The organism is uncultured Roseovarius sp. (assembly GCF_947259555.1).
GTDB lineage: Bacteria > Pseudomonadota > Alphaproteobacteria > Rhodobacterales > Rhodobacteraceae > Roseovarius.
Map to the genome: position 1 here is coordinate 1 of NZ_CAMYMD010000057.1, position 52,624 is coordinate 52,624.

Consider the following 52,624-nt stretch of genomic DNA (forward strand, 5'->3'; position numbering starts at 1 on the left):
CAACGTTTCAAGCCATTGAAAACGCGGGAGTGTTTGGCTGGCATAAAGTGCGATCCACAGAGGTTGCTGCGCCCACCCGGCGGTCAGGCACCGCGCGGCTTGTTTCTGACCCCCCAATGTCCGCTCAAGGCCACAAATTCTCTCTATAAGCTAGCCTACCCCCGCTTCAGAAACCGGATCATGGTGTCGCCATAGCGCCGCTCTTCGATCAGGCGCAGGCCATCGGGCGGGGTGATCGGGGCGCTCTCTTCCCAGACGATCAGCGCCGCCTCAGACATCCAGCCCCCGGCCAATGCCGCCGCCAATGCCGCCTCGCCCAGCCCCTTGCCATAGGGCGGATCAAGAAACACCAGGTCATGCGGCACGCCGGGATTGGCCCCCGGCTTGCGTGCGTCGACCGCAAACACCCGGCACGCCGCCTCGGCCCGGCAAAGGCCGATATTTTGGCGCAGGAGCGACAGCGCCTTGCGCCCGCTCTCGACAAAGCTCACCCCCTCGGCCCCGCGTGACAGCGCCTCGAGCCCGAGCGCGCCAGTGCCCGCGAAGATATCGAGCACATGCGCGCCCGTGACCGGATCGCCATAGCCGCCCGCCAGCACGTTGAAGAGGCTCTCGCGCACCCGGTCGGAGGTGGGCCGCAAATGCGCCGCCGCATCGCCCTTGCCGACACTGGCGAGCGCCCGCCCGCGATGCGCGCCGCCAATGATCCTCACGGTTTCAAGAGCGGTTTGAGATCGGCCCCGGCATCGGCCACCAAGACCGGATCGGCGGATTTACCGGCGTCGATCAGCCGCTTGCCCACCATATAGGCGCGCGGGTCGTTCATCGCGTCCACGGCCAGCAACTGATCGCCCTTGTAATACCAGAACGACACCGCAGCCCCGCTGTCGCGGGTGACGATCCGGTCATACCCGGTGCTCAGCCCGGCGATCTGCAATTTCACATCGTATTGATCCGACCAGAACCACGGCTGCGGCACGTAGTCTTTTGCCTGGCCCATGATATTGCCCGCCACGCAGTCGCCCATGTCTATGGCATTGGGCACGCTTTCCAGCCGCAGCCGCCCGCCCTGATGCGGGAAGGACGCGCAATCGCCCACCGCCCAGATCGCCGGGTCCGAGGTGCGGCCCTGCGCATCGACGGCGATGCCGTTGTCGGTCTCCAGCCCGGCGGCCTCGGCAAGCGTTGTGTCGGGCACGATGCCGACGCCGACGATCACCATGTCCACGTCCAACTCCGTGCCATCGCTGAGCCGCGCGCCGCTGACATGGCCGTCGCCCAGGAGACGCTCCAGCCCGACGCCCTCACGAATATCCACGCCGTGGCGGGTATGCAGCGCGCGGAAATAATCCGAGGTTTCCTTGGCGGCGACCCGTTGCAGGATACGCTCTGCCATCTCGACCAGAACCACCTGCATGCCGCGCGAGGCCGCCACCGCCGCCGCCTCGAGCCCGATATAGCCGCCGCCGACGATCAGGACGCGCGCGCCAGGCCGAAACCCCGGGGCCATCGCGTCAACATCCGCGAGCGTACGTACCACATGCACGCCCCCCAGATCGCCACCGATTGCAGCAGGCAGACGGCGCGGCAGCGAGCCGGTGGCCAGCACGAGGTGCGCGTAGCCAAGCCGTTCCTCGCCCATCACAACCTCTTGCGCCGCCCGGTCTATGCCGGTCACGCGCAGGCTGGTGCGCAAGTCGATCCCGGCCTCGGCATAATAGCTTTCGGGCCGCAGATAGAGCCGCTCCAGCGCCATCTCGCCCAGCAGGTATTTCTTGGACAGGGGCGGGCGCTGATAGGGCGGCACCGGCTCTTCACCGATCAGGGTCACCGGGCCGTCATAGCCCTCGCTGCGCAGCTTCGCCACCAATGAGGCCCCCGCCTGCCCTGCCCCGATCACCACAACGCCTGCCATCTTGATCTCCCGAGTTTCCCGTGGTCACCTGCCTACCATCCGCCTATATCTACATCCACACGCAATCCACCGGAACGACAAGGAGCGACCATGACCCTTTCCACTGGCGACAAACTGCCCGAGGCCACTCTGCTGACATTGGGCGAGAACGGCCCCGAAGAGGTGGCGCTGAGCGCCAAGACCGCAGGCCGCAAGGTGGTGATCTTCGCCGTGCCCGGCGCTTATACGCCGACCTGTACCTCGGCGCATGTCCCCAGCTTCGTGCGCACCAAGGGCGATTTCGACGCCAAAGGCGTGGACGAGATCATCTGCGTCTCGGTCAACGACCCCTTCGTGATGAACGCCTGGGGCGAGGCCACCGGCGCGACCGAGGCGGGTATCACCCTGCTGGGCGACCCGCAAAGCGCCTTCACCAAGGCGATCGGGATGGAGTTCGACGCGCCGCCCGCAGGCCTTCTGGCGCGCTCCAAGCGCTATGCGATGTATGTCGAGGACGGCACCGTCAAGGTGCTGCATGTCGAGGACAGCCCCGGCACCTGCGAAGTGACAGCCGGCGAATCACTGCTGGCCGAAATCTGAGCGCACGACGAGGGGCCTGTCCGCAAAACCGATGGCACATCATCACCGTTCGGATGGTGCGCCGAGGTCGCGGTCAGGCCCCTTGCGGTGTCAGGATGTGGCGCAAGAGCGCCAGAGGATGCGCCCGCAGCGAAAGGCGCAGGGCGACATAATCCTCGACCACCTCCTCGCCAAGGCTCATCTTGGGGAGATGGGCGGCGGGCTCTTCAATGACCTCGCCGTCGATATCCCGCGCAAAGAGCGGCAAAGGCGTGTCAGACCGGAGTGCTTTGGCCTGCCATAACGCTGCGCGGCGGGTCAGCCCAAGCGCAGCAAACACATCCGCCTCGGCCAGACGCGACAGAAGTGCCGGGGCGGTCCCCGCACGCCGCCACACATCTTCGGGCCCGGTATAGCCATTGCCCCGCGCCGCCGCAATCCAGTCTGCCTCGTCCCGGGCGACACCCTTGATCTGACGAAACCCAAGACGCACTGCAAGACCGCCGGCCCCGTCCGGTTCTACCGCGTTGTCCCAGTAGGACGCGTTGATACAAACGGGCCGCACAGTCACCCCATGCTCACGCGCGTCCCGCACGATCTGCGCAGGGGCATAGAACCCCATGGGCTGTGAATTTAACAGCGCACAGGCAAAGATCGCCGGATGATGGTGCTTTATCCATGCGCTGGCATAGACCAGATGCGCAAAGCTGGCGGCGTGGCTTTCGGGAAAGCCGTAGCTGCCAAACCCCTCGATCTGGCTGAAACACCGCTCGGCGAAATCGCTGTCATAGCCATTGGCCCGCATGCCGCGCAGAAAGCGGTTGCGGAATTCGCTGACATTGCCGTGCTTCTTGAAAGTGGCGAGCGAGCGGCGCAGGCGATCAGCTTCCTCGGGGGTAAAGCCCGCGCCGATGATGGCAATCTGCATTGCCTGTTCCTGAAAGAGCGGCACGCCCAATGTCTTGCCCAGAACGCGCCCCAACTCGTCTGATGGAAAGCTGACCGGCTCTTCGCCGTTGCGGCGGCGGATGAAGGGATGCACCATGTCGCCCTGTATCGGCCCCGGGCGGATGATCGCCACCTGAATCACCAGATCGTAAAAGGTACGCGGCCGCATGCGTGGCAGGAAATTCATCTGCGCGCGGCTTTCCACCTGAAAGACCCCGAGACTATCGGCGCGGCACAGCATGGCATAGACCTTTGAGTCCTCGGGCGGCAGCGTGGCCAGCGTGTAGCGGGCACCGCGATACTGCGCGAGCAGGTCAAACGCCTTGCGGATGCAGGTCAGCATGCCAAGGGCCAGAACATCGACCTTGAGGATGCCAAGCGCGTCGATATCGTCCTTGTCCCAGCAAATGACCGTGCGGTCCTCCATGCTGGCATTTTCGATGGGCACCAGTTCGTCCAGCCGCCCCTCGGTGATGACAAACCCGCCGACATGCTGGCTGAGATGGCGGGGAAAGCCGGTGATTTCCGCGATCAGCTCCAGCGTCAGCGCAAGGCGGCGGTCGCGCGGATCGAGCCCGATCTCGTGCAGGCGCCCCGGATCAAGCGCGCCCTCGCCCCCGTGGCCCCAGATCTGCGAGGTCATGGCCCCCAGAACATCCTCCGACAGCCCCATGGCACGACCCACCTCGCGGATCGCGCGCTTGGTCCGGTAATGGATCACTGTGGCGCAGAGCCCGGCGCGATGCCGCCCGTAGCGTTCATAGATCCACTGGATCACCTCCTCGCGGCGCTCGTGTTCGAAATCCACGTCGATATCGGGCGGCTCGTCGCGCGCCTCGGATACGAACCGCTCGAACACCATGGTGCCGATCTCGGGGCTGACCGAGGTGACACCGAGACAATAACACACCACCGAATTGGCCGCTGATCCGCGCCCCTGACACAAAATCCCCCGTGACCGGGCAAAAGCGACCACGTCTCGCACCGTCAGGAAATAAGGCTCGTAACGCAGCTTGGCGATCAGGGTCAGCTCATGCTCCATCAGGTTGCGCACCCGCTCGGGCGCACCGCCGGGATAGCGCCACTCCATCCCCTCTTGCGCCAGACGGCGCAGTCTTTGGGTCGGGGTTTCATCCTCGGTCCCTTCGCTTGGATACTCATAGCGCAACTCATCAAGCGAAAAGGCAAGCCGTGCCGCCAATGCGGCGGCTCGGTCCACCGCGGCCTCATGACCCCGATACAGGCGGCGCATCTCGGCCTCCGAGCGCAGGCGCCGTTCGGCATTGGGCAATGCGTGGCGGCCGAGATGGTCCACCGTCACGCCCAGACGGATCGCGCTGAGCACATCGGCCAGGCGGCGGCGGTGCGCCCGATGCAGGATCGGACAAGCGGCGGCAATGGTGGGCAGGCCAAGCCGCGCCGCGCGCTCCGCCAAGTGATGGAAACGCGCAGCATCACGCCCGTCATAGCGCGGCCGCAGCAAAAGATGCACATGCTCCCCAAACCGCGCCAGCAAGTGTCTGGCCGGCACCTGCCAATCCGGCACACCTTCGGGATGCAACAGGAGGTGCAGCCCCTCCGCACCCGCCATCACATCCTCAAGCCCCAGATCACACTCGCCCTTGGGCGCGCGCTGCCGCCCGAGGCTGATCAACCGGCAAAGGCTGGCCCACCCCCGGCGATCATAGGGCAAAACGGTGATCTCGATCGCTTCGCGCAGCACCAGCTTTGACGCGGGGATGAGACGGGGCGTGGTGGTCCATTGCGGCTCGGTGGCCCATGGCGCGGGCGGCCCCACGGGCCCTTGCCGCGCCTCCAGCGATTGACGCTCGCCCACCTGTCGTGCGACCTCGCGCGCCGCAGTATGAGCCCGCACAATGCCCGCCACGGAATTGACGTCGGCAATCGCCACCGCCGAAAGGCCAAGTGCAGCCGCGCGCTCGATATACTCCTCGGGATGCGCCGCCCCGGTGAGAAAGGTGAAATTCGAGGTGGCGGAAAGCTCGGCAAAGGACATGGCAACCCTGATTCCCGGTCCCGCCCAGTATGTTCTATTTTTGTTCCATCTTCCAGCCCTGGCATGCACGGCAGATCAGGGGCGCTTCGCAGCGCAGGCCCCGCCCTGATAACAGCGCAACACACGCTGCAACATCTCGGGCGTCGGCTCTGGATGACTCATCCCGCCGCAGGGCTCGAGCGTCAGTACATAGCCGTCCTCGCGCCGCTCCAGAAAACCGAGATGATCGATACCCGGCACCGCCCCGGCACACCAAGGGCCGAAGCACTGCACATCAAGCGTGATCTCACGGTCAAAATCGAGATCAAAGCCGCTGCGGGTCAACGCCTGACCGGTTATCCGGGCAGGAATCAGAGTATGAGGCGGCTTCCTTTGATCCTGCATGTCCGTCTCTGGCAATCGCTCCGCATCAAAGAGCAGCCTGCCATGCACCACGATATAGGGTTCCTCCGCCTCGGACGCGCGAAGATAGGTCCGCGCCACATCATGTGGCAGACAACTCAGCGCCAGTGTCGGCCCGCATGTGGCACAAAAAACCGCGGCCAGAATCCATCGTTTCATAGGCGGCTCCCGAATTCATCCAGAACGCGCGCATAGACGTCGCGTTTGAACGGCACGATATTGGCTACGAGATCGGCAGGCGGAAGCCATCTCCACTCTGAGAACTCCGGATGATCGGTGGCGATGTTCACATCCGAGTCGTTGCCGATGAACCGCATGAGAACCCATTTCTGCTCCTGCCCCTTGTAGCGTCCCTTCCAGATACGCGGCACGATGTCATGCGGCAGATCGTAGGGAATCCAGCCTGTCGTCTCGGCTTCGATATGGACCTTGTCCGCTGTGACGCCGGTCTCCTCCCACAGCTCCCTCAGTGCCGCCTCTTGCGGCGTTTCGCCCGGATCAATGCCACCCTGCGGCATTTGCCAGGCTGGCGTGTCATTATCGATTCGCTGTCCGACAAAGACGTGACCCGCCACATTCACGAGCATCACGCCAACACACTGGCGATAGGGCAGTCCGGCAATCTCTTCAGGGGTCATCGTGCGCCTTTCCTTAGCGCGGAGAGACTGCGCTGTGTCGCCCGGCGCGTCAAGCTGTCCGATCCGCCAGTTTTACATTCAACGCCTACGCTACACCCTGCCCTGAGAGCCAACCGAAAAGGATCATATCTACTGTCAGAAAACCTACACTATACAGCTTCGACGGATCCGCCTACCTGCGCACCGTTCGCATGATACTGGCGGACTAGGGGCTGGACTACGATCAAGTCCCTGTAACCGTGTTGGAGGGCGAACCCGATCCTCCCGAATGCCTTGTCAACAAGCGGAACGGGATGCGCGTTGCGCCTGTTCGGGCCGTTTTCGTCTGTGGTCAAAGCTCGCGCGGTCCGACCATACCCATAATATCATAGGTCTGGCGCAAGATCGGGGCGGCAATGGCGCGGGCACGGTCTGCGCCATTCGCGAGAATGCGGTCGATCTCGGTCACGTCCTGCATCAGCCGTGACATCTCGGTCGAAATCGGCGCAATCTTGTCGACCGCCAGATCGGCGAGCATTGGCTTGAACTCGGAAAACGGCTTGCCGCCCGCCTCGGCCATGACCTGATCCACGCTCTTATCCGCAAGGGCCGCGTAGATATTGACCAGGTTGCGCGCCTCGGGCCGTTCCTCCAGCCCCTTGGCCTCGGAGGGCAGCGGCTCGGGGTCGGTCTTGGCCTTTCGGATCTTCTTGGCAATCGCGTCGGCATCGTCTGTCAGGTTGATCCGGCTCATGTCCGAGGGATCGGATTTCGACATCTTCTTGGCACCGTCGCGCAGGCTCATCACCCGCGTCGCCGCCCCCTCGATCACCGGCTCGGTTATGGGAAAGAAATCAACGCCGAAATCGTTGTTGAACTTGATCGCGATATCGCGGGTCAGCTCCAGATGCTGTTTCTGATCCTCGCCCACCGGCACATGCGTGGCATGATAGGCCAGAATATCCGCCGCCATCAACGCGGGATAGGCAAAGAGGCCAAGCGAGGCATTCTGCGCGTTCTTGCCCGCCTTGTCCTTGAATTGCGTCATGCGCTGCATCCAGCCCATGCGCGCCACGCAGTTGAACACCCATGCCAGTTGGGTGTGCTCGGCCACCTGAGACTGATTAAACAGGATCGACCGCGCCGGATCGAGGCCCGATGCGATGAACCCGGCGGCCAGTTCCCGCGTGGCATGGCGCAGGTCGGCCGGCTCTTGCCAGACGGTGATGGCGTGCAGGTCAACCATGCAATAGAGCGTCTGCACCCCTTGGTTCTGCGCCTCGGCAAAACGTTTCAGCGCGCCGAGGTAATTGCCGAGATGCAGGTTGCCCGAGGGCTGGATCCCCGAAAATACGCGGGGGGTAAAGGCCGCCTCGGTCATGGCTCAACTCCGTGGTGGATTTCTGTGCTCGCCTCGCTTACCCATGCGCCAATGCCCCGTCAAGGAGAGGTGCCATGTCAGACCACCAGCGGCCCGCCCCGGTCAATCCGCTGCCACCCTTCGTGATCGCGCTCTTTCTGGTGATCATCGGTGTCGAAGCGATGTTCACCCTCGGAGCACGCGGCCTCGTGGGCGGCCCCGAAGCAGTCGGCTGGCGATCCCTGGCGATCCAGGATTACGCGTTCAACGGCGATATCATGACGTGGATGCTGGAGAACCGCAGCTGGCCAATAGAACACCTGCGCCGCTTCGTCACCTATGCCTTCGTGCATGGCAGTTTTACCCATGCGCTCTTTGCAGGAGTTCTCTTGCTGGCCATGGGCAAATTCGTATCCGAGGTGTTCCGGCATTGGGCGGTTCTGGTCTTGTTTCTGATCAGCACAATCGTCGGCGCAGCGGTCTACGGTGTGATCGTCACGCAGCAACCTTGGCTGATCGGGGCGTTCCCCGGGGTCTACGGTCTGATTGGCGGCTTCACATACATCATGTGGCTCCGGCTTGGGCAGTTGGGCACCAATCAGGCCAGGGCATTCACCCTCATCGGTGTTTTGATGGGGCTGCAACTGGTCTTTGGCCTGCTGTTTGGCAGCAATGCCACATGGGTTGCGGATGTGAGCGGATTTGTCACCGGGTTCCTCGCCTCCTTCGTTCTGAGCCCCGGGGGCTGGTCGCGGTTGCGCGCCCGCCTGCGCCACGACTAGAAAAGCGGTTCCCGAACCTGGGATTTTAGCCTGTTGCCGCCGTTGAACCGCACCGCGTTTCGCGCGGGTACTGCAATCGGAAGTCCGCCAAAACCCACCCATGACGCCAAGACGCGCTTCGCCGCAAAAAAATCCTATCGGCGCAACCGGCCCCTGATCTCTTGCAGGTGAAACGCGCCGAGGATCTGCCCGCAGACGCCGTAAGTCAGTGCTCCTGCCGCAATCAAAACGAGCAGAGCAAGCCAACGCCAGCCACCGATTGCGAACAGCGGTCCCATCAGTGCCCCAACACCCCAAAGCGCGGCGCCCATCAAAGCTGAAGCGAGACAAATCCGCCAGACACGACGGTGGAATTGCACATCGAACCGGGCGACATCACCAAAGCCAAGCGCCCCGCGCGCGAGTTGAACCACCATGACCCAAGCTGCAACCGTCGTCGCAACCGCAGCCGCGATCCATCCGACAAGATAGGCCAGCCCCACCGCAAGGACGGCGTTGACCACCATTGCCAACAGCGCGTACCGAAACGGGCTGCGCGTGTCTTCCCGTGCAAAGAACAGCGGCTGCAAGATTTTCTGCATCACGAATGCAGGTAATCCAAGCCCGTAGATCGCGACGGCAAGCGCGGTTGCGGCACTGTCATCCGCGCCAAAGGCGCCCCGCTCGAACAGGACCGAGACCAGCTGGATCGGAACGACAATCAGCGCCACGGCGCAAGGGATCGTGAGCGCAAGCGCGACCTCGCCTGCACGCGATAGCGCCTGACGCGCGCCGGTGTCATCACCCGCCTTGAGACGTCGCGAAAGATCAGGAAGCAGCACGATACCCACGGCGATCCCAACGACACCAAGCGGTAACTGATAGAGACGGTCAGCCGAATAAAGCCAGCTCACGGCCTTGTCGTAATTGGACGCCACGAGTTGCCCCACGACCAGATTGACCTGCACAACCCCACCCGCGAGCGCCGCGGGGACCGCAATTCGGACCAATTGCGCCATCTCGGGCGTCCAGCGCGGCCGGACTGGCCTGAGACGCAGCCCCGCACGGCTCGCCGCGTGCCAAACCAGCGCCAATTGCGCGAGGCCGGCAACCGGGATAGTCCAGACCAGCGCCTGCGCGACCGCACCTCCGGTCAGCGCCGCGGTCGTCATGGTTGCGATCAGCATCACGTTCAAAAGCACTGGCGCAGCGGCAGCTGCGGCAAAACGGCCGGCCGCATTCAACATACCGGACAAAAGCGCCGCGAGGGAAATGAAGAGGACGTAAGGGAACACGATACGCCCAAAATCCACGGTTATGTCAAAGCGTTCGTCCCCGACAAAGCCCTCTGCCGTGGCCCAGACCAAAGCGGGCATGAACACCATGGCGAGCCCCGTCAGGGCCAACAGGACAAGGCTCAACCCCGAGAAGGCAAGGCCCGCGAATCCCAGTGGATCATCCCCCGCCTCAAGCCGCTTGGAGAACATGGGAACAAAGGCCGCGTTGAACGCACCCTCGGCAAAGAACCTGCGAAACATGTTTGGCAGACGAAAGGCCGCGACAAAGGCATCCATGAGCACACCGGGGCCGAGGTAGCTCGCGATCAGAACATCACGGACAAAGCCCAGAATACGGCTCAGGAGGGTCCAGCCGCCGACGGTCAGGATGCCGGACAACAGGCGGATGGGTTTCATGCGTTGGCCTTTCGCCGGGAATACCGAACCCGAGGATTAGCCCATCAGAAAAGCCGGGGGAAGGGGACAGACCCCGAAGCCGGGCCGCACGACAGGCGTTTGCTCTCTTGAGGTCGCGCCAAGAGGCCCCGAACGGGCCGAGAAGCCACCGTAGAACGTAAAAAAGGCCCGCGCTTTGGACACGGGCCCCTGTACTCAAGACGTTTGAGCGGTACTCACCCCGCGCTCGCGCCTTCTTTCTTCTTGCCCTTGGCGTCGGCGTAGATCACCAGCGGCGCGGCATCCGACGTCACCGCTTCCTCGTTGACCACGACTTCTTCGACATTCTCAAGGCTCGGCAGATCAAACATCGTGTCGAGCAGAATATCCTCAAGAATTGACCGCAGGCCACGCGCACCGGTCTTGCGCGCAATCGCCCGCTTGGCGATCGCAGTCAGCGCGTCGTCGGTAAAGCTAAGCTGCGCGTCTTCAAGCTCGAACAGCCGCTGATACTGTTTCACTAGCGCGTTCTTGGGCTGCGTCAGGATGGTGACCAATGCATCCTCGTCCAGATCCTCCAGCGTGGCCAGCACCGGCAGGCGCCCGACGAATTCCGGAATCAGCCCGAACTTGAGCAGGTCCTCCGGCTCCAGATCGGTGAAAATCTCGCCAACCCCACGCTCATCATCAGCGCGCACATCGGCACCAAAGCCCATGGCGCTGCCCTTGCCGCGCTGCGCAATGATCTTGTCGAGTCCGGCGAAGGCCCCGCCGCAAATGAACAGGATGTTCGTGGTGTCCACCTGCAAGAATTCCTGCTGAGGATGCTTGCGGCCGCCCTGCGGCGGCACGGCGGCAACCGTGCCCTCCATCAGCTTCAGAAGCGCCTGCTGCACGCCCTCGCCCGAGACGTCGCGGGTGATCGAGGGATTTTCGCTCTTGCGGGTGATCTTGTCGACCTCGTCGATATAAACGATGCCACGCTGCGCGCGCTCGACATTGTATTCGGAGGACTGCAACAGCTTGAGGATGATGTTCTCCACATCTTCGCCGACATAGCCCGCCTCGGTCAGCGTCGTCGCGTCAGCCATGGTGAAGGGCACATCGAGGATGCGGGCCAGAGTCTGCGCCAGCAACGTCTTGCCGCAACCGGTGGGGCCAATCAGCAGGATATTCGACTTCGAGAGCTCAATATCGCTCTTGCCGGAATTGTTCAGTCGCTTGTAGTGGTTGTGCACCGCCACCGACAAAACCCGCTTGGCCATCGCCTGCCCGATCACGTAATCGTCGAGCACCTGACAGATGTCGTGCGGCGTCGGCACGCCCTCGCTCGACTTGAGCCCCGCGCTCTTGGTTTCCTCGCGGATGATGTCCATGCAAAGCTCTACGCATTCATCGCAGATGAACACGGTCGGCCCGGCGATGAGCTTGCGCACCTCATGCTGGCTCTTGCCGCAAAAGCTGCAGTAAAGCGTATTCTTGCTGTCGCCGCCGGAATTCGTTGCCATCACGTACCTTTCAGACCCTGTGCCGCCATCGTTCATGCGGCCTGGTCAGGCCTTTGCTCTGTCTTTCATGTCTCCCGCCAGCTTAAGTCAGGCGGAAATACACCACAATCCGAAAATCGCGGCACCCCGGTTCAGCGTGCCGCGATCGCCTTATTTTTCTTCGTCATCGCCTTTGGCGCGGTTCTCGACGATCTCGTCAATCAGCCCCCAGTCCTTGGACTCTTGCGGCGACATGAAATTGTCGCGCTCCAGCGCGTCGACCACCTTCTTCATGGTCTGGCCGGTATGCTTGACGTAAATCTCGTTCAGCCGGTCCTTGAGCTTCTGAGTCTCCTTGGCGTGGATCATGATATCCGTCGCCTGTCCCTGATAGCCGCCCGAGGGCTGGTGCACCATGACGCGGCTGTTGGGCAGCGAGAAGCGCATGCCGGGTTCGCCGGCCGTCAGCAAGAGCGAGCCCATGCTCGCGGCTTGGCCCACGACCAGCGTGCTGACCTTGGGCTTGATGTACTGCATGGTGTCGTAGATCGACAGGCCGCTCGTCACCACCCCACCGGGGCTGTTGATATACATGCTGATTTCCTTGGACGGATTTTCCGCCTCAAGGTGCAAGAGCTGTGCCACGATCAGGCTCGACATGCCGTCATGCACCGGCCCGCTCAGAAAGATGATCCGCTCCTTGAGCAGGCGTGAGAAAATGTCGTAGGCCCGTTCGCCCCGGCTGGTCTGCTCGACGACCATCGGCACAAGGGTGTTCATGTAGATGTCCATAGGGTCTTTCATCGTGGCCCGCCTGCTTTTGTGCCCGACCGTTGCTGTCAGGCTTACTAAATAATGCCGTTTTTAACCGGCCAGTTCCTAAAGGAGTCTTAGTATTGCGCCCAAGGGGCTGCAAGGGCATCGCTCGAATTTGTGGCAGCATCCGTGGCACATGAGGATTTGCGCGACACAGCCGGTCACTTTTTTGCGCGAATCGTCCGGCAACTTTTGCACAGGGCTCGAAAACGCCTTACATAGCGTGAAACCGAACCAGGATTTTCATGATGCCGCTGCCCGTTTTAGATGACTCGCTTGATGCTGAGGAAATGGATCGCATGGTCGAGAACGCGACCACGGCCGCCAATTTCCTCAAGGCCATCAGCCACGAAGGGCGATTGATGATTCTCTGTCACTTGGTTTCCGGCGAAAAATCCGTGACCGAACTGGAAGAATTGCTATCAGCCCGACAGGCGGCGGTCTCGCAACAACTCTCTCGCTTGCGTCTCGAAGGGCTGGTGACAACCCGGCGCGAGGGCAAGGTTATCTATTACAGCCTTGCGGATGAGCGCCCCCGCAAAGTGCTCGAAGTGGTCTATGAGCTGTTTTGCGCCCCCGACGACACGGCCGGGGAACGCAAGAGCTGACCGACGCTCAGGCTGCCTTTACGGTCTTGTCCACCGCGAACGGGGCAAACGCCTCATCCACATCCGTGTGGTTCACATGATTGGCGTAGTTGCTGATCGTCTTGACGGCCATCGCCAGGATGATCTCCAATACGTGAATATCCGAATAGCCCGCAGCCTTGAACGCCTCGGCCTCGGCCCTTGTCGGCAGGCCGCGCGTCTCCCACATGTGGTGAGTAAAGCGGCGCAGCGCCTCCAGCTTTTCGTCGTCCAGCGACTTGCCATCGCGCAACGCCTGGGTGTGCGCCTCCGACAGCTTGGAGACATTGATCGCCAGCATCGAATGAGCAGCAGTGCAATAGTCGCAGCCATTGGCGAGCGAGATGGTCAGGAACACGACCTCCTGCTCCGGCGGGGTGAAATTGGCCTGCTCGCGGAAATGCGAATACCCGTGCAGATAAGTGCTCAGCAGGCCGGGATTGACGGCCATGCCGCGATACATGTTCGGCACGAAACCCAGCTTGGCGCGGGCACCGTCCAACAAGTCCTTGGCCAGACCTTCGGCCTCATCGTCACTCACAGGGGTTGCTTCAACTTTGTATTCAGCAGTCATTCCAGCCTCCTTTGATTGCGCTTGCCGCGCATGTAATCAGATGCTTCGAGGCATGTAACCGCTCCGGCGTTCACCTCGACGTGAGGTCGGTGCATTGGCGCATAGGCTCCTGTGCGGAGTTGAAAGAGCACCTGCCGTCTTCGGGGCTTCTGATCCCGCAGCAGGTCTATCGGGTCATTGCTCAAACGCGTTCCTGCGTATGCTTGCGCAGTTCCGCACGCGCCACTTGCCGCCGGTGCACGGCATCCGGCCCATCCGCAAGACGCAGCGTGCGCACATGGGTCCACATCGCGGCCAGCGGCACATCCTGCGAAATGCCCTGCGCGCCGAACATCTGCACCGCCTCGTCGATCACCCTGAGGGCCACGCGCGGCGCCACAACCTTGATCTGGCTGATCCACGGTGCGGCGGCGCGGGCATCGCCCTGATCCATCATCCACGCCGCCTTGAGGCACAACAGCCGCGCCTGCTCGATCTCCATGCGGCATTCGGCGATGATGTCGTAATTCGCCCCCAACTGCGCCAGCGGCTTGCCAAACGCCTCGCGCGTAAGGCTGCGCTTGCACATCATTTCGAGCGCGGCCTCGGCCTGCCCGATGGCACGCATGCAATGGTGGATGCGCCCCGGCCCGAGCCGTCCTTGCGCGATCTCGAAGCCGCGCCCCTCGCCCAAAAGCATGTTGTCGGCGGGCACGCGCACATTCTCGAACTTGAAATGCATGTGCCCGTGCGGCGCGTCGTCATGGCCATAAACCTCCATCGGGCGCAGCTTTTCAATTCCGGGCGTGTCGGCGGAGACCACGATCATCGAATGGCGCTGATGCTTGGGCAGGTCATCGCCGCCCGTACGAACCATCACGATATAGACCGCGCAGCGCGGATCGCCCGCGCCGGTGGCCCACCATTTCTGGCCGTTCAGCACGTAGTCATCGCCGTCGCGCACGCAAGACATTGCGATGTTGGTGGCATCCGAACTGGCAACCTCCGGCTCGGTCATCAGGTAGGCGCTGCGGATCTCCCCCTCCAGCAGCGGGGCGAGCCACTGCTCTTTCATCGCCTCGGTGCCGTAACGCTCGAATACCTCCATGTTGCCGGTATCGGGCGCGTTGCAGTTGAACACCTCCGCCCCCATCGGCGTACGCCCCATCTCCTCGGCGAAATAGGCATATTCCACCGTGGTCAGGCCAAAGCCCCGGGCGCTGTCGGTCAGCCAGAAATTCCACAGCCCCTCGGTCTTGGCGCGCGCCTTCAGCCCTTCGAGGATCTCAGCCTGCCGGGACGTGTAGGCCCAGCGGTCGCCCTTACCCACCTCGGCGTGATACTCGGCCTCCAGCGGCACGATCTCGTCGCGCACCATTGCCGCGACACGACCCAGCAGTGCGCGCGTCTCGGTCCGCATTCCCAAGTTCATGTCCATGCCACGGGCTCCTTTTACGTTTCCGCCCCAATTGACAGCATCGGGCAGTCCGCCACAAGCACAGTCAGGACGAACGGCTAGCGGCTTTTGCGATACTGCCCCGGCGCATGTCCAAAGCGCGCCCGAAATCCCTTGGTGAATACCAACGGCGAGGCAAAGCCGGATGCCATCGCGATTTCGGTCACGCTCAGGTCAGTCTCGCGCAGCAGGCTGTGCCCATGATCGAGGCGCAGATCCCGAAAGAAGCGATACGGGGTCTTGTCGAGATACTTCATGAACAGCCGTTCCATCTGTCGACGGGAACATCCTGCGGTCTCGGCCAATTCATCCATGGTCGGCGGCGTCTCGATGTTGGCCTGCATCGCCTTGATCGCACGCACCAGAAGTGGATTTCGGGTGTCGAGCGCACTGCTGACCGACGCGCGCTGCGGTCCGCGCTCGGCGCGGCGCTGGCTGTAAAGGCACATATCAGCCACCACATCGGCAAAGGCGCGGCCATAGTCGGTTTCAATCATCTCAAGCATCATGTCAGCGGCCCCGACACCACCACCGCAGGTGAATATTCCGGCATCGGCCTCGTAGGTATTGCCGGTCACTTCGATCTGGGGAAACTGTTCGCGAAACGCGGGTTGATTTTCCCAATGCAGGGTGGCGCGGCGCCCATCCAGCAATCCGGCCTGCGCGAGAGAGATCGCCCCGGTGCAGATCCCCCCGACGCGCCCGCCAAAGCGCGCATGCTGCCGCAAAAGGCCCAACAAGGCCGGGCACCCTGCCCCCTTGCGGACGGTTCCGCCACACACCACGAGGTCGGTCGCGCGCGCCACGGGCACGAGGGGCTGGTCGACATTGACCGACATGCCGCAAGAGCTCGTGACGGGCGCGCCATCCTGCGACGTCACCGTCCAGTGATACAGTGGGCGCTGCGCCAGCTGATTGGCGATTCGGAACGGATCGAGCGCAGCGCTGAACGCAAGAAGCGTGAAATCGGGCAACAGGTGAAACGCGAAGCGGCGCGCGGGTTTCTCCACCTCGATGGCAAAAAACGCCGCCCCCTTCGGTACGATATCCCGCGTGCTGGCTGGCGCATCATTCTGTTCGCTCGACATCGCTTTGTTTGATCCTCCGCTTGACCATCGAGGTGCACACCGGACACCAAGGCGCTCCGCCACACGCTCAGCCAAGCGGGTCAGGCGCGATGTTGCCGCCACAGATCAGCACCGCCACCCGCTCACCCGGCGCAGGGCGGTACGCCCCCGACAGAAGCGCAGCAAGCGCCGCAGCACCGGCCGGCTCGACCAACTGCCGGAATTCACGCCAAAGCACGGCTTGCGCCTCAGTAATGGCCGTGTCCGGCACGAGAACGCTGTCAAGAGCGTTGGACCGTGCCAACTCAAAGCAGATCTCACCGATGCGCCGCGCACCGAGGGCATTGGCGGCCACACCCGACACATCGACATCTACGGGCGCACCGGCCGTCAAGGCCGCATGCAGCGCGCAGGAGGTTTGCGGTTCCACCGCCACCACCTTGCGCTGCCCCTGAAACCATCCGAGCGCACCGGCGACCAGCCCGCCGCCGCCCACCGCAATCAGGACAGTGTCGGCCTCAAGCCCCTGTGCCTCCCATTCCGAAAAGACAGTGCCCTGCCCTGCCACGGTCGCCTCGGCATCATAGGGATGCACCTGAACGGCACCTGTCGCGGCCTGCCACTCGGCGGCGCGAGCCGCGGCCTCGGCATAGGCCCCCGGTACGACATGCAAATCAGCCCCCTGCGCGCGGATCAGCGCGATCTTGGCCGGCCCTGCGATCTCGGGCACATAGATCCGGGCACGATAGCCAAGGGCCGCCGCCGCGCAGGCCACCGCCGCGCCGTGATTGCCGCCCGACGCCGCCACGATCCCCGCCTCGGGCACATCGGTCTGCAAAAGGGTATTGAACGCGCCGCGCGCCTTGAAACTTCCGGTCAACTGCATCTGCTCGAACTTCAGCGAGACAACATGCCCCTCAATCCTCGCTGACATCACCGGCGTTTGCCGCACATGGCCCGTCATCCGGTCCTGCGCCTGTGAAATCCGATTTTTCCAGCCCATCGCCCACACCTCTATGACTTTTCTTGACAGGTCAAACCCTATACGCGTGAAATAAAAGACCCAAGCAAGGAACGACCGCGATGAAAGACGACCGCCTCAGCCAGTTCCGTGATGCAGACTCGGACCGCTCCACCGCAGAACAGGTACCCGAAACCGCGCAAACGCGCGCACCCGCATATCGTCTCGCCTTTGCCGATTCCGATTTCATGTGCCGGGACGAGCTGCGACCCGTACGCCTGCAACTGGAACTGCTGAAACCCGAGATGATCCTGAACGAGCGCGGCATCCAGAGCACCGTGGTGCTGTTCGGCGGTGCGCGCATTCCCGAGCCATCGCAGAAAGACACCGCGCGCACCAAGACACTTGCCGATCTCTCGCACTACTATGACGAAGCCCGCAAATTCGCGCGGCTGATGACCGAAAAGTCAATGGCCAGCTATGGCCGCGAGTTCGTCGTTGCCACGGGTGGCGGGCCCGGCGTGATGGAGGCAGGCAACCGGGGAGCCGCCGATGCCGGCGGCGCGTCCATCGGGCTGAATATCGTGCTGCCGCACGAGCAGGCACCGAACGAGTATGTGACACCGGGGCTCTGCTTCAATTTTCACTACTTCGCCATTCGCAAGATGCATTTCCTGATGCGCGCGCGCGCGATCTGCGTCTTTCCCGGCGGCTTTGGCACGCTGGACGAAACATTCGAGGCGCTCACCCTCATTCAGACGGACCGTATGAAGAAAGTTCCGTTCCTGCTCTTTGGTGAGACATTCTGGCGCTCGATCATAAATTGGGAGGCGCTTTCCGAGGCAGGTACCATCAGCGCTGAGGATCTTGACCTCTTTCGTTTTGTCGAAACGGCGGACGAGGCGATGGAGATCATAAGCGAGTGGCCAGAAACCTGACCACGCGGCTTTTGCCCTTGATGCAATGCGGCCATGCGATTATCCCACGCCGGCACTCGCGCAGCCAACCGGAATGCCGATGACCGCCCAGATTTTCGACCGCCTTTTGATGAGCCTGATCGCTGCCACCCTGCTGGCCAGCGTGGTGATCACTCTTTTCGCGCCGGAGTATTTTCACCTGACCTTCGCCGCAGAGGATCGGCTGGTCGAAAATGGCACCGCGCTCTTTCTACTGCTGGCCTGCCTTGTCCTGCTGCGCAACACCAGCGGCCTTGCCGGTCGCGGCCTTTATGTCGGGTCGGCGCTCACGGCATTCTATGCGCTCCTGTTCTTCTTTGCCTCAGGCGAGGAAATATCCTGGGGGCAGCGCATTTTCGGCTGGGAAACAACAGAGTTTTTCGCCGAGAACAACTACCAAGGCGAAACCAATCTGCACAACCTGATGGTCGGCGAGCACCGTCTCGCCCGCACGCTCTTTGGCAACGTCCTGACCACGGTGCTTCTGCTCTACCTCGTGGCATTGCCTCTGCTTTGGTCACGCGTGGCGCTTGTCCGCCGCCTGTCCGATGCGCTCTTCATACCGGTTCCCGGTCCGCGTCATGCGGCCGCCGCGCTGATCGGCAGTCTTGTCATCGCCGTCCTCGACGTGCCGCGCAAATGGGAAGTGTACGAGCTGGTCTTCGCAATCCTTGCCACCTCCATCTTCCTGCTGCCGCAAAACCGCGAGCGCATCCGCTAAGTCCAGACGCAAAGGCCTGCCCATGCTCCGCCTCAACGCCCCATCCAGCCTCAGCCGCGCCGACAGCCTGATCTTTGGCGCGGCATGGGCCACACTGATGTTCACCTTGATCTACTACGTCACCGGTCTGCACGAACCGTTTCGCATGGGCTTTGCCACCGAGGACGGACCGGTGGAGTGGGCGACGGCAATCTGCCTGCTTTTGTCGTCGCTGGTACTGATCCGCAATGCCCGCGCGTTGGCATCGCGCCGTGGGCGCATAGCGGTTCTGGCAACATGGGTCTACGCCCTCATGTTCTTCTTCGCGGCGGGCGAGGAAATCTCATGGGGCCAGCGCCTTGTCGGCTGGGAGCCGGCGGCGTTCTTCGCCGAAAACAATGCTCAGCAAGAGACCAATCTGCACAACCTCGTCATCGGCGATGTCAAGCTGGTCAAGACCGTGTTCGGCAGCGGACTGTCGATTGTGATCCTGCTCTACCTTCTGGTGCTCCCGCTGATCTACACGCGCATTGCTGTCCTGCACCGCATGGTCGACCGTTTGGCGATCCCTGTGGCTGACACCCGCCACATGATCGTCACTCTCGCGGCGACCGTTGTCATCCTGAGCGTGCAGATGATGACCAAATGGGAACCTTACGAGTTCATCTTTTCCCTGATGACCCTTTCGATATTCCTGCGCCCGCGCAATGCCGAGGACGTAACCTGAGCGCGCCCGCGCCGTGCCCTCAAGTCATTCCGAGATGAACCGGCTCTGCATCTCGACTTCTTGCCGCTGCATCAGGCTCCACGCGGTTTGCATGTGGTCCAACATGATCGAACGAGCCAGATCGGCGTTACCGGCGCGCAGCGCCGCAACGAGCTGCTGCTGATGGGTGCGCCCCTGCTGCCAGAGTTCGCGGTTGGGCGGGGAATAGAGGCGGCGATAAACCGTCAGGTCGGATAGAAGATTGACCATGAAGTCGATCGCGAACCCAAGGAGCGGGTTTTGCGCCTGCTCCGCCAGGATCGCATGAAATCTGAGCGAGGCCACATGTTGCGCGCGCTCTTCTTCCAGATCGGCGGCCGGTTCGGCATATTCGGCGATGTTGGCCTCCAACTTTTGCAGAACGACTTCGGGCAGCTGACCCGCCAGTGACGCGGCCAATTCGGGCTCCAGCAACAGTCGCAACTGATATATGTCGCCGATTGTGAGATTCTTGAAATAGAAATAATTTCCCAGAAGAGCCTTGGCCCGTTGGCGGCTGACCTCATGCACAAAGCTACCGCCCCCCGGACCGGTGCGTGTCTTGATCAGCCCCTGCGCCTCAAGGATGCGCATGGCTTCGCGGATTGTACCCTTGGCCATGCCGAACCGGCTGATCAACTCGGCCTCGCCGGGCAACCGATCCCCGGCGCACAAACCCTGCTTCACCACCCAATCCTTGATCGCCTCGGCGACCTGAACCGGCCTGCTGGGTCTTGGATCAGTCTTTGAGCGGGTGGTGGCAGGCTGCAAGTTGATCGTCTCCCGTTTCCTTCAGTATCGGCTCGTCTGTCCGGCAGAGCTCGGTCGCACGTGGGCACCGCCCGGCAAACGCGCATCCCGGCGGAGGGTTCAGCGGATCGGGCAGCTCGGTCCCCTTTTGCTCGGGCGCGGTGAGCGGACGCCCGACGACCGGGGCGCTTCCGGCCAGAAGCTGTGTATAGGGATGGCTCGGGTTTGCAAAGATATGCCGCGCCCTGCCGATCTCGACCACAGAGCCGAAGTAGAGGACCATCACCCGGTCGCTGACCGCCTCCACCACGGCCAGATCGTGCGTGATGAAGAGATAGGTCAAACCGAATTCGCGCCTGAGGTCGGATAGAAGATTGAGCACTTGCGCCTGTACCGAAACATCGAGCGCAGACACCGGCTCATCTAGAATGATAATCTCCGGAGCAGCGGCCAGAGCGCGGGCAATGCCGATGCGCTGCGCCTGACCGCCCGAAAATTCATGCGGATAGCGGTCAAGGAACTCTTCACGCAAATTGACCGAGGCAAAAATTTCACTGATCCGTGCCTCTCGTTCGCGTCTTGGCATGTAATACAGGCGTTTAAGCGGTGCCTCCATCACTTGTCGGATGGTTTTACGCGGGTTCAGGCTGCTTTGCGGGTCCTGAAAGACGTATTGGATCAATCTCCCGAACTTGGCCGGGTCGGCGGTGTCGAGAGCACGGCCATCAATCTCGATCGCACCTTCGGAGGGCTCCAATAGACCAACGAGCATGCGCGCAAGTGTCGATTTCCCGCAACCTGATTCACCCACCACGCCGAGCGTTTCCCCCGGTTCCACGGCAAAGCTCAGCGGTTTGACAGCGTGCACACCGGGCATGGCGGCGCCGAACAGCGGCTTCTTTACCGAAAAGGTCTTGGCCAGACCCGTGACCTTGAGCGCAGGCATCAGATCACCTCTTCGGGATAGAGGCAGCGCACCGCACGTGGCCCGCTGCCTGCGAGGGTGATTTCTCCGTCCCGACAGCCTTGGCGAGCTTTGTCGCATCTCGGGGCAAAGACGCAGCCGGGTGGCAGATCATCCACGACAGGCGGCAAACCGGGGATCGCAGCGAGGGCACGCTGGCCTCCGCCCAGTTCGGGAACGCAGGCAATGAGGCGCTTGGTATAGGGGTGCGCCGGCGCGTCGAGCACGGCCCTCGTCGGACCTTGTTCAACAATCCGTCCGGCATACATCACGGCAATCCGGTCGCATAGCTGCGCCACTACGCCAAAATCATGGGTGATGAAGATGATCGCCAATCCCCTGTCGCGCCGCAGGTCATCCAGCAGCGCGAGGATTTGTGCCTGCACAGTTACATCGAGCGCCGTGGTCGGCTCATCCGCTATGATGACATCGGGCTCATTGGCGAGCGCCATGGCGATGCCGATCCGCTGGCGCATACCGCCAGACATTTCATGCGGATAATTGTCGATGCGCGCCTCGGGGTTGGGGATGCGCACATCCTTGAGCAAGGCAAGGGCGCGCGTCCGGGCCTCAGTGCGGGACAGCCGGTGATGCGCCTGAATCGCCTCGGCAAGCTGGGTGCCGACCCGGTAGAGAGGGTGGAGTGTCGAAAGCGGGTCCTGAAAGATATAGGCGACGCGGTCCCCCCGCATCCGGCGCAACCTTTCATAGCGCGCACCGATCAGGTCCTCGCCCTGAAAACGCACCGCACCGCCCGCGATGACGCCCGGAGGCGACGCGACCAGCCCCATCACGCTAAGCGCGGTCACTGATTTGCCAGAGCCACTCTCGCCCACGAGACCAAGACATTCTCCGGGTTGCACCGAGAGGCTGACACCGCCCACGGCGCGATAGATACGGCGACCGACATGGAATTGCGTATGCAGATCCTGAATGGCCAGCAGGTCGGTCGTGGCGGTCGGCACCGCCCCCTTGCGATCGACCAGCGTCATGGCGCGCGGACGCGAGAGCGCCCCGGAGCGCAGGCGCGGATCGAGCGCGTCGCGCACCCCGTCACCCAACAGGTTGATCGACATGACGATGAGAAAGATCATGATGCCCGGCACAATGGAGGTATGCGGATGCGAGATCAGCGCCGACCGCGCCTCGCCCAGCATCGAGCCGAGATCCGCCTGTGGCGGCTGCGAGCCCAAACCGAGAAAGCTGAGCCCGGCGGTCTCGAGGATCATCCAGCCCACGGTCGTGGACATGGCGATGATGATCACGGGCAGGACATTGGGTAAAAGCTCGGTCAGGATGATGCGCGCGTGCCCCATTCCGGCCAGTCGGGCCGCGTCGATGAATTCGCGCCCTGCCAGCCCGACGGTGACACCACGGATGTTGCGGGCAAAGAACGGCACGTTGACCGCGGCCACGGCAATGAGCGCGTTCATCAGACCGGGGCCGAGCGCCGCGACGATGGCCAGTGCAAGCAGGATATAAGGAAAGGCCATCAGCATATCGACGCCGCGCATGATGAGATTGTCGATACGTCCGCCAAAATACCCCGCAACGATCCCGACCGCAGACCCGATGGTCGCCGCGGCGACAGCCGCCAAAACGCCGACCCCGAGGGACAGGCGCGTGCCATGCAACAGGCGCGACAGCAGATCGCGCCCAAGATGATCCGTACCAAGCAGATGGCCTTCGGTGAATGGGCGCTGAAACCGGTCGGCAGTGGCGGTCGCATCCGGATCTTGGAGCGGCAGCAGCGGCGCGATCAGAACCGAAACAAGAATAATCGAGAACACCACGGCCCCGATCGCCGCGAGCCGGTTGCGAAACAGCAATCCCAGAAAAACGGTCACGTCCGTATCCTCGGGTCGAGCAAGCTCTGCGCCACATCAACCGCGATGTTGAACAACACATAACAGGCCGCGACGAATACCACCCCACCCTGCACCAAGAGCAGATCTCGCGTCAGGATCGCGTCCACCAGCATCCGCCCGACGCCGGGCCATTGAAAGACAATCTCGATATAGACCGCGCCCGAGAGAACAAACCCGGCCTGAATGCCAAGCACCGGAATGATCGACACCATCGCCGCCCGCAAAGCGTGCCCCATGATCACGCGCGTCTCTGATACACCCTTGGCGCGCGCCGTGCGAATGAAGTCCTGACGCAGCACCTCAAGCATGGCAGAGCGCGAGAGGCGTGCGATCACCCCGGTCGCCACTGCGGCCAGCGCAAGCGCGGGCATGATGAGGTGATTCAATAGATCGGGCAGATCACCACCGCCATAGATCGCGTACATGCCCGAGACCGGAAGCCATCGCAGATTCACCGCGAAGGTCAGAATCATCATCATCCCGAGAAAGAAGGAAGGCACGGAAATGCCGATCAGCACCACGAAAGTGATCACCTTGTCGGTTAATCCGTACTGGCGGGCGGCGGATGCAACACCGGCCAAAATGCCCAGAATGGAACACAAAACAAACGCCGTGCCTGCCAGGACGAGCGTCGCGTTGAACCGCTCCAGCACTTCGTCGATGACCGGGCGGTTCAGCGAATAGGATCGACCGAAATCACCGGTCAGTATATTGCCCAGCCAAATGAAGTACCGCATCACAAGAGGCTGATCGAGCCCGAGATCGCGGTTGAGTTTCTCGACGTTCTCAGGCGTGGCATAGGAGCCGAGGATCGCCGTTGCCGGATCGCCGGGGATAAGCGACATGATCAGAAAAACGATAATGCTGATCCCCAAAAGCACAGGAATGGCCGACACCAGACGTTTCAGAATATAGCCGCTCATCTTGACCCCTTCGGCGTGTTCGGGCCGGTGTCAAACGGCCCGAAACATGGATATCAGTTTTTCACGACATCCTTCAGATACAGCAGGAACGACGGCTCAAGGCCAAAGTTATCAACACGGTCGCTGGTCACCGCATTCTGCTTCCAGTTCGCCACAAAGACCCACGGCGCATCCTCTTGTACGATGGCCTGCATCTCCCGGTAGAGACGTGCACGCTCGTCCTGATCGGTCGCACGCCGCGCCGCTTCAAGCAGGGTATCGACCTGTTCATTGGCATAGTATCCTGAGTTGAATCCGCCGTTCTCCGGCCAGGCCTCACTGCGCAGAGCGAGATACGGCAGGGTGTCCGGGTCATTCGTCATCCACGCCATTTCTGCCATGTCGGCCTTGCCCTCCAACCCCGGGTTAACCTCACCGAGAAAGGTATTCCACTCGTAGGTTTCGATGGTGACATCAAAACCCACCGCTTCGAGATCGGCCTGAATGGCCGTTCCCATCGGCACGGGATCGAGCATGCCGGACCCGCCTTCGGTCACGTAAAAGGTGAGTGCAGCCCCCTCCGCGCCAGCGTCTGCGATCAGGGCACGCGCCTTGGCCGGGTCATACGGATACGGGTCGAGCGCCTCATTATAGGCCCAGGCAAAGGCGGGCGGCGTTGGTCCGGTGGCAACAGTGGCGGTGCCTTCGAGCACGTCATTGACGATTGCCTCCTTGTTGATCGCGTAATTCGCGGCCTGCCGCACGCGCTTGTCGGCAAATGGGCCCTCCTTCGCGTTCAGGATCAAGAACCAGACATGCGGACCGGCCTGTTCGGCGACATCGAATGCGTCCCCATCGAACTGCCCCAGGGACGTTGGCGGAACCTCGACCATCAGGTCGATCCCACCCGCCAGCATCTCGGCCACGCGGGTGTTGGCATCGGTGATCGGACGAAAGACGACAGCCTGCGTGCCTGCCGCCTCTCCCCAATAGCCCTCGTGACGCTCAACGACCACGGCCTCGTTCGACCGCCACTCGGCGAATACGAAAGGCCCTGTACCCACCGGATTTCGTCCGAACTCGGCACCATGGGTGCGTACTGCCTCGGGCGAAACGATAAGTCCTGTGGGATAGGCAAGGTTTGACAGGAATGGGGCATAAGGCGCGTCAAGCGTGAACTTCACGGTCAAATCATCGACCACCTCGGTCGATTCGACCGCGCCAAAAAAGAAGGACAGAGGAAATGGGCCGGTGTCGTGGTAGGGATGCGACTCGTCCAGCATCCGGTCGAAATTGAATTTCACGGCCTCTGCGTTGAAGGCCGTGCCGTCATGAAACCGCACGCCTTCGCGCAGGGTGAACGTGTACTCCGTGCCATCCTCACTGATTGTCCAATCTGTCGCGAGCGACGGCTCGACCTCGAGTGTGCCGGGCGCGTAGCGGGTCAACCCCTCGTAGAGATTCACCAGAATTCGGAAATCGTTCACGGCGGTGACAGCGGCCGGATCCAGCGACTTTGGCTCGGCAATCTGCCCAACGATCAACACCCCCGGCGGGGTCTGCGCGGCAGCGGGGCCCGGCAAACCGACCGAGGCGGCAATCACCCCGGCAGCAGCAAGCGCGAGGCCCTTGCGGACCCAGGACAATGGTTTCATTTCGCTTCTCCCTGTTGATTTATTCCCTAAAATTATCATGATAAATTGCCATCGTCAAATTATCATGATAATTTAAGGAAAAACTCAGGAAACCCATGACCTTCTCCATCCTTGCACGAGACCCCCAAACCGGCGCCATCGGCGGCGCGGCTGCGACCGGCAGTCTTTGCGTTGGAGGCTGGGTCCTGCGCGGCCATGTTCTGGCGGGCGTGTCCGCTAGTCAGGGGGCGGCACCTTCGACCTTCTGGGGCGAAGACGTCCTGTCACTCATGCAGGACGGCGAAGAGCCGCAGACCGCCGTGGATCGTGTCACCTCCTCCGACAAGGGCCACGCTCACAGGCAGGTGTCGGCCCTCGATCTGCACGGTGCGACGGGGGCCTATACCGGGGCCGCGAACGACGATTCAAAGGGGCATCTGTCATTCGCTCAGGGAATCGTCGCGGGCAACATGCTGAGCAACCAGACTGTCTTGCGCGCCATGGTCGACGGTTACGAGGCCGCTCAGGGCGATTTCAGCCGTCGGCTGCTCACAGCCCTCGACACCGCCCGGTCAGCCGGTGGAGACTATCGCGGCCTGCTTTCGGCCGCTCTGTTGGTGTTGCACCCCGACCACCCGCCATTGACGCTGCGCATAGACTATCACCCGGACGACCCGGTCAAAGCACTCGAAGACTTGCTGCGACGGGCCACAACCGGGCCATATTCGGACTGGGCACGCCAGGTGCCGGTTTCGTCCGACAGGGATCGCACCCTGGATTGATCCGCCACGACCCGGCGCACACCTATTCGAGATGGCGCAGCGTATCACGCGCCGCCGCAAGGTCCGCCTGCCGGTTGCCATGTAGCCGCGAAACCAAAACCCCACGCCCCGCCTCGTCGACCAGACCAAGAACGTCGAGCGCCTGTTCTATATTCTCGGCGTTCTGCGCCAGCTTTGGCCGGTTCGACACGTTATGCACCGAACCGCCCGGCAAATCCGCCACCGCGAAACCGCAGAACTCCGCCACCGCCGCAAGGGCGCCCGTGGCTTCGATATTCACCGCCATGAAGTCATCCCTACCGCGAAAATACTCAAGCACCCACGCGAAATAATCCGCTCTCCGATACGCCTCGTTGATGAAGTTCTGCACGCTGAACACCTTTTGATGATGCGTTGCGATGCTGTTTAGATAATGTCGCAGCGGGCGAAAATTCAGGATGAAGCGCGCATTGGGATAAGTCCGGTCATAGGCCGCCACAGGGCGGACCTGCCCGAAATCCGAGAACGCATCGTGTTTACCGGTCGGCCAGTCACGGGAATCATGAAAGCTGCTGATCCCATTGGCCTCGAACAGTTTATGCAGACTTGTCGTGCCATTCCGCGGATGGCCTATCACGAAATACTTGATAGCCCTTCTGTCGCCCTTGGGCGTCAAAGCGAAATGCAGCCGCATGCGCGCACGGATCACACCAAAAGCCAGATCGTTGATATCTATGGTCCGGCGCGCCGCCGCGCTCATATGATCTCGTCCTCGTCGTAGAGCGGAGCCGCGTCCAGATGCGCGCTGATACCCTCTGCCGCCGCCTCGGCGCGCGGTGTCTCGGCCACGTGAAACAGTGCGTCGCCCTCATAGACGACAGGCATGTTGGTCCGCCCGATGATGATGCCGCTCTCCTCGGCCTGAACCTCGCTTTCGATATCGCCAAAGGCATTGGCCACTGCCCCCATGACCGTTCCCGGTTGCACGGCATCGCCCACAGCCAGATAGCCGCGAAACAGCCCGCCGCGCGGCGCGCGATACCATGTTGAACGGGCGGCGCGCATCGGCACGGCGCGCGCCTTGGGCACGCCCTTGGCCCCGATCATGCCAAGATGGCGCATGACCCGCAGAATGCCGCTTGCCCCCGCGCGCGCTGCGAATTCGTCAAACCGGAGCCCCTCTCCGCCTTCATAGAGCAACACGTCGACACCCACCTCTTCCGCCGCCATGCGCAGAGAGCCCTCGCGCAGCTTCGATTCCATCATCACCGGCGCGCCAAAGGCCCGGCCCAGCTCTTCGAGCCGTGCATTGCCAGGCGTCAGCCGGATCTGCGGCAGATTGCTCCGATGAATGGCGGCCGAATGCAGGTCGATCCCGACATCCGACCGCGCGACAACCTGCTCCATGAAGATATGCGCAAGTTGCGAGGCCATCGAGCCTTCGGACAGGCCCGGAAACACCCGGTTGAGATCGCGCCGGTCAGGCAAATAGCGAGAATGGTTAAGAAACCCGAACGTATTCACGATCGGCACGGCCAGCAACGTTCCCGCAATCTTGTTCAACGAGGCCGCCCGCAGCAATCGGCGTACAATCTCGACGCCGATCACCTCGTCCCCGTGGATCGCCGCCGACACGAACATGACCGGCCCGGCGCGCCGCCCGTGCACCACTTCGACAGAGAGATTGACCGGCGTGTGATTGGACAACGTGCTGACAGGGATATCGACCCGCTCGCGCGTTCCAGGCTTCACCGATGTGTTGCCGATCTCGAAGGGTTTACGCCGCGCCATGCCATCCTCTCGCTTGGTTCCGCCATGAGGCTTAGGCAATTCAAGCAGGGCTGTCCATGCCAACGGCCCCACGGGGGCGCGACCTGCGCGGCATCTGGCCTTTTGCGAACGGTCATGCCACTGCTGCGCCATGTCTTTCACGACACCTGACACATGCCCGGTTTGCCGGGGACCGGATTGTTTGCCGTTCATGCATCTGGGCGGCAAAGACTATTGGCGTTGCGAGCAATGCGAGGCGCGTGGCCTCGTAGCCGCGCATTTGCCCGATGCCGCGACAGAGCGCGCCACATACCGGCTCCATCAGAACAGCATCCAAGACATCGGCTATCGGCGATTCCTGGCCAAGCTGTCGGACCCGCTGCTGGCAAGAGTGCCTGTGCCGGCCCGGGGTCTCGACTACGGCTGCGGACCCGGGCCGGCCCTCGCCGCGATGCTGCGCGAGGCCGGGCACGAGATGTCGCTCTACGATCCCATTTTCCAACCCGATCCCGCCGCTCTCTCCGAGCGGTACGATTTTGTCACCTGCACCGAGGTTGCCGAACACTTTCACCATCCCGCTGCCGAATTCGACCGCCTCGCGGGGCTGCTCCATCCCGGCGGGTGGCTTGCAGTGATGACCTGCTTTCAGACCGACGATGCGCGCTTTGAACATTGGCACTATCGTCAGGATCCGACGCATGTGGTGTTCTACCGGGCTCAGACCTTCGAGCATATCGCGCAATTGCGCGGCTGGTCCTGCACCATCCCGCACAAGGACGTAGCGCTGTTGCGGATGCCACTTGCATGACCACCGCACTGCACAAGGCCCGGTTAGAGACAGTCGTTCAAGCCGTGATCGACACCGGTGCGCGCACCGTGCTGGACCTCGGCTGTGGCGCAGGCGATCTGATCCTGAGCCTCGCCAACGTGCCGCAAATCTCCCGATTGACCGGGCTGGATATTGATCTTGAGGCGCTGCGCGACCTCAGAGCACGACTCCAAAGCTTGCCGCCCGAGGCGCAGGCCAAGATCCAGATCGCCCATGCATCGATGACCGTGGGGCACCCCAATCTGCGCCATTACGACTGCGCCTGTCTCGTCGAGACCATCGAACATCTGCCGCTGGCCGACATCAATCGGCTGGAACGCGCGATATTTCATGACATGCGGCCCCGACACGTTATCGTCACCACACCCAACGCCGATTACAATCCAGTCCTCGGCGTGCCTGCACACCGGTTTCGCCACCCCGGCCACCATTTCGAATGGGGGCGGGCGCGATTTTCTGCTTGGGCGGATGGCGTGGCGTCGCGCAGTGGCTACAACGTGAGCCGCCACGATATCGCGGGCGTGCATCCCGTGCTTGGCGGGGCCAGCCAGATGGCCGCATTCCAGCGTGCCTGATTTAATCAAACAGGAATCCGCGCGCATGTCCGGACAAGCCTGACCATCTGCACGCCCTAGACGTGCTGCGCGCCGTTGATCTCGATCTCGGTGCCGGAGATGTAGGTTGAGCCTTCGGTGCAGAGGAAATAGACCGTATCGGCCACCTCCTGCGGCTCGCCAAGGCGGCGCATCGGCAGGCGGTCGGCCAGATCCTCGGTGCCGGGCGACAGGATCGCGGTGCGGATCTCGCCCGGCGCAATAGCGTTGACGCGCACCCCCAGAGGCCCGAAATCATGCGCCATCTCGCGGGTCAGAGCGGCCAGCGCCGCCTTGGAGGTGGCATAGGCGGCACCCGCGAAGGGATGCACCCGGGCCCCCGCGATAGAGGTCACGTTCACGACTGCCCCTTTGGCCGCCGCCAACTCGTTCTTCAGGCTGCGCGCCAGCACGACGGGGGCAAAGAAATTGACGTGAAACACATGGCCCCATGTGCGCAGGTCGGTGCTGATCGTATCAAGCCGCTCGCCCTCGGGCCCTTTGGGTGAGATGCCCGCATTGTTGACCAGCGCATCAAGCCGTCCGTTCAGGCGCGCACGGATCTCCTCGACCTTCTCGATCACGTCCTTGGGATCGGCAAGGTCGATCTGGATATGGTTGTCTTCGCCACCACCCCAGGGGCATTCGGCGGGAAAGGGATGCCGCGAGCAGGTGATGACCCGCCAGCCCGCCGCGTTGAACCGCTGCACCGTGGCGTGACCGATCCCCCGGCTCGCCCCGGTCAGAAGTAATGTCCGCTGTTCCGTCATCCCGTGCCCTTTCCTGTGGCCTCGTACTGACCGTAGCGCAGCAGCGCGCGCATGCAACGGCCCTTGGCAGGACACGGGACAACGGCTAACAAGGCGATCATGCGCACGTCGGAGACAAGGATGAAGGCCAGAGACATGAATCGCGACTGGATCGCCACCGCCCGCACCCTCTCCGAGGCGCTGCCCTATCTGCAACGCTATACCGGCGCGATCGTCGTGATCAAGCTGGGCGGCCACGCCATGGGCAGCGACGAGGCGATGGAGACCTTTGCCCGCGACGTGGTGCTGATGCAGCAGGTGGGCGTCAACCCGGTGATCGTCCACGGCGGTGGTCCGATGATCAACGAGATGCTGGAAAAGCTGGCGATCAAGTCCAATTTCGTCAATGGCAAACGGGTCACGGATGCAGCGACGATGGATGTTGTCGAGATGGTCCTCTCGGGCCGCGTCAACAAACGTATCGTTCAGGCAATCAACGGTCAGGGCGGGCGCGCCGTGGGCCTGTCGGGCAAGGATGCGGGGCTCATCACATGCACGCCGTCCAGCCCCGATCTGGGCCTTGTGGGCGAGCCGTCCGAGATCAACCCGGCGATCCTGCACACGCTCTTTGACGCCGACACAATCCCGGTAATCGCGCCGCTCGGTGCCGGGCGCAATGGCGAGACCTTCAACATCAACGGTGACACTGCCGCAGGCGCCGTGGCCGCCGCGCTCAAGGCCGACCGGCTTCTCTTGCTGACGGATATCGACGGGGTCCGCGATGCCTCGGGTCAGGTGGTCACCGAACTCAGCGCCGATCAGATCCGCCAGATGACCCGCGACGGCATCATCGCGGGCGGCATGATCCCCAAGACAGAGACCGCGCTGGCCGCGATCGAGGGTGGCGTGCGGGCGGTGGTCATCCTCGACGGTCGCGCGCCCAACGCGACGCTGCTGGAGCTTTATACAGAGCACGGGGCGGGCTCGCTTATCCGAGCCACGTGACCTTGTGAGAGTGGCGGCACGCGTTAGGTTCAGAAGCACCGCTAGGATACCGACATGATCCCGACCCAAATCACCCGCCACGCCGCCCCGCATCACCTCGCGGTGATGGGCGCGCTGCATCTGGGGGCGGGCGAGGTGCCGGGGCATGCGACATTGGTGCTTTTGGGGCCGTCGGAGCCGGGCTTCTGGACGGCCTTCACGCAGACGCCCGAGTATCGCGACGGCACGCCCGACCCGATGGATCGCTGGTCAACCCGCATCATTACCGCGCTTGCCGAGGATCTCGGGGCGATGGCGCTCTTTCCCTTCGGCGGCCCGCCGTGGCAGCCCTTCACCGATTGGGCACGGCGCAGCGGGCAGGCCTGGCCCTCGCCGGTGGGGTTGCTGGTGCATGACGTGGCAGGGCTGATGGTGTCCTATCGCGGCGCACTTGCGCTGCCCGACCGGCTCGACCTGCCCGCCCCGGCCTCGCGCCCTTGCGAGACCTGCGCGACACAGCCCTGCCTGACCGCCTGCCCGGTGGATGCGCTGCGCCCGGGAGCCTATGACGTGCCCGCCTGCAAGGGCGATCTGGAGCGTGACGGCAATGACTGCCGCGCGCAAGGCTGCGCCGTGCGCCGCGCCTGTCCGGTCAGCCAGAGCTATGGCAGGGTGGAGGCGCAATCGGCCTTTCACATGAGGAGTTTTCACCCGTCATGACCCTGCGCCTGATCCTGATGCGCCATGCCAAGTCGAGCTGGGACAATCCGCGACAGGCGGATCATGACCGCCCGTTGAACAAACGCGGACGCAGATCCGCGGAAGCGCTGGGAGACTGGCTACGCGCACGAAACGTTATCCCGGGTCTGGCGTTGTCCTCAACCTCGGAACGGACCCGGGCGACGTTCGAGCGGCTGCGCTTGCCCTGCCCCGTCGAATATTTGCCGGGCCTGTACCATGCTGAGCCCCGGGAGATGATGGGCGCATTGCGCGGCGCGCGGCATGGAACGGTTCTGATGCTGGGACATAATCCGGGCATTGCGGAATTTGCCGCGCGGTTGGTATCCGTGCCGCCGGCGCATGGGCGGTTTCACGATTATCCCACCTGTGCGACTTTGATTGCAGAGTTTCCGCAATCTCAATGGTCGGATATTTGCTATTCTAGCGCCCATCCCGTTGATTTCACAATTCCCCGTGAATTGGTCCAGCATCCATGATATTTTTTGAATGTAAACGTATATATATGGAGATCAGCATTGAAACGGATCATGCTTCTTTCGGCCGTGGGCGTATTTGCCCTGGCCACAGCAGCAAGCGCTGGCGAAAGCCGTCATACACGCTCTGACGGAATGAAATTGCACATTAAATGCGTCTCTGCCGGATGTACCGTGCGCGGCAAAAACAAAGACGGTAAATGGGGCTTGGTCGAAAAAGGCCCCGGTGGTCGCAAGAATTACCTGAAACTGGTCACGAAATACGAAAAGCTTGGGTTCTATTGATCCACGACCAACGTATTTTTGCGTTTTTTGACCCGAAAGGGCCGGAGTTTTGGCTCCGGCCCTCTTTTTTGATCTGTTCGTATCTCTGGCTCAGTGCCCGAGGATCTGGCTGAGGAACAGCTTGGTCCGCTCGCTCTGCGGGTTGTTGAAGAACTCCTCGGGCTCGTTCTGCTCGACGATCTGGCCCTGGTCCATGAAGATCACCCGGTTCGCGACCTTGCGGGCAAACCCCATCTCGTGGGTGACGCAGAGCATGGTCATGCCTTCCTCGGCCAGCTCGATCATGGTGTCGAGCACCTCCGAGATCATCTCGGGGTCAAGCGCCGATGTCGGCTCGTCAAAGAGCATGATCCGAGGCTTCATGCACAGCGAGCGGGCAATCGCCACGCGCTGTTGCTGACCGCCCGAGAGCATTCCGGGATACTTGTCGGCCTGTTCGGGGATCTTGACCTTTTCGAGGAAATGCATGGCGATCTCCTCGGCCTCGCGCTTGGGCGTCTTGCGCACCCAGATCGGGGCCAAAGTACAGTTCTCCAGGATCGTCAGATGCGGAAAGAGATTGAAGTGCTGGAACACCATGCCAACCTCCGACCGAACCTTGTCGATATTCTTGACATCACTGGACAGCACCGTGCCATCCACCGAGATCGAGCCTTTCTGATGCTCTTCCAGCGCATTGATGCAGCGGATGAGCGTCGACTTGCCCGAGCCCGAAGGCCCGGCGATCACGATCCGTTCGCCCTGATAGACGGTCAAGTCGATATCGCGCAGCACGTGGAACGCGCCAAACCACTTGTTCATCTTGGTGATCTCGACGGCGACCTCGTCCGAGACCTTGAGCTGTGTTTCTGCGGCCATGATGATGACCCTCCTTACCGATGATCGGTCTGAAGCTGACGCTCCAGCCACTGGGAATATTGCGAAATGCCGTAGCAGGTGACGAAGAACAAAAGCGCCGCGAAGCCAAACAGCTCCCAGTAGACGCCGTTCCATTCCGCCGAGGCGAGGATCGGGCCTCGGATCATGCCGACGATGTCGAACATCGAGATCACCGACACCAGCGTGGTGTCCTTGAAGAGGCCCACGGCGACGTTGACGATGCCCGGGATCGAGATCTTGAGCGCCTGCGGCAGGATAATCAGCTGCATCGCCTGCGCATAGTCGAGGCCCAGACTGTCCGCCGCTTCATACTGTCCGCGCGGCAGGGCGGCGAGACCGCCCCGGATCACTTCGGCGATATAGGCCGAGGCGAACATTGTGATCATGATGATCACTCGCAGGATCAGGTCAAAGCTTGTGCCCGGCGGCAGGAAATACGCCAGCACCACATTGGCGACGAACAGCAGCGTGATCAGCGGCACGCCGCGAATGAACTCGATAAAGACCACGCAGATCCACTTGATGATCGGCATGCTCGATTGCCGCCCGAGCGCCAGCACGATACCGAAGGGCACCGAGAGCGACACACAGACCACACCCAGCATCAGGTTTATCATGAAGCCGCCCATGTCGCGGGAAGGAACTGCTTCGATGGCGAGGACATTCTCCATGGGTGCGGTGATGAAACCCGACAGGATCCAGAAGATCAGCGCCGCCACAAAGCCCGCAATCACCGCCATGCCCGCGCTGGCAGCCACCGTGCGCTTGTAGACATAGACGCCGAGCAGCACCCCCAGAAGGGCAAAGACCGGCACCAGGATCGACCCGCCCCAGATCAGCCAATAAGCAATGAAGGGGTAAAGCCCGGTGAAGATCAGCATCTTGCTCGGGAACAGCTTGTAGAACAGCAGCGGCGCGCCGGCCACGAAGAGCAGAATAAAGGCCAGCCCCGGCCGCCAATAGAGTTCAGAGGGGTATTTGAACCCGAAGAGAAGCTGGTTCCAGCGTTCCGTCAGCACTGCGAAGCAACCGCCCATGTTGCCGTCGAGAATGTCGCGGCAGGCGGTCAGGCTGGGGCTGTCCCAGACCCCGTTGAGAAACCATGGCGCCGCCGAGATCACGATTTGAATGACGACATAGAGCGATACGACCGTCAGCAGCGAGTTGGCCGCCGAAGAAAAGAGGTTTTCACGCAGCCATTTGATCGCGCCCCGTTCCGCCGCGGGGGGCGGCGCTTCGGGAAGCATATGGCTACGAACGAAAGCAAAGTGTTCCTGGGCCATGGCTCACCGCTCCTTCAGCTTGATGGCGTTGTTGTAAACGTTCATCACCGCCGAGATCGCGAGGCTGATCGCCAGATAGAACAGCATGAGCAGAAGGACGCATTCGATCGCACGTCCGGTCTGGTTGAGGGTGATACCGCCAAGCGTGCCGGTCACATCCATGTAGCCCACGGCAATGGCCAGCGACGAGTTCTTGGTGAGGTTGAGGTATTGCGAGATCAGCGGCGGGATGATCACCCGCAGCGCCTGCGGCAGGATCACAAGGTTCATGATCCGGCGCGGGCGCAGCCCGAGCGAGGCCGCGGCCTCGGTCTGGCCCTTGCTGACGGCCTGAATACCCGCCCGAACGTTCTCGGCGATGAAGGCCCCGGTGTAGATCGCCAGAGCAAACCAAAGCGCAATCAGAGAGCCGCGAATGTGAATCCCGCCCCCGAAGTTGAAGCCCTTCAACGCAGGATAATCAAGGCTGATCGGCTGGCCCATGATGAAATAGATCAGGATCGTCGGCACGAAGAAAATGACCAGCGAAGGCCACCCCATCGGCAGGAGCTTGCCCGTGTCGTATAGCAGCTTGGTGGCATAACGCCGATAATAGAAGACCCCGGCGATGGACGCGAGAAAGGTCAGAACGACTACAATTGATCCCCCGCCCCAGATCGGCGCCGGAATGTATATTCCGCGGTTGGTAAAGGCAAACGCCCCGAAGAGCATGCTTGAATCCGGGTTGTCGCCGCGAAAGGCACTCGGTGCCGGGAGGACCGCCGTCATGATGGTGAAGATGATCAGGATCCAGATCAGCACCGGCACGTTGCGGAACGCCTCGACATAGCCGGCCATCAGCTTGCGTACCAGCCAGTTGGGCGAGAGCCGCAGGATGCCCGCGGTGACGCCGAAGAGGGTCGCAGTCAGACATCCCAAGACGGCCACGATCAACGTATTCAGGACCCCGACAAACGAGGCGCGAAGATGGCTGGACTGGCTGTCGTATTCTATCGGGCGCTGGTTGATGTCATAGCCCGCCGGCTCTGCCAGAAAGCCAAAGGCGATGTTCTGCCCCTGCTCCGCGAGGTTCGTGACAAGGTTTGCGCCAAGATAGCCAATAAGCAGCATCAACAGCACAAGTGCAATGAACTGAAAGGTATAAGAGCGATACCGCGTGTCGTATATCAGCTGCGACAGCTGGAACGACGCCTTTGGAGGGTCGGTTGCCGTTGTCATCTGGGATTTCCCTGTTTTTCGACCCGGATTTTTATCGACAAACCTGCCGTGGGCCGATTTTTTCAGTGGTCGTCAGTTGAAAAAGGGCGCGGTGTATGCCGCGCCCTTTGTCAGTTCTGGTCTTAGCGGAAGGGCGGCGAGTAGAGGATGCCACCGTCGGTCCACTGCGCGTTCAGGCCGCGCGCGAGGCCGATCGGGGTTTTCTCACCGATGTTCTTCTCGAACAGTTCGCCATAGTTGCCACCCACTGCAATGGCGCGCTTGGCCCAGTCAGCGTCAAGGCCGATCATCTCGCCGAGGTTCCCCTCGGTGCCGAGCAGACGGTTGATCTCGGGGCTGTTGGTCGGCTCAGACGCCATTTCCTCGACATTGGCACTCGTGACGCCCAGCTCTTCCGACGCAATCAGAGCATTGAGCGTCCAGCGCACGATATCACCCCAGTCGTTGTCGCCATGCCGCACAAGCGGGCCAAGCGGCTCTTTGGAAATGATCTCGGGCAGGATCACGTGCTCGGTCGGGTTCTCGAACGCGGCACGTGTCGCCGCGAGGCCGGACGCGTCAGTGGTGTAGGCATCACACGCACCGGCCAGATACTGTTGCTGGCCTTCAGCGTTGGTCTCGACCGGAACCGGCTCGTAGCTGATGTTGTTCTTGCGGAAGAAATCCGCGAGGTTCAGCTCGGTCGTGGTACCGGTCTGGATGCAGACGGTCGCCCCGTCGAGTTCCTTGGCCGAGCTCACGCCAAGCGCCTTGGGCACCATGAAGCCCTGACCGTCGTAGTAGTTGACGCCGACGAATTCGAACTTGAGGTCGGTGTCACGCGAGAACGTCCATGTGGTGTTGCGCGCCAGCATGTCGATCTCACCCGAGGCAAGCGCGGTGAAGCGGGTCTTGCCGGTAGTCGGCACGAATTCAACGGCGTTCGCATCACCCAGAACGGCGGCGGCGACGGCGCGGCACACAGCCACGTCAAAGCCTTCCCAAACACCGTTCGCATCGGGAGCGGCAAAGCCCACGAGGCCGGTCGTCACGCCGCAGTTCAGCGTGCCGCGGGCCTTCACGTCATCCAACGTGGCCGCCGCAGATGCGCCAGCCGCAAGGCCGGCCACCGTCAGCGCGCCCAAAAATACGGTTTTGTTCATGTTAACCTCTTCCTGATTGTCCACCCTTCAGAGGGCGGTTCTGTCGGGCCTACGGACCCACTCTGATACTGGTTCAGGGGCGTTGACCCCTTTCAGTGTCAGCGAGTTTGGTTGGATTCATCACAAAACGTCAAGTCTTTGTTCACGAAATCCAATGCAAAACCGGGACTTGCCGCAGCGTTAGCCGCATCTGCATCATGCCGCACGAACACTGCGCGAAATATCGTGAAACCGTTTTGCGTGACGGAAGTCCGATGCCTTGCGGTCCGCCAACTCGGCAGCCTCGTCGTCCTTACCCCATTGCTCTTCCTGCCAGGTTTCATCAATCCGGGACAGGTGCCACAATGTCTCGACGGGGTGCAGATCATGTATCGCGGCAAAGCCAATCACGAGCGAGCCGCTAAGGCTCACGAGGTCATGAAAGGCGGTAAGCGCCCATATATCCAGCGTGTCCACGTGTGAACGAAGGCGGCGGAGCGCCTTTTCATCCTGCGGTATGTGCACGAGCCCTTCCACGGGATGCAACCTCGCAGACAGGACCGATTCGGCCCAGTCAAGCAAAGGATCCCAAGCCTCGGATTGCCGTGCGACCAATTCGACCGGGCTTAAGGCACGATAACAGACCAGGTCGGCATCGCCGTAATCCGCGATCATCCCGGCCACCTCGGTCCGTTGGCGCGAAACCTTGTCGATGGCTGCGTTTGCCGACCGGGTAAAGGGCATGCTGTTGGGATCTATACGACCTTCCTGCGCGTCCCATTCGGCGGCAATTTCCTCTGCCAGTGGTCGTGTCGGAACAACAAGGGCCGCCTTGGCCGGAGTACGCACCGACCGCCCGTCGAGCCGAACGCCATAACCGCCCGCGTCTTCGACGACAGTCGCCTCTGTCCAGAAGCGCTTTGCTTTCCATTCACTCATGGGCGTTCTCCCATATCCGCTCCAGCGCGTTGGGCAGCGCCCGGAAATCCTGCACGATCTCGCGCGCGGCGCTCAGCGCCTCGGGCCTGTGATACCCCCAGGACACACCGATACCCGCGATGCCCGCCGCCTGCGCCATCTCCATGTCAAAGCTCGTATCCCCCACCATCACCGCATTTGCAGGAGCGATGCCCGTTTCCGCCAAGGCCGCCCGCAGCATCGAAGGGTGCGGCTTGGAGGGATGATGGTCCGCGACCTGCCGGGTCACGAAATAAGATCTGAGATCATGCCCGTCCAGCAGCTTGTCGAGCCCGCGTGCCGATTTCCCGGTGGCCACGCCCAGCAATGTCTCGGGCACGGCATGAAGCGCGCGGAGCGTGTCGAGCGCATGCGGATAAAGCGGCGACGATTGCGCCACGCCCGAGTCCGCGCGCAAACCCATATACGCCTCTTTGTACCATCCGACGATGCGCCCGTGCATCTCGCCGGGCAGGTCCGGGGCGAGCCGGGCAACGGCCACATCGAGCGAAAGACCCACGATCCCCAAAATCGCCTCGCGCTCCGGCGCGGGCTCTCCCGCGCGGTCAAACCCGGCACGCATCGCCGCGAGGATATCGCCCTGACTGTCAACCAAAGTTCCGTCGACATCGAAGATCACCAAACGCAAGGGCCGGCTCATGCCATATCCTCGAGCGGGTCCTCCGGAGCCTCGGACGGCACCCATTGAAACAGATCCCAGGTGCGCGCCATGTGGTCTGGTAACGGAGCGGTGATATGCAAGATGGCGCGCGTCACCGGATGCTCGATCTTGAGCGAGCGGGCGTGCAGATGCAGCTTGCGGCTGACATCCCCACCAAGCTGCGCGCCCCAGCCGTCACCCAGATTCTCCTGACCGGAGCCACCGTATTTTCCGTCTCCCACGATGGGATGACCGATTTCGGCCATGTGTGCGCGCAGTTGGTGCGTGCGGCCAGTGACCGGAATGAGGGCCATCCAAGCCGTACGCCCGCCCGCAGCCTCGATCACCGCATAGTCGCTGGTCGCAGGCTTGGCACCCGGTGTCGCGTCCACCTCACGCGGATGCACGCAAAGCATCTTTTCGCCCTCACCCTTGGCCCCGTGTCCCGGCGCCTTGACCAGCCCGTATCGGATTGTGCCCATGCGCGGCGTGGGCACCCCGGCGACCGCGGCCCAGTAAATCTTGCGGGTGTTGCGATGCCGGAATGCGGCGGTCAGGCCCTTCGCTGCCTCCCGTGTCCGCGCGAGCAAAAGAACACCCGAGGTATCCTTGTCGAGCCGATGCACAAGCCTTGGCTTGTCCTCTGCTCCAAAGCGAAGCGCCTCGGCCAGCCCGTCCACATGCCGCGTCAGCTTGGAGCCGCCCTGCACCGGCAGACCCGGCGGCTTGTTGAGCGCAATGACATGATCGTCGCGGTAGATCACACAGGACTGGATCATCTTGGCATCGGCCGGTGTGATCCGCGCCGCCGCGCCGCTCGGCCGTTCATCCCGATCCGGCAGCGGCGGGATGCGCACGACCTGCCCCACGTCGAGACGGGTCGCGGGCTTGACCCGCCCGCCATCGACACGGACTTCGCCCTTGCGGCACATCTTTTCGATCTGCACTTGGCCGACATGGGGAAACAGGCGGCGCAACCACCGGTCAAGCCGTTGATCGCCATCATCTGGCCCTACGGTGCGGTTCTGCACACCACTCATGCCAAGGCCCCCCGCGCCAGCCAGACACCAAGGGTCAGCGCGGCGATGGACGCCACCACGGAAAGGCCCACATACGCCGCAGCCGCGCCGGCTTGTCCGTCATCCCAAAGGCTGAATGCCTCCAGCGAAAAGGCCGAGAACGTTGTAAAGCCCCCCAAGACCCCGGTCATCAGAAACGGGCCGAGATGCCCGAGCCCGCGCTGCATGAGTACCACGGCGGCCATCCCCATCAGGAACGACCCGAGGATGTTGACCCCGAGAACCCCCACAGGAAAACCCGACCCGCCCGCGCGCAGCGCGAGCAGCCCCACGCCATAGCGCAGACATGAGCCGATTGCGCCGCCTATAGCCACTTGTATGAAACCTGTCATCATGCCCGCGTCTGTCGCGCGCGCCCCGGCAATTGTCAAGCGCGGCGCGGGCTACGCGCGCGGCAGCGCCTGACGATCAAAGGCCGCCGCCTTGATCAGCGCCACCAATGTCTGACCGGGTTGCACATCGAGGTCCCGCAGCGCCGCACGGGTCACACGCGCACGCAAGTGCTGTTCGCCCAAGGCCAGCAAGACCTCGGCATAGGCAGTATTTTCCTCCACCTCCACACGAAGCACACGTGCCTCAAGCATGTTGCGGATGCTGATCCCCACGGGCCTCTCCCGCGCCAGTGCCACGTCGCGTGCCCGCACCCTCAGGCGCACAGGCTCACCGATGTTCAGGCGCACCTCGGGCACGTCCAGAGCCAGCCCGGACCCGAGATCTATCCGCGTTAGGTGCATCGCCTCATCCTGCGTCGCAACACGCCCCGCGAGGACCGCCCCCGCCTCGAACCGGCCTTGAACGCCAGCCAGATCAAGCCGCTCAAGCGTCTCGGCGACACCCCCTGCCGCCGCCACGGCTCCGGCCTCCAGCGCGACAATGCGGTCGGCCAGTTGCGTTACCTCTTCGAGGGCATGGGTCACGTAAATCACCGGCACCGCAAATGCCGCGGACAGACGCCCGATATAGGGCAGGATCTCGGCCTTGCGCCGCGTGTCGAGGGCGGCCAACGGCTCGTCCATGAGCAAAAGCCGCGGACGGGCCAGCAACGCCCGACCCATCGCAACCCTCTGCCGTTCACCACCAGACAGTGTTGCTGCATCACGCTCGAAGAGCGGACCGAGATCGAGCGCATCCGCGACATCGTCAAACGCGTATCGCGCGGGCAGATGCCGCGCGCGCCGATGCGCATAATCCAGATTGCCCTGCACCGTCAGATGCGGGAAAAGCCGGGTGTCCTGAAATACATATCCGACCCCGCGCTGGTGGGGCGCCACCGAACGACGCCCCCGCAGCCAAACTTCGCCACCAAATGACAGGTCTCCGCGAGCCCGCTTCTCGAACCCGGCGATGACACGCAGCAACGTGGATTTGCCACATCCCGAGGGGCCAAAGAGCGCGGTCAGTCCCTGCCCCTCGAAACGGTGCGCAACAGCCAGCGTAAAGCCGGGAAACTCCACCCGGATATCAACCGCAAGACCGGTCATCGCAGCCCCGCGTGGATCGGGAAGCGACGGTTGATCACATAGACCGCCAGCAGCACCAAAAACGAGAACACGAGCAGAATCGCCGATAGCGTATGCGCGGCGGCATAGTCGATGGTTTCAACGTGTTCGTAAATCTGTATCGAAATCATCCGCGTTCGGCCCGGAATATTCCCCCCGACCATCAACACGACGCCAAACTCTCCTACGGTGTGCGCGAAGGTCAGAACAACCGCAGTCAGGTAACCGCGCAACGCCATCGGCGAGGCCACACTGATGAACGCGTCGAAAGGCCCGGCGCGCAGGCTCGCTGCGGCCTCCATCGGACCGCGACCCACCGCCTCGAACGCGGCCTGCAAGGGCTGCACCATGAACGGCAGGGAATAAAGGACAGAGGCCAGGACCAGACCGGTGAAAGAAAATGTCAGGGTCGATCCGGTGATATCGAGCCAGAGACCGCCCAACGCTGCATCAGGGCTGAACAGCACCAGCAGATAAAAGCCAAGCACAGTGGGCGGCAGAACGAGGGGCAGAGCCGTCACCGCCTCGATCACCGGCTTGACGCGGGCCTGTGTCCACGCCAGCCACCACGCAAGCGGCGTGCCGACCAGCAACAGGATAATCGTCGCCACAGCCGCAAGCTGCGCGGTGAGCCATAATGGCCCCAGATCAGGAACCGTCATCGCCTGTCCCGTACCCATAGGCCGCAATCACCTCTGCCGCCGCCACACTGCGCAGATAGGCTAGAAACGCCGCCGCTGCGTCGTTCTGACGCCCTGCGGCCAATAAGACGGCATCCTGTCGGATCGGCGCATAGAGTGTCTGCGGCACATCCCAATGACTGCCCTCCTGCGGCACGCCCGGCTGCAACACAGCCGACATCGCGACCAAGCCGAGCTCTGCCGCACCGCTTGCCACCATCGCGTGGGTCTGCCCGATATTCTGCCCCATAACGATCTTTGGCTGCATCTCCTGCCAGAGATCCAGCCCCCTCAGCGCCTCTCGCGCCGCCTTGCCATACGGCGCAAGCTTGGGATTGGCGATCGCCAGATGTCTCAGCCCCGGATCGCGAAGGGCAGCGGCGCCGTCCCCTCCGACACGTCCCGGCGCAGCGCTCCAGAGCACAAGACGCCCGGTCGCGTATGCAAACCCACTGCCCTCGACCGCGAGCCCGCCTTCAATCAGCCGCGCCGGGGTGGCCGCGTCGGCAGATAACATGAGATCAAACGGTGCCCCCGCCGCGATCTGCGCATAGAGCTTGCCCGTGGAGCCGGTGGTCAGCGTCACGACATGACCTGTCTCAGCATTAAAGCGCGTGGCCAGCTCCTCCGCCGCCCCGGCAAAATTCGCGGCGATCGCGGCAAGCGCTTCCTCTGCTGGTGCAGCATGCGGCACCAGAGCGAGGATAGCCGCAGCCATACGCCTGAGCATCGAACAGTTCGCAAATGACAAAGACATGGTATCCTCCAAGCCTCGATATGTTCAATCGAACATATCGCAGAGGGCATATCACATGACAAGCGATATCTTCACTCGGACATATCCCTCAGATGAGCTGCCAGTTCCTTGACCTCGGCCGCCCCGGCCTCGGCTGTCGACCGTTCCAGAGCGCGATAGAGGCGCAACACCTCCGATCCGGTCCCGGTCAGCACGGCACCTCCGCCGCCCGGACCGCCGCGCGTGCTCTCGACAACGGGCGCCGAAAACATCGCGTTCATCGTTTCGATCAGCATCCAGGCGCGCTTGTAGCTCATGCCCATTTCGCGCCCGGCCGCCGCGATTGACCCACAATGCCCGATGCGTTCCAGCAACTCGGCTTTGCCGGGCCCCATCATCTGGCCCTCTCCAAAAACGACGCGCAAACGCAAGACCGGCGGTTCGACCTGATTATCCATGATACGACTGTCGCCCTTTACCAGACCGGGCTCAAGCCCGGACCGGATGAAATCTAGCGGCTCAGCCGCGAACCCGCCTTGCCCAACCCAGCTGCGCCTCGGTCTCGACGGCACACGGACGTATCTGTCGCAACCGCCTGAGCGCTTCTGCGGGGTTTTCCCCGGCCTCAATCATCAGCCGTAACGCCACCATGCCAGAGCGGCCACACCCGGCGCGACAGTGGATCAACACCCGCCCGCCGCCGGCCAATGCGCCGCGCGCCGTCATGCTGGCCTTCTCCCAGGCTTCGATCTGATCATAGGCCGGAACGTCCAGATCCTTGATCGGCAACGAGACCCAGCGCGTCCCCGCATCCTGAACATCAGCCGCCATGCTCCCTGCACCGGCGTCCAGCATTTCGGCAGGTGTCGTCAGCGAAATGACCATGGCAGGCTTCCAATCGCGGATATGCGCCATATCCCCGTCATAGTCTCCCCCCGCTCCGGGCAGCGGCGCAAGAGCAAGTGTGCCGCGCCCGACCGGCAGCGCGTATATGACAAAACCTTGCATTATCCTAAAATCTTGGCCTCGACCACTCTGACATCAAAAGTACGACGGTCGGACACCCTGTGCGCTCGACCATATCGCCCCTCTCCTCCGAGAAGACAGCTTTGGCACATCCTTCCGAAAAAGCAAGGTGGACGCTCCGATTGCACCGCCTTACTTTAGCGAGGCACGAATCCCTCAAAGGCCGCTTCATGACAGACACCGACCAAACCGGTTATCAGGTTCTTGCCCGCAAGTATCGGCCCGAGACCTTCGCCGATCTGGTCGGGCAGGATGCCATGGTCCGAACGCTCAAGAACGCGTTTCAGGCCGACCGCATCGCGCAGGCCTTCATCATGACCGGCATTCGCGGCACCGGCAAGACCACCACCGCGCGGATCATCGCCAAGGGCATGAACTGTGTGGGTCACGATGGCGCGGGCGGCCCGACGACCGACCCTTGCGGCGAATGCGAGCATTGCCGCGCGATCATGGAGGGCCGCCATGTCGATGTGATGGAAATGGACGCGGCCTCGCGCACCGGTGTGGGCGACATCCGCGAGATCATCGAAAGCGTCAATTATCGCGCCGCCTCGGCGCGGTACAAGATCTACATCATCGACGAAGTGCACATGCTTTCGGTCAACGCATTCAATGCGTTGCTCAAGACATTGGAAGAGCCCCCCGCGCATGTGAAATTCATCTTCGCGACAACAGAGATCCGCAAGGTGCCCGTGACGGTTCTGTCGCGCTGCCAGCGCTTCGATCTGCGCCGGATCGAGCCCGAAGTGATGATCGGCCTCCTGCGCCGCATATCGGACAAGGAAAGCGCTCAGATCACTGATGACGCGCTCGCGCTCATCACCCGCACTGCCGAAGGCTCGGCGCGCGATGCGACGTCTCTTCTGGATCAGGCGATCAGCCACGGCGCGGGCGAGACCAGCGCCGATCAGGTCCGTGCCATGCTGGGGCTGGCGGATCGGGGCCGTGTGCTCGATCTCTTCGACATGATCATGAAGGGTGACGCGGCGGGCGCTCTCGCCGAGTTGAGCGGACAATACGCCGAAGGCGCCGATCCGCTCGCAGTGCTGCGTGACCTGTCGGAGATCACCCACTGGATTTCCGTGGTCAAGATCACCCCGGACGCGGCCGACGATCCCACCATCGGCCCCGATGAACGCGCCCGCGGACTGAGCATGGCCGAGGCGCTGCCAATGCGTGTGCTCACGCGCATGTGGCAGATGCTCCTCAAGGCGCTCGACGAAGTTGCAGACGCGCCGAATTCCATGATGGCTGCCGAAATGGCGGTCATCCGCCTCACCCATGTCGCCGACCTGCCCACCCCCGAAGACCTTGTGCGTCGTCTTCAGGACAGCCCCCCGCCCGCGGGGCCGGGCGGTGGCGGCAGCGTCAGGGCCGCCCCCACACAAACCAGCAATGCGCAGGGGCACACGCCCATGCCCACACATTCCGGCTCCTCCGGCCCGGTCTCGCAGGGCGGACAGCATCCGGCCCTTGCCCAAGACCCCGACGAGGCGCTGGCACGCTATCCGACGTTTGAACACGTTCTGGAGCTGATCCGCAGCAATCGCGATGTCAAATTATTGCTCGAGGTCGAGGGTCATGTCAGGCTTGGCAATTACAGGCCCGGGCGGATCGAGTTCACGCCGACCGCCGATGCCCCCGCCGACCTGGCCCAACGGCTGGGCAGCGCGCTGCAACGCTGGACCGGCAATCGTTGGGCGGTCACCCTCATAAACTCGGCCACGGCTCCGACGATCCGCGAGGCAAGAGATTCCGAGCGCGACGCGCAAGAGCAAGAGGCCAGAGCCCACCCCTTGGTGAAGGCGGTTCTGGACGCGTTTCCCAAGGCGAAAATCAGTCAGATCAAGACCGCGCAGGATGCCGCAAGCCACGCCGAGGCTGACGCTCTGCCCGAAGTGGAAGACGAATGGGATCCGTTCGAAGAAGACTGAGCGGGGCGGGCGCTTGCCTGTCGCCTTTGTCATGCCAATATGCTTAAAGACAGCGAATTCAAACCGGCTCGCACGCCATGCGGGCCTCGATCCAGAGGAGATCACCGCATGTTCAAGGGTTTAGGCCAAATGGGCGACATGGCCAAGATGATGAAAACTGCGCAGGAAATGCAGCAAAAAATGGCTGACCTGCAAGAAGAGATGCATAATCTCATGGTCGAAGGCGAGAGCGGCGCCGGTCTCGTCAAGGCCACATGCTCCGCCAAGGGCGAATTGAAGGGTCTCGACATCGATCCGTCGATCTTCAACTCCGACGACAAGGAAGTGGTCGAGGACCTGATCCTCGCCGCGATCAAGGACGCACAATCCAAGGCATCAGATCGCGCGCAGGAAGAGATGAGCAAACTGACCGAAGGCATGGGCCTGCCCAAGGACATGAAACTGCCGTTCTGACGCGCCGGTTTCATCGTTCTCCAAATACTCATGCCAAACGCACACGCCCGCGAAACGGACCCGACAATTGAGCAGTACCCGAGATATCGACGCCCTCATTGACATGATGGCCCGCCTGCCCGGGCTTGGGCCGCGCTCGGCCCGGCGGGCGGTGCTGCACATGATCCGCAAACGCGCGCTACTGCTCTCGCCCCTTGCCGACCTGATGCAGACCGTCGCCGCCACCGCCCGCGAGTGTGAGACCTGCGGCAATGTCGGCACCACGGATATCTGCGACATCTGCGCCAGCGAGAAACGCGCCAACGGCCAGATCTGCGTGGTCGAGGATGTGGCCGATCTCTGGGCAATGGAACGCGGGCAGGCCTTTAAAGGACGCTATCACGTTCTTGGAGGCACGCTCTCGGCGCTCGATCAGGTTGGCCCCGAGACCCTGCGCATTCCTCAACTCGTGGCGCGCGTCGAAGCCGAGCGCGTCTCCGAGGTGATCCTTGCGCTCAACGCAACAGTTGATGGTCAGACCACGGCGCACTATATCGCCGATCAACTGGACGGCAAAGTTACGCTGACATCGCTTGCGCAGGGTGTTCCCATTGGTGGCGAGTTGGACTATCTGGACGACGGTACGATCAGCGCTGCGCTATCGGCGCGCAAGAGCCTCTGAACCCTCTCTCCTTTCCAGTCCTTTCAGGACCACGACGGATACAACTCGACTCCCATGCCCCCTATCGTCCTCGCCTTAATCTATCTTCTGACGCTGAATTTCATGACGTTCGGTCTGTTCTGGTGGGATAAACGCTGCGCCATAGAACGTCGCTGGCGTGTGCCTGAAAGCACGCTCTTGACGCTTTGTCTCGTCGGTGGATCGCTTGGGGCAAAAACCGGCCAAGGCATATTCCGCCACAAGACCCGCAAAGAGCCGTTTCGCACCTCGCTCAATGCAGTTGTGGTCCTGCATATCGGCTTTCTCGCAGCGCTCGTTCTGCCAGACTTCCGCGCCTCGGTCATAGCTCTGGTGGATCAGGTGGCCGGATACTTGGTCGGCTAGCACACTCAGGATACGCTCCAGCCAACGTCGCATTTTCCCATGGCAACAAGCCAACAAGGCACATCAGGCGGCCTGTGCCGCCTGTGCCTCCGTCACGATGGTATAGAGCGTCATCGGATCGGTGTTGGCCCGCAGCTTGGCGCAGAGCGAGGTGTCGCGCAGAGTGCGCGACACCAGAGCCAATGCCTTGAGATGCTCGACCCCGGCATCGATCGGGGCGAACAGGGCGAAGGCCAGATCGACAGGCTGACGGTCCACCGAATCGAAATCAATCGGCTTTTCCAATACGGTCAGCACGCCAACGACCTGGTCCAACCCAGCCAACCGCGCATGCGGCAACGCCACGCCGTGACCGACACCGGTCGGTCCCAGACCCTCTCGTTCAAGCAGAGCTTCGACTGCGGCGGAATGCGATACGCCATACGCAGATTCGGCAATGCCGCCCAACTCCTGCATCAGACGCTTCTTGCTTGTTGCACCTGACAATGCACGCACGGCCTCGGGTTTGAGGATCATCGGTATTTCCATAGACTATGCTGCTCAGACAAGCGAAGACACGCCTGTCACCCTCTCGTTATGGGTCAATCCAGCCAATATTGCCATCTTCCCGGCGATAAACGACATTGACTGAGTCCTTGCCTTCCTTGCGAAAAACCAAAACCGGAGCCCCCGCCAGTTCCATTTGCATGACCGCTTCACCGACCGAAAGTGATGGAATTCTTGTTTCCATCTCCGCCACTATGATCGGTTGCAGGCTCTCGGGTTCTGATTCCGTTTCCGCACTGTCTGAAGCGAGGATATAGGAGGAAGCCCCGAAGAGTTCAACCGGCTCTGCTCTTTCGCGATGATGATCCTTGAGGCGGCGCTTGTAACGGCGGAGTTGTTTTTCCATTTTTTCGCAACTGGCGTCGAACGCGGCATAAATTTCATGTGCCTTGGCACTGGCCTGCGCCGTCAGGCCGGTCGAAAGATGCACGATGGTCTCGCAGACATATTCGCTGGCGCTCTTGGAAAATACGACATGGGCGTCGGTCGGTCGCTCCGCGTATTTGGCGACCGCGCTGCCCAATTCGTCTTTCACATGCGTTTGCAGGGCCTCGCCAATGTCGATCTGCTTTCCACTGATTTGATAACGCATCTTCTCTCCTTCGGTTGACAAGCCGGTAACGAGCGCGGCGCGCCTACGCCACGATTTCGCCTAGTCCCGGATGCTGATAATCGACAGGTGTTGAGATTGTCCCAACACAGGCCCTTGTCGCGGGGGCCATTCAGGGAACAGCGCAAGATCAACACATGTCATGCCTCAATTGACGCGCTTTCAACGCGGCTTGTCAATCTCATTTGAAGGTTGAAGGCACGGATTTGCCGCCCGGGAAGGGCCGTCATGAAATCCGGAACGTGTCGCCCAGATAGACGCGGCGCACGTTCTCGTTTTCCACCACATCACGCGGACTGCCCGACATGAGAACCTTGCCATCGTGCAGAATATACGCCCGGTCGACGATTTCGAGGGTCTCGCGCACGTTGTGGTCGGTTATCAGCACGCCGATGCCGCGTTTCTTGAGATCCGCGACCAGATGCCGGATATCGCCCACCGAAATCGGATCGACCCCGGCAAACGGCTCGTCCAGCAAGAGATAGCGCGGATTGGCCGCCAGACACCGCGCGATCTCCACGCGCCGACGCTCCCCCCCGGAGAGGGCCATCGCCGGGGCGCGGCGCAGATGCTCGACCGAGAATTCCGAGAGCAACTGCTCCAGACGCTTGCGCCGCTTGTGCCGATTGCTCTCGGAAATGTCGAGAATGGCCATGATGTTATCCTCGACCGACAAGCCGCGGAAAATCGACATTTCCTGAGGCAAGTAGCCAATTCCAAGCTTGGCCCGGCGATACATCGGCAGATTCGTCACCTCGCGCCCGTCAATGCGAATATGGCCGCCCTCAAAAGAGATAAGCCCGGCAATCGCGTAGAATGTCGTGGTTTTGCCCGACCCGTTGGGACCAAGAAGGGCAACGACTTCTCCTTGCCTCAGCGAGAGCGACACATCGCTGATCACCACGCGTTTGCGATAACTCTTGCGCAGGTGCTCGACCTGTAGGCCGGTGCTCTCATGGGCGAGTGTCAGATCGGCGCGGCTCATTCGCCAGAACCCGGCTGCAGGATGGTCTTGACCCGGCCGCTCACTTGCGCGGTCCCGGCGGATGTATCAACCAACATGGTCTCTCCCGTGATGGCATTCGCGCCCTGAACAAGCAGGACGTCGCCCTGCAATTCGATCATGCCGGTCGAGATATTGTAATCGGCGCGGGTGGCCTCGGCGGCATCCTCGCCACTCACGAGCGTGACGCCGCCGCTGGCCTCAAGGCTCTCAATTCCGCTCTGATCCGCGAGATAGACGACCAGCACCCGCGGCGCGGCCAGTCTCATCGCGCCTTGGGCGATCACTACATTGCCGGTGAATACCGCCGTATTGTCGTTCTGATTCACATTCAGATTGTCCGACGTCACCTCGACCGGAAGATTGCGGTCTTGCTGCGTGTTGCCAAAGGCGACCTGTGCGCCTTGCGCGATAGCCACCATTGGCAGGCAGGTGATGAATAGCCCGGCGACGAACCGTTTGATTTTGCGCACTGGTCTCAGTCCTCCACATCCCTCGGCTGGTATAGCAGCTTCACCCCATCGGTGAAAATCAATTCCGGATGACCGCTCTCGGGCGCATTCCGCAGAACCATGCGCTGTGCCGAGAAGTCACCCAACGGGCCTGACGCCGTGACCGGGCCTGGCGTCCTTGCATGCAACTTGTCCAACTTCGTATCGAGCTGCTCGGTGTCGATCACGTAACCTGTTGATGTTTTGATATGTACATTACCGCTCAATTGCGCCGTCAATGCGCGCTGTTCAAACGCCGCCGAGCGCGCGGTTATATCGACGACCGTTCCGGCCGCAAGCCGCAGCTGCGCCGACACCTCGTCCGCGATCAGCCGCTCAGGGTTTTCACGCCCCGGGCGTGCCATATCCGCGGTAAAGCGGATCTCGTCACCCTCGGCAGTGACCCCCGCAAAGCTGGGGTTGGTGGCACCCATGTCCTGCGCGCGCTGTTCGAGGTCGATCTCCCCGACTGGCACTGTTTTGGATGGATCGACGGTGCGTGAGATCAGGAACATCGTCGATAACAGCCCCAGCGCGATCAGCGGCAGCAGGACCTTCATCCCCGCCACGACCCGCGAATAGGTGTTATCCGCGCGCGCCATGCTCAATGGGCGAAAATGTCGATTTCGGGCCAGCCGGCCAGATCGAGCCGCGCGCGCATCGGCAGGAACCCGAAACAGGCCTGCGCCATGTCTGTGCGTCCCTCGCGCGCCAGCCGCTTGTCCAGCTCCTCGCGCAGGCGGTGCAGATAGAGCACGTCCGAGGCGGCATATTCAAGCTGCGCCTCAGTCAGCGCCTCTGCCCCCCAGTCGGAGGTCTGCTGCTGCTTGGAGATATCGACGCCCAGAAGTTCCTGAAGCAGGTATTTCAGCCCGTGCCGGTCGGTATAGGTGCGGATGAGCTTCGAGGCGATCTTGGTGCAATAGACCGGTTCGGCCAGCGCACCGAAGGCATTATACATCGCCGCGATGTCGAACCGCCCGAAGTGAAAGAGCTTGAGCACCTGCCGGTCGCGCAGCAGCCGCTCCAGATTGGGCGCGCTGGTCTGCCCCTTGGCCACCTGCACCAGGTGCGCATTCCCATCGCCACCCGAGAGCTGCACGACACACAGCCGGTCGCGATGCGGGTTGAGGCCCATCGTCTCGCAGTCGATCGCCACGACGGGGCCGAGGTCCAGCCCGTCGGGCAGGTCGTTCTGATAAAGGTGGTTCGCCATTGGATATCCTTGTGTCGCACGTCCTTCGCGCGTCTGTCATGCGGGATCAAATTCCCGATTTTCTTAGGCGCTTTAACATCTCGCCTCAACCGCGATGTAAGCCGCAGTTGGGAGGAATTCCAGCCCAAGCCGCACCGGCGAGGGCAAAGCGGCTTGCGGTTGGCCCGGCGCTCGGCCACAAAGTGCCGCAAGAGGAGACAGACCCCATGCCCGTGACCAACCCCGATCAAACCGAAACCCGCGCCGCCGATTACCTTGCCCGCAGGCTCTATGAGGCGGGCTGTCGCCACGCATTCGGCATGCCGGGGGGCGAGGTACTGACGGTGATGGATGCGCTGGCGCGGGCCGGAATCGAGGTGACATTGGCGCGGCATGAGAATGCCGCCGCGTTCATGGCCGAGGGGGTCTGGCATCGCACCGGCGCGCCGGGCATCCTGATCGCCACGCTGGGGCCGGGGGTGTTGAACGGCGTCAATGCCATCGCCAACGCGCATCAGGACCGGGTGCCGCTGATCGTCATCTCGGGCTGCGTCGATGCCGATGAGGCGCTGACCTATTCCCACCAGATCCTCGATCACGAGGCGGTTCTGGCGCCGATCACCAAGGCGACGTTTCGCCTGACGGCGCAGGGGACCGATATCATCGCCGACAAGGCCGTGGGCATCGCCACCGAGGGCCGGCCCGGTCCGGTATTTATCGACGTGCCGATTTCCGTGGCCGACAGCCGCGTGACCCTGCCACGCCTGCGCCGCCGCCCCGACGCGGTGCCGATGGTGCCTGCCGCGCCGGAGAAGGCGCGCGATTGGCTGGCGGCGGCGGAGCGTCCGGTGATGATCGTGGGGCTCGATGCCGTCAACGAAGGTGCGGGGTCGGTGATTCTGGAGGTCGCGGAACGACTGAACATTCCGGTGATCACCAGCTACAAGGCCAAGGGGATCATCCCCGAGACGCATCCGCTGTGCCTTGGCGGTGCGGGGCTGTCGCCGCTGGCGGATGGGGTGCTGGTGCCGTTCGTGGAGCAGGCCGACCTGATCCTCTGCGTCGGCTACGACCCCATTGAGATGCGCCCCGGCTGGCGCGAGATCTGGGATCCGGCGCAGGTCAAAGTGATCGACATCGCCGCCGTGCCCAATGACCAATACATGCATCAGGCGACAATGAATGTGGTGGGCGCCTGCGGGCCGTCGCTGGCGGCCATTGCCGAGGGGACCGCACCCCGCACCACATGGCCCGGCGGCGAGGTGGCCGGGGCGCGCGCGGCGCTGG

At 62.3% G+C, this 52,624-nt stretch carries 58 protein-coding genes; 18 read left to right on the forward strand and 40 right to left on the reverse strand.

Translation table 11 applies throughout. From position 1 onward, the window contains the following. Positions 1-155 precede the first annotated feature (155 nt). Together rsmD and Q0X85_RS08840 are read right to left on the reverse strand one after the other, a co-directional pair. On the reverse strand, positions 156-713 hold the full coding sequence (gene rsmD / locus Q0X85_RS08835; RefSeq protein WP_297771491.1) for a 16S rRNA (guanine(966)-N(2))-methyltransferase RsmD: 558 nt from the start codon (positions 711-713) through the stop codon (positions 156-158). Continuing rightward, complete coding sequence (locus Q0X85_RS08840) at positions 710-1,915, reverse strand: FAD-dependent oxidoreductase (RefSeq protein ID WP_297771493.1); 1,206 nt, start codon at positions 1,913-1,915, stop codon at positions 710-712. Before Q0X85_RS08840 ends, rsmD begins: the two co-directional genes overlap by 4 nt. 90 nt (positions 1,916-2,005) lie before the next feature. On the opposite strand from Q0X85_RS08840, the gene Q0X85_RS08845 reads away from it, so the two are divergent. After that, the gene (locus Q0X85_RS08845) at positions 2,006-2,494 is read left to right on the forward strand and encodes a peroxiredoxin (RefSeq protein WP_297771495.1); all 489 of its coding nucleotides are present in this window, start codon (positions 2,006-2,008) and stop codon (positions 2,492-2,494) included. 73 nt (positions 2,495-2,567) lie between these two features. On the opposite strand, the gene Q0X85_RS08850 is transcribed toward Q0X85_RS08845, so the two are convergent. The 4 genes from Q0X85_RS08850 to trpS all read right to left on the reverse strand — a co-directional run bounded on the left by Q0X85_RS08850 (position 2,568) and on the right by trpS (position 7,838). Further along, entirely contained in the window at positions 2,568-5,438 is a 2,871-nt protein-coding gene (locus tag Q0X85_RS08850) for an error-prone DNA polymerase (protein ID WP_297771497.1), read from the reverse strand. 75 nt (positions 5,439-5,513) lie between these two features. Further along, positions 5,514-5,999: a hypothetical protein gene (locus Q0X85_RS08855; RefSeq protein WP_297771499.1), complete on the reverse strand. Its 486-nt coding sequence runs from the start codon at positions 5,997-5,999 to the stop codon at positions 5,514-5,516. Further along, a complete protein-coding gene (locus Q0X85_RS08860) occupies positions 5,996-6,478 on the reverse strand; it encodes an RNA pyrophosphohydrolase (RefSeq protein WP_297771501.1) in 483 nt (160 codons plus the stop codon). Before Q0X85_RS08860 ends, Q0X85_RS08855 begins: the two co-directional genes overlap by 4 nt. 331 nt (positions 6,479-6,809) lie before the next feature. Continuing rightward, positions 6,810-7,838: a tryptophan--tRNA ligase gene (gene trpS / locus Q0X85_RS08865; protein WP_297771503.1), complete on the reverse strand. Its 1,029-nt coding sequence runs from the start codon at positions 7,836-7,838 to the stop codon at positions 6,810-6,812. Positions 7,839-7,912: 74 nt separating this feature from the next. Here trpS and Q0X85_RS08870 point away from each other — a divergent pair, with 74 nt between their 5' ends. Continuing rightward, positions 7,913-8,599 carry a rhomboid family intramembrane serine protease gene (locus Q0X85_RS08870; protein WP_297771505.1) on the forward strand — a complete coding sequence of 229 codons (687 nt, stop codon included), beginning with the start codon at positions 7,913-7,915 and terminating at the stop codon, positions 8,597-8,599. A 134-nt stretch (positions 8,600-8,733) separates the two neighbouring features. Here Q0X85_RS08870 and murJ read toward each other — a convergent pair whose 3' ends face one another. The 3 genes from murJ to Q0X85_RS08885 form a co-directional block, all read right to left on the reverse strand. After that, positions 8,734-10,272, reverse strand: coding sequence for a murein biosynthesis integral membrane protein MurJ (gene murJ / locus Q0X85_RS08875; RefSeq protein WP_297771507.1), 1,539 nt, complete (start codon positions 10,270-10,272; stop codon positions 8,734-8,736). A 215-nt stretch (positions 10,273-10,487) separates the two neighbouring features. Continuing rightward, the gene (gene clpX / locus Q0X85_RS08880) at positions 10,488-11,759 is read right to left on the reverse strand and encodes an ATP-dependent Clp protease ATP-binding subunit ClpX (RefSeq protein WP_297771509.1); all 1,272 of its coding nucleotides are present in this window, start codon (positions 11,757-11,759) and stop codon (positions 10,488-10,490) included. Positions 11,760-11,909: 150 nt separating this feature from the next. Beyond that, complete coding sequence (locus Q0X85_RS08885) at positions 11,910-12,542, reverse strand: ATP-dependent Clp protease proteolytic subunit (protein WP_297771511.1); 633 nt, start codon at positions 12,540-12,542, stop codon at positions 11,910-11,912. 260 nt (positions 12,543-12,802) lie between these two features. On the opposite strand from Q0X85_RS08885, the gene Q0X85_RS08890 reads away from it, so the two are divergent. Beyond that, positions 12,803-13,162: a metalloregulator ArsR/SmtB family transcription factor gene (locus Q0X85_RS08890; protein ID WP_297771556.1), complete on the forward strand. Its 360-nt coding sequence runs from the start codon at positions 12,803-12,805 to the stop codon at positions 13,160-13,162. Positions 13,163-13,169: 7 nt separating this feature from the next. On the opposite strand, the gene Q0X85_RS08895 is transcribed toward Q0X85_RS08890, so the two are convergent. The 4 genes from Q0X85_RS08895 to Q0X85_RS08910 all read right to left on the reverse strand — a co-directional run bounded on the left by Q0X85_RS08895 (position 13,170) and on the right by Q0X85_RS08910 (position 17,259). After that, the gene (locus Q0X85_RS08895) at positions 13,170-13,754 is read right to left on the reverse strand and encodes a carboxymuconolactone decarboxylase family protein (protein ID WP_297771513.1); all 585 of its coding nucleotides are present in this window, start codon (positions 13,752-13,754) and stop codon (positions 13,170-13,172) included. Positions 13,755-13,935: 181 nt separating this feature from the next. After that, on the reverse strand, positions 13,936-15,171 hold the full coding sequence (locus Q0X85_RS08900) for an acyl-CoA dehydrogenase family protein (RefSeq protein ID WP_297771514.1): 1,236 nt from the start codon (positions 15,169-15,171) through the stop codon (positions 13,936-13,938). Positions 15,172-15,248: 77 nt separating this feature from the next. Next, positions 15,249-16,277: a GlxA family transcriptional regulator gene (locus Q0X85_RS08905; protein ID WP_297771515.1), complete on the reverse strand. Its 1,029-nt coding sequence runs from the start codon at positions 16,275-16,277 to the stop codon at positions 15,249-15,251. Between the two features lie 67 nt (positions 16,278-16,344). Next, the gene (locus Q0X85_RS08910) at positions 16,345-17,259 is read right to left on the reverse strand and encodes a threonine/serine dehydratase (protein WP_297771516.1); all 915 of its coding nucleotides are present in this window, start codon (positions 17,257-17,259) and stop codon (positions 16,345-16,347) included. Positions 17,260-17,339: 80 nt separating this feature from the next. Between Q0X85_RS08910 and Q0X85_RS08915 the strand changes: the two genes are divergently transcribed. The 3 genes from Q0X85_RS08915 to Q0X85_RS08925 all read left to right on the forward strand — a co-directional run bounded on the left by Q0X85_RS08915 (position 17,340) and on the right by Q0X85_RS08925 (position 19,600). Next, positions 17,340-18,155, forward strand: coding sequence for an LOG family protein (locus tag Q0X85_RS08915; protein WP_297771517.1), 816 nt, complete (start codon positions 17,340-17,342; stop codon positions 18,153-18,155). 79 nt (positions 18,156-18,234) lie between these two features. Beyond that, on the forward strand, positions 18,235-18,894 hold the full coding sequence (locus Q0X85_RS08920) for a hypothetical protein (protein WP_297771518.1): 660 nt from the start codon (positions 18,235-18,237) through the stop codon (positions 18,892-18,894). 22 nt (positions 18,895-18,916) lie between these two features. Continuing rightward, positions 18,917-19,600: a hypothetical protein gene (locus tag Q0X85_RS08925; protein ID WP_297771519.1), complete on the forward strand. Its 684-nt coding sequence runs from the start codon at positions 18,917-18,919 to the stop codon at positions 19,598-19,600. Between the two features lie 24 nt (positions 19,601-19,624). Here Q0X85_RS08925 and Q0X85_RS08930 read toward each other — a convergent pair whose 3' ends face one another. Genes Q0X85_RS08930 through Q0X85_RS08950 form a run of 5 tightly spaced genes read right to left on the reverse strand, consistent with a single transcriptional unit; the run spans position 19,625 to position 25,757 of the window. Beyond that, a complete protein-coding gene (locus Q0X85_RS08930) occupies positions 19,625-20,389 on the reverse strand; it encodes an FCD domain-containing protein (protein ID WP_297771520.1) in 765 nt (254 codons plus the stop codon). After that, positions 20,358-21,317 (reverse strand): oligopeptide/dipeptide ABC transporter ATP-binding protein, encoded by a 960-nt coding sequence (locus Q0X85_RS08935; RefSeq protein WP_297771557.1) that lies wholly within the window; start codon positions 21,315-21,317, stop codon positions 20,358-20,360. Before Q0X85_RS08935 ends, Q0X85_RS08930 begins: the two co-directional genes overlap by 32 nt. After that, complete coding sequence (locus Q0X85_RS08940; protein ID WP_297771521.1) at positions 21,314-23,179, reverse strand: dipeptide/oligopeptide/nickel ABC transporter permease/ATP-binding protein; 1,866 nt, start codon at positions 23,177-23,179, stop codon at positions 21,314-21,316. The genes Q0X85_RS08935 and Q0X85_RS08940 overlap by 4 nt, the downstream gene beginning before the upstream one ends. Beyond that, positions 23,176-24,123, reverse strand: coding sequence for an ABC transporter permease (locus Q0X85_RS08945; protein WP_297771522.1), 948 nt, complete (start codon positions 24,121-24,123; stop codon positions 23,176-23,178). The genes Q0X85_RS08940 and Q0X85_RS08945 overlap by 4 nt, the downstream gene beginning before the upstream one ends. Before the next feature lie 53 nt (positions 24,124-24,176). Continuing rightward, positions 24,177-25,757: an ABC transporter substrate-binding protein gene (locus tag Q0X85_RS08950; RefSeq protein WP_297771523.1), complete on the reverse strand. Its 1,581-nt coding sequence runs from the start codon at positions 25,755-25,757 to the stop codon at positions 24,177-24,179. Between the two features lie 95 nt (positions 25,758-25,852). Between Q0X85_RS08950 and Q0X85_RS08955 the strand changes: the two genes are divergently transcribed. Further along, positions 25,853-26,518, forward strand: coding sequence for a DUF1028 domain-containing protein (locus tag Q0X85_RS08955; RefSeq protein ID WP_297771524.1), 666 nt, complete (start codon positions 25,853-25,855; stop codon positions 26,516-26,518). 22 nt (positions 26,519-26,540) lie between these two features. Here Q0X85_RS08955 and Q0X85_RS08960 read toward each other — a convergent pair whose 3' ends face one another. Together Q0X85_RS08960 and Q0X85_RS08965 are read right to left on the reverse strand one after the other, a co-directional pair. Then, positions 26,541-27,257: a hypothetical protein gene (locus Q0X85_RS08960; protein ID WP_297771525.1), complete on the reverse strand. Its 717-nt coding sequence runs from the start codon at positions 27,255-27,257 to the stop codon at positions 26,541-26,543. Continuing rightward, positions 27,254-28,288, reverse strand: coding sequence for a succinylglutamate desuccinylase/aspartoacylase family protein (locus Q0X85_RS08965; RefSeq protein WP_297771526.1), 1,035 nt, complete (start codon positions 28,286-28,288; stop codon positions 27,254-27,256). Before Q0X85_RS08965 ends, Q0X85_RS08960 begins: the two co-directional genes overlap by 4 nt. A 130-nt stretch (positions 28,289-28,418) precedes the next feature. On the opposite strand from Q0X85_RS08965, the gene Q0X85_RS08970 reads away from it, so the two are divergent. Then, on the forward strand, positions 28,419-29,075 hold the full coding sequence (locus tag Q0X85_RS08970; protein WP_297771527.1) for a class I SAM-dependent methyltransferase: 657 nt from the start codon (positions 28,419-28,421) through the stop codon (positions 29,073-29,075). Beyond that, positions 29,072-29,671, forward strand: a complete 600-nt coding sequence (locus Q0X85_RS08975; RefSeq protein WP_297771528.1) for a methyltransferase domain-containing protein — start codon at positions 29,072-29,074, stop codon at positions 29,669-29,671. Before Q0X85_RS08970 ends, Q0X85_RS08975 begins: the two co-directional genes overlap by 4 nt. A gap of 56 nt (positions 29,672-29,727) precedes the next feature. Here the strand turns inward: Q0X85_RS08975 and Q0X85_RS08980 are convergent, their stop codons facing one another. Further along, entirely contained in the window at positions 29,728-30,459 is a 732-nt protein-coding gene (locus tag Q0X85_RS08980) for an SDR family oxidoreductase (RefSeq protein ID WP_297771529.1), read from the reverse strand. Positions 30,460-30,579: 120 nt separating this feature from the next. Here Q0X85_RS08980 and argB point away from each other — a divergent pair, with 120 nt between their 5' ends. From argB to Q0X85_RS09000, 4 genes are all read left to right on the forward strand, one after another. Beyond that, positions 30,580-31,443, forward strand: coding sequence for an acetylglutamate kinase (argB, locus tag Q0X85_RS08985; RefSeq protein ID WP_297771530.1), 864 nt, complete (start codon positions 30,580-30,582; stop codon positions 31,441-31,443). Between the two features lie 105 nt (positions 31,444-31,548). Then, positions 31,549-32,142, forward strand: a complete 594-nt coding sequence (locus tag Q0X85_RS08990; protein ID WP_297771558.1) for a ferredoxin — start codon at positions 31,549-31,551, stop codon at positions 32,140-32,142. After that, entirely contained in the window at positions 32,139-32,639 is a 501-nt protein-coding gene (locus tag Q0X85_RS08995; RefSeq protein WP_297771531.1) for a histidine phosphatase family protein, read from the forward strand. Before Q0X85_RS08990 ends, Q0X85_RS08995 begins: the two co-directional genes overlap by 4 nt. 39 nt (positions 32,640-32,678) lie before the next feature. Then, a complete protein-coding gene (locus tag Q0X85_RS09000) occupies positions 32,679-32,921 on the forward strand; it encodes a hypothetical protein (protein ID WP_297771532.1) in 243 nt (80 codons plus the stop codon). Between the two features lie 90 nt (positions 32,922-33,011). Here Q0X85_RS09000 and Q0X85_RS09005 read toward each other — a convergent pair whose 3' ends face one another. The 13 genes from Q0X85_RS09005 to Q0X85_RS09065 form a co-directional block, all read right to left on the reverse strand. Further along, the gene (locus Q0X85_RS09005) at positions 33,012-33,779 is read right to left on the reverse strand and encodes an amino acid ABC transporter ATP-binding protein (RefSeq protein WP_297771533.1); all 768 of its coding nucleotides are present in this window, start codon (positions 33,777-33,779) and stop codon (positions 33,012-33,014) included. Positions 33,780-33,793: 14 nt separating this feature from the next. Next, a complete protein-coding gene (locus Q0X85_RS09010; protein ID WP_297771534.1) occupies positions 33,794-35,083 on the reverse strand; it encodes an amino acid ABC transporter permease in 1,290 nt (429 codons plus the stop codon). A gap of 3 nt (positions 35,084-35,086) precedes the next feature. Then, on the reverse strand, positions 35,087-36,301 hold the full coding sequence (locus Q0X85_RS09015) for an ABC transporter permease subunit (RefSeq protein ID WP_297771535.1): 1,215 nt from the start codon (positions 36,299-36,301) through the stop codon (positions 35,087-35,089). Positions 36,302-36,423: 122 nt separating this feature from the next. Continuing rightward, on the reverse strand, positions 36,424-37,443 hold the full coding sequence (locus tag Q0X85_RS09020) for a transporter substrate-binding domain-containing protein (RefSeq protein WP_297771536.1): 1,020 nt from the start codon (positions 37,441-37,443) through the stop codon (positions 36,424-36,426). A 195-nt stretch (positions 37,444-37,638) separates the two neighbouring features. Next, complete coding sequence (locus Q0X85_RS09025) at positions 37,639-38,361, reverse strand: ATP12 family protein (protein WP_297771537.1); 723 nt, start codon at positions 38,359-38,361, stop codon at positions 37,639-37,641. Then, entirely contained in the window at positions 38,354-39,040 is a 687-nt protein-coding gene (locus Q0X85_RS09030) for an HAD-IA family hydrolase (RefSeq protein ID WP_297771538.1), read from the reverse strand. Before Q0X85_RS09030 ends, Q0X85_RS09025 begins: the two co-directional genes overlap by 8 nt. Next, positions 39,037-40,080 (reverse strand): RluA family pseudouridine synthase, encoded by a 1,044-nt coding sequence (locus Q0X85_RS09035; RefSeq protein WP_297771539.1) that lies wholly within the window; start codon positions 40,078-40,080, stop codon positions 39,037-39,039. The genes Q0X85_RS09030 and Q0X85_RS09035 overlap by 4 nt, the downstream gene beginning before the upstream one ends. Beyond that, positions 40,077-40,454 carry a fluoride efflux transporter CrcB gene (crcB, locus tag Q0X85_RS09040; RefSeq protein WP_297771540.1) on the reverse strand — a complete coding sequence of 126 codons (378 nt, stop codon included), beginning with the start codon at positions 40,452-40,454 and terminating at the stop codon, positions 40,077-40,079. Before crcB ends, Q0X85_RS09035 begins: the two co-directional genes overlap by 4 nt. 48 nt (positions 40,455-40,502) lie before the next feature. Continuing rightward, the gene (gene modC / locus Q0X85_RS09045; RefSeq protein ID WP_297771541.1) at positions 40,503-41,600 is read right to left on the reverse strand and encodes a molybdenum ABC transporter ATP-binding protein; all 1,098 of its coding nucleotides are present in this window, start codon (positions 41,598-41,600) and stop codon (positions 40,503-40,505) included. Beyond that, positions 41,597-42,280: a molybdate ABC transporter permease subunit gene (gene modB, locus Q0X85_RS09050; protein ID WP_297771542.1), complete on the reverse strand. Its 684-nt coding sequence runs from the start codon at positions 42,278-42,280 to the stop codon at positions 41,597-41,599. The genes modC and modB overlap by 4 nt, the downstream gene beginning before the upstream one ends. Beyond that, positions 42,267-43,028, reverse strand: a complete 762-nt coding sequence (gene modA / locus Q0X85_RS09055) for a molybdate ABC transporter substrate-binding protein (RefSeq protein WP_297771543.1) — start codon at positions 43,026-43,028, stop codon at positions 42,267-42,269. The genes modB and modA overlap by 14 nt, the downstream gene beginning before the upstream one ends. A gap of 98 nt (positions 43,029-43,126) precedes the next feature. Beyond that, entirely contained in the window at positions 43,127-43,492 is a 366-nt protein-coding gene (locus Q0X85_RS09060) for a LysR family transcriptional regulator (RefSeq protein ID WP_297771544.1), read from the reverse strand. 61 nt (positions 43,493-43,553) lie between these two features. Then, on the reverse strand, positions 43,554-44,042 hold the full coding sequence (locus tag Q0X85_RS09065) for a dual specificity protein phosphatase family protein (RefSeq protein ID WP_297771545.1): 489 nt from the start codon (positions 44,040-44,042) through the stop codon (positions 43,554-43,556). A 188-nt stretch (positions 44,043-44,230) separates the two neighbouring features. Here Q0X85_RS09065 and Q0X85_RS09070 point away from each other — a divergent pair, with 188 nt between their 5' ends. The 4 genes from Q0X85_RS09070 (at position 44,231) to Q0X85_RS09085 (ending at position 47,492) form a co-directional block, all read left to right on the forward strand. Next, positions 44,231-45,994, forward strand: coding sequence for a DNA polymerase III subunit gamma/tau (locus Q0X85_RS09070; RefSeq protein WP_297771546.1), 1,764 nt, complete (start codon positions 44,231-44,233; stop codon positions 45,992-45,994). Between the two features lie 108 nt (positions 45,995-46,102). After that, positions 46,103-46,447 carry a YbaB/EbfC family nucleoid-associated protein gene (locus Q0X85_RS09075; RefSeq protein ID WP_297771547.1) on the forward strand — a complete coding sequence of 115 codons (345 nt, stop codon included), beginning with the start codon at positions 46,103-46,105 and terminating at the stop codon, positions 46,445-46,447. A gap of 67 nt (positions 46,448-46,514) precedes the next feature. Then, on the forward strand, positions 46,515-47,108 hold the full coding sequence (recR, locus tag Q0X85_RS09080; RefSeq protein ID WP_297771548.1) for a recombination mediator RecR: 594 nt from the start codon (positions 46,515-46,517) through the stop codon (positions 47,106-47,108). A gap of 54 nt (positions 47,109-47,162) precedes the next feature. Then, positions 47,163-47,492 (forward strand): DUF1294 domain-containing protein, encoded by a 330-nt coding sequence (locus tag Q0X85_RS09085; RefSeq protein WP_297771549.1) that lies wholly within the window; start codon positions 47,163-47,165, stop codon positions 47,490-47,492. A 63-nt stretch (positions 47,493-47,555) separates the two neighbouring features. Here Q0X85_RS09085 and Q0X85_RS09090 read toward each other — a convergent pair whose 3' ends face one another. From Q0X85_RS09090 to Q0X85_RS09115, 6 genes are all read right to left on the reverse strand, one after another. Continuing rightward, positions 47,556-48,020 (reverse strand): PTS sugar transporter subunit IIA, encoded by a 465-nt coding sequence (locus Q0X85_RS09090; protein WP_297771550.1) that lies wholly within the window; start codon positions 48,018-48,020, stop codon positions 47,556-47,558. Between the two features lie 46 nt (positions 48,021-48,066). After that, complete coding sequence (gene raiA, locus Q0X85_RS09095) at positions 48,067-48,630, reverse strand: ribosome-associated translation inhibitor RaiA (protein ID WP_297771551.1); 564 nt, start codon at positions 48,628-48,630, stop codon at positions 48,067-48,069. Positions 48,631-48,874: 244 nt separating this feature from the next. Beyond that, the gene (lptB, locus tag Q0X85_RS09100; RefSeq protein WP_297771552.1) at positions 48,875-49,633 is read right to left on the reverse strand and encodes an LPS export ABC transporter ATP-binding protein; all 759 of its coding nucleotides are present in this window, start codon (positions 49,631-49,633) and stop codon (positions 48,875-48,877) included. Continuing rightward, positions 49,630-50,073 carry a lipopolysaccharide transport periplasmic protein LptA gene (lptA, locus tag Q0X85_RS09105; RefSeq protein WP_297771559.1) on the reverse strand — a complete coding sequence of 148 codons (444 nt, stop codon included), beginning with the start codon at positions 50,071-50,073 and terminating at the stop codon, positions 49,630-49,632. Before lptA ends, lptB begins: the two co-directional genes overlap by 4 nt. A 56-nt stretch (positions 50,074-50,129) precedes the next feature. After that, positions 50,130-50,744, reverse strand: a complete 615-nt coding sequence (lptC, locus tag Q0X85_RS09110; RefSeq protein WP_297771553.1) for an LPS export ABC transporter periplasmic protein LptC — start codon at positions 50,742-50,744, stop codon at positions 50,130-50,132. A gap of 2 nt (positions 50,745-50,746) precedes the next feature. Then, a complete protein-coding gene (locus tag Q0X85_RS09115; protein WP_297771554.1) occupies positions 50,747-51,358 on the reverse strand; it encodes a ribonuclease H-like domain-containing protein in 612 nt (203 codons plus the stop codon). Between the two features lie 206 nt (positions 51,359-51,564). On the opposite strand from Q0X85_RS09115, the gene Q0X85_RS09120 reads away from it, so the two are divergent. After that, the coding region (locus Q0X85_RS09120) for a thiamine pyrophosphate-binding protein (RefSeq protein WP_297771555.1) at positions 51,565-52,624 on the forward strand (1,060 nt) is incomplete at its 3' end.

Bases quoted from the DNA above. Each gene is read 5' to 3' on its own strand.
- Q0X85_RS08870 (WP_297771505.1), top strand. From the start codon at position 7,913: ATGTCAGACCACCAGCGGCCCGCCCCGGTCAATCCGCTGCCACCCTTC.
- Q0X85_RS09010 (WP_297771534.1), bottom strand. From the start codon at position 35,083: ATGGCCCAGGAACACTTTGCTTTCGTTCGTAGCCATATGCTTCCCGAA.
- Q0X85_RS09020 (WP_297771536.1), bottom strand. From the start codon at position 37,443: ATGAACAAAACCGTATTTTTGGGCGCGCTGACGGTGGCCGGCCTTGCG.
- Q0X85_RS09085 (WP_297771549.1), top strand. From the start codon at position 47,163: ATGCCCCCTATCGTCCTCGCCTTAATCTATCTTCTGACGCTGAATTTC.
- Q0X85_RS08970 (WP_297771527.1), top strand. From the start codon at position 28,419: ATGTCTTTCACGACACCTGACACATGCCCGGTTTGCCGGGGACCGGAT.
- Q0X85_RS08885 (WP_297771511.1), bottom strand. From the start codon at position 12,542: ATGAAAGACCCTATGGACATCTACATGAACACCCTTGTGCCGATGGTC.
- Q0X85_RS09070 (WP_297771546.1), top strand. From the start codon at position 44,231: ATGACAGACACCGACCAAACCGGTTATCAGGTTCTTGCCCGCAAGTAT.
- trpS (WP_297771503.1), bottom strand. From the start codon at position 7,838: ATGACCGAGGCGGCCTTTACCCCCCGCGTATTTTCGGGGATCCAGCCC.
- Q0X85_RS09065 (WP_297771545.1), bottom strand. From the start codon at position 44,042: ATGCAAGGTTTTGTCATATACGCGCTGCCGGTCGGGCGCGGCACACTT.
- Q0X85_RS08845 (WP_297771495.1), top strand. From the start codon at position 2,006: ATGACCCTTTCCACTGGCGACAAACTGCCCGAGGCCACTCTGCTGACA.
- Q0X85_RS08965 (WP_297771526.1), bottom strand. From the start codon at position 28,288: ATGGCGCGGCGTAAACCCTTCGAGATCGGCAACACATCGGTGAAGCCT.
- lptB (WP_297771552.1), bottom strand. From the start codon at position 49,633: ATGAGCCGCGCCGATCTGACACTCGCCCATGAGAGCACCGGCCTACAG.
- Q0X85_RS09060 (WP_297771544.1), bottom strand. From the start codon at position 43,492: ATGGATAATCAGGTCGAACCGCCGGTCTTGCGTTTGCGCGTCGTTTTT.
- raiA (WP_297771551.1), bottom strand. From the start codon at position 48,630: ATGCGTTATCAAATCAGTGGAAAGCAGATCGACATTGGCGAGGCCCTG.
- Q0X85_RS08980 (WP_297771529.1), bottom strand. From the start codon at position 30,459: ATGACGGAACAGCGGACATTACTTCTGACCGGGGCGAGCCGGGGGATC.
- Q0X85_RS09090 (WP_297771550.1), bottom strand. From the start codon at position 48,020: ATGGAAATACCGATGATCCTCAAACCCGAGGCCGTGCGTGCATTGTCA.
- Q0X85_RS08900 (WP_297771514.1), bottom strand. From the start codon at position 15,171: ATGGACATGAACTTGGGAATGCGGACCGAGACGCGCGCACTGCTGGGT.
- Q0X85_RS08895 (WP_297771513.1), bottom strand. From the start codon at position 13,754: ATGACTGCTGAATACAAAGTTGAAGCAACCCCTGTGAGTGACGATGAG.
- lptC (WP_297771553.1), bottom strand. From the start codon at position 50,744: ATGGCGCGCGCGGATAACACCTATTCGCGGGTCGTGGCGGGGATGAAG.
- modA (WP_297771543.1), bottom strand. From the start codon at position 43,028: ATGCTCAGGCGTATGGCTGCGGCTATCCTCGCTCTGGTGCCGCATGCT.
- Q0X85_RS08840 (WP_297771493.1), bottom strand. From the start codon at position 1,915: ATGGCAGGCGTTGTGGTGATCGGGGCAGGGCAGGCGGGGGCCTCATTG.
- Q0X85_RS09115 (WP_297771554.1), bottom strand. From the start codon at position 51,358: ATGGCGAACCACCTTTATCAGAACGACCTGCCCGACGGGCTGGACCTC.
- argB (WP_297771530.1), top strand. From the start codon at position 30,580: ATGAAGGCCAGAGACATGAATCGCGACTGGATCGCCACCGCCCGCACC.
- Q0X85_RS08990 (WP_297771558.1), top strand. From the start codon at position 31,549: ATGGGCGCGCTGCATCTGGGGGCGGGCGAGGTGCCGGGGCATGCGACA.
- modC (WP_297771541.1), bottom strand. From the start codon at position 41,600: ATGACCGGTCTTGCGGTTGATATCCGGGTGGAGTTTCCCGGCTTTACG.
- Q0X85_RS08920 (WP_297771518.1), top strand. From the start codon at position 18,235: ATGACCGCCCAGATTTTCGACCGCCTTTTGATGAGCCTGATCGCTGCC.
- Q0X85_RS08925 (WP_297771519.1), top strand. From the start codon at position 18,917: ATGCTCCGCCTCAACGCCCCATCCAGCCTCAGCCGCGCCGACAGCCTG.
- Q0X85_RS08910 (WP_297771516.1), bottom strand. From the start codon at position 17,259: ATGGGCTGGAAAAATCGGATTTCACAGGCGCAGGACCGGATGACGGGC.
- Q0X85_RS08950 (WP_297771523.1), bottom strand. From the start codon at position 25,757: ATGAAACCATTGTCCTGGGTCCGCAAGGGCCTCGCGCTTGCTGCTGCC.
- Q0X85_RS09030 (WP_297771538.1), bottom strand. From the start codon at position 39,040: ATGAGCCGGCCCTTGCGTTTGGTGATCTTCGATGTCGACGGAACTTTG.
- Q0X85_RS08915 (WP_297771517.1), top strand. From the start codon at position 17,340: ATGAAAGACGACCGCCTCAGCCAGTTCCGTGATGCAGACTCGGACCGC.
- Q0X85_RS08890 (WP_297771556.1), top strand. From the start codon at position 12,803: ATGCCGCTGCCCGTTTTAGATGACTCGCTTGATGCTGAGGAAATGGAT.
- Q0X85_RS09015 (WP_297771535.1), bottom strand. From the start codon at position 36,301: ATGACAACGGCAACCGACCCTCCAAAGGCGTCGTTCCAGCTGTCGCAG.
- Q0X85_RS08860 (WP_297771501.1), bottom strand. From the start codon at position 6,478: ATGACCCCTGAAGAGATTGCCGGACTGCCCTATCGCCAGTGTGTTGGC.
- Q0X85_RS09025 (WP_297771537.1), bottom strand. From the start codon at position 38,361: ATGAGTGAATGGAAAGCAAAGCGCTTCTGGACAGAGGCGACTGTCGTC.
- Q0X85_RS08975 (WP_297771528.1), top strand. From the start codon at position 29,072: ATGACCACCGCACTGCACAAGGCCCGGTTAGAGACAGTCGTTCAAGCC.
- Q0X85_RS08960 (WP_297771525.1), bottom strand. From the start codon at position 27,257: ATGAGCGCGGCGGCGCGCCGGACCATAGATATCAACGATCTGGCTTTT.
- modB (WP_297771542.1), bottom strand. From the start codon at position 42,280: ATGACGGTTCCTGATCTGGGGCCATTATGGCTCACCGCGCAGCTTGCG.
- Q0X85_RS09005 (WP_297771533.1), bottom strand. From the start codon at position 33,779: ATGGCCGCAGAAACACAGCTCAAGGTCTCGGACGAGGTCGCCGTCGAG.
- Q0X85_RS08855 (WP_297771499.1), bottom strand. From the start codon at position 5,999: ATGAAACGATGGATTCTGGCCGCGGTTTTTTGTGCCACATGCGGGCCG.
- Q0X85_RS08945 (WP_297771522.1), bottom strand. From the start codon at position 24,123: ATGAGCGGCTATATTCTGAAACGTCTGGTGTCGGCCATTCCTGTGCTT.
- Q0X85_RS08955 (WP_297771524.1), top strand. From the start codon at position 25,853: ATGACCTTCTCCATCCTTGCACGAGACCCCCAAACCGGCGCCATCGGC.
- clpX (WP_297771509.1), bottom strand. From the start codon at position 11,759: ATGGCAACGAATTCCGGCGGCGACAGCAAGAATACGCTTTACTGCAGC.
- Q0X85_RS08850 (WP_297771497.1), bottom strand. From the start codon at position 5,438: ATGTCCTTTGCCGAGCTTTCCGCCACCTCGAATTTCACCTTTCTCACC.
- Q0X85_RS09035 (WP_297771539.1), bottom strand. From the start codon at position 40,080: ATGAGTGGTGTGCAGAACCGCACCGTAGGGCCAGATGATGGCGATCAA.
- lptA (WP_297771559.1), bottom strand. From the start codon at position 50,073: ATGGTGGCTATCGCGCAAGGCGCACAGGTCGCCTTTGGCAACACGCAG.
- Q0X85_RS08995 (WP_297771531.1), top strand. From the start codon at position 32,139: ATGACCCTGCGCCTGATCCTGATGCGCCATGCCAAGTCGAGCTGGGAC.
- Q0X85_RS09075 (WP_297771547.1), top strand. From the start codon at position 46,103: ATGTTCAAGGGTTTAGGCCAAATGGGCGACATGGCCAAGATGATGAAA.
- murJ (WP_297771507.1), bottom strand. From the start codon at position 10,272: ATGAAACCCATCCGCCTGTTGTCCGGCATCCTGACCGTCGGCGGCTGG.
- crcB (WP_297771540.1), bottom strand. From the start codon at position 40,454: ATGATGACAGGTTTCATACAAGTGGCTATAGGCGGCGCAATCGGCTCA.
- Q0X85_RS08905 (WP_297771515.1), bottom strand. From the start codon at position 16,277: ATGTCGAGCGAACAGAATGATGCGCCAGCCAGCACGCGGGATATCGTA.